The following is a 57,671-nucleotide window of genomic DNA, read 5'->3' as shown; positions in this document are numbered from 1 at the left end:
CGATATGATATTTGGTGATGATGTACAAGCGCCAAGCTATCGCTTTACAGCTTTACTGACGTGGCAGTTATGGCTGGCGTTGCCCTTAACCGTGATGTTGGTATTTGTGTGCTGCTGGCAATTTGCCAGTCAAGATATTGGTCAATATGGGGCTTGGGTCAGCAGTCTTAGTGGTTATGATGTGTTACTCGCGCGTGAAAATACCAGCGTGGTTCAGTGTGGGGTGATGGTGATTTATTTGGGCTTAGTGGTTGGGGTAATGGCCACCATTACTGGGCACGAATTAACTCATCGAACTTGGCAGCCGGTGTCATTATTGATTGGTCGCTGGTTATTGGCATTTAGCTTTGATGCTAACTTTGCCATTGAGCATGTGTATGGGCATCACAAATATGTTAGTACCTTGGACGATCCCGCCACTGCGCCTCGTGGTCGTAATGTCTATGCGCACATTGTTATATCGACCATTAAAGGCAACATAAGTGCATGGCATATTGAACGCCAAAGGCTGTTGCGTAAGCAGCTTGCTGTATGGAGTTGGCATAATAAAGCGTTAAGAGGCTATGCCATGAGCTTAGTCATTATGCTGTGGGTGTTCTGGCTGGCGGGTTGGCAGGGGTTAAGCTTTTTTGTGCTAATGGGGTTATGGGCTAAAGCGACCTTAGAGATAGTTAATTATATGGAGCATTATGGCTTAGTGCGAGCCGTTAATTCGCCAGTACAGGCGCACCATTCTTGGAATACAAATAAACGAGTGAGTTCGTGGGCGATGTTTAATTTAACCCGCCATTCGCATCATCATGCTCAAGGGCAATTGCCTTATCATCAATTATTGCCATATCCACAGGCACCGCAAATGATTGGTGGCTATCTTAGTACCTTTGTTATTACGCTTATTCCGCCATTATGGCATCGGCTCATGTTGCCTAAATTACAGCATTGGGATGGGCACTTTGCCACGCCTATTGAGTATCAACTTGCTCAGCAAGCTAATGCAAACAGTGGTATTGCTGCTTACCAAGCTTGTGCTTAACCTTACTATTCAGTTAGCGTTAGCTACTCATATTGATGCGGTTACGGCCGGTTGATTTAGCGCGGTAAAGTGCTGTGTCTGCGGCGCAAACCAGTGCGGTTGGCGTGCGGTATTGGCCACTGCGTTCACAGGCGATGCCTTGGCTAACACTGATTTTAGTTTGTGCAGGTAACCCTATGTCGGTAAAGGTTAACTGGTTAATACGGCGTTGAATGTTTTTAGCTATATATTCTGCTGTTAACGGGTTGCTGTTAGGTAAAATAACCACAAATTCTTCGCCACCATAACGGGCAGCCATGGCATTGTTAGAGGGGAGCACGTCTGCCAGTACTTGGGCAATTTTTTGCAAACATTTATCACCGTTAACATGGCCAAACTGATCGTTAAATATTTTAAAATAATCGACATCGATAATGATTAAACACAGCGGTTGGTCGTGATTAATGCTGTCGTTCCAGTTGGTTTGCAGGGCATCATCAAAAGCATGTCGATTGGCAAGACCGGTTAATTTGTCGGTATGCGCTAAGTGGCGCAGTTTATTGTATTCGGCTTTATGCGAAGTCAGGTTATGCATAATGCCAATAAATAATGGCTCCGAGCCTATTTGTATTGACGGTAAACATGACAATGATAAATCGGCTTCGAGCAAGGTGCTGTCGGCGCGGTTAATGATAATTTCTTTAGGCCCATGGTTAAACTGAGTCACTTTATTGCTTTGATCGCTCGCGTTGTTCCACAGGTCAAATAAAGATTGATACTCATCTTTAAAAGGACTTTGTAGATAATCGGTCCAGGTTTGACCAATTAACATTTCGGCTGGGGCACCGAATAATTTAGCGCCTAACGGGTTAATCATCTCAATAACGCCAACGGAGTTAATCACAAATATCGCTTCTGAAATCGCGTTAATCACATTGAGTAAGGTGCGAATTTGTAAGTTATCTACTACAGCCATTTTGCCATTCTGGTTTGCTGAAGTGGCATCAAAAGTGGCATCAAACATCACCGCCGTCGATGACGAGTCGGCTAGGGTTTCAGCTTCAACACGCAGTGGTATTTTTACCGCGTTAGGATATTTAGACAATGAGTCTGTTAATTTAGTCACACGAGAAATCGTGTCATTGAGTTCAGTTAATTTATCATTGGTAAACATGGTGCATTTCCTCAAGCGTTTGGTGTTGGTAACCCCTTGTTGATGTCAAACACTCTATTAGGAATGGGAGCTTTTAACCTTTCGGTAATCTTCTGATTTTAACTTATTGATTTATATTGCATTAAATTCACATTTTATTTTGTCAATGTGTTGTGATTGAGTGGCTTATGTTGCATGTACCTGAGATGCGACTTAATTTTATTGCTGAGTTTTAGGTTTTTCCTCCCTGGAATCGATAATATTCTTATCGGGAATAGCCTGTTGTACGGCAATATTTGCTTGTGATTGTGACAGATATTGGGCCGTCATTGGCTAGTGTTTAGAGCGTTATTTAGCAGCAGTTTGCTCGCTGCGCTATTGGACAATAATGGTTTTTTGTGCCCAGTGAACGGGTAAAAGGAAAGCCCAAGTAGGGGTTTATTACTGGATAACATATCGAACACAACAACTCAGATCATAAAGTGAAAAGTCATTTATTACCTTTCATTATGCGGCCACTGTTGATATCGCAACTGGATAAATACCAGCCATTTTAGCAATCGTTATGCTATTGGTTAGTTTATCAGGCTGAACAATATTAAAGCTCAGGGATAGCCCTGAGCTTTAATATTAGATGTATTTAATATTTAGTCTGGGCGATTAACAATTTGTGGATCAGGACTAAGTAACAATAAGGTATTAGTGCTGTTAGACAGCACAAACTGAAACTTTGTGTCACCGGGAGTTTCATCTAAATCGGTTAATTGAATCAATGTGCCATCACTGCTGATGGTAATCGCATCGATGATGCCGTCAAATGGGGTAGTAAAAGCCGCACCAACAAATTTTAGTCCTTTACCGGTTTTATCAATTAGCTGGTAAGAGATGGTGCTGTATTGGTTAATGACCACATTGCCACACACAGGTGAGCCGTCAAGGTTTGTGTAGGTCAATACTGGCTCTTCTTTTTCGCCTAGGGTAACGGTGAGGTTAAAAAATGTTGCTTGGCCTTGGGTATTTGACATCATATTCTCCATACTTTTTGTTTAGGGCTTAGGGTTTAGGGTTTAGGGTTTAGGGTTTTTATTTTAGGATTAAACCTATAATCGGCTATGTTCGATTGTTGTAATAGTTGTAGCAAGTCAAGCTGCTGATCAAGTTCACCAAGGCAGTCGAGGGCTTGAGCATAAGGAATGGTATACTGAGGGGAGCTGTTGTTATCGACAATAGAGGCGAGTAGCGCTTTTGATTGCTGACACAGTGAGTTAACTTGCTGTGACTCTCCTAAGGATGTCTGTAATGAAGCCGCTAACATATTACTCTGAGCTAACCCTGCCGGATAAGTTGTGTTTTGAGTGAATTCGGTGATTAATTGGCTAAAAAAGATTATGGCCTGGCGCGTATGAACAAGGCTTTCTGACAACCGCCCTTGAGAGGCTAAATAATTTGCCGCCGCCAGCTGATATTTAGCCCATAGGTCATTTTTCTTAGTTGATGTGACTAGGGTCATATCTGTATCAAGTATAATTGCTAACGATTCAATACTATATTCAGTGGCCTGTTCAATTGGATCAGGGCTAAATGCCAACATATCAAGGTAAGCGGAATATTGTTGGGTCTTCCAAATATCATTTTTGGGGTCTTGTTTAAGGGCGTTGGTAATCCCCGCTAAGCTAAGCTGTGCCTTCTCAAAAGCTTGTTGGCGTTGACCTTGGTAATTTAATAATTTAGCCAGCAGAGCATAACTGCTTGATGATCGCTCAAGTAAATAAGGTTGTTTTTCTAGTACAGTGTTGGCAAGCTCTATTTGAATTTGTTGATGTATTTTTATTGCGGCAACAACATCTCCTTGCGAAACCGCTGCACTGGCAAGCCATGAGCGAGTATCTGCAATATCAGCTATCAGCTGGCTATTGGTTTGGTCTTTATCCCACAGTTGTAGTTTAAGTTGTAATGATTGCTCAAATGCCTCACGGGCATCGGTAAAGTTTTGCTGCTTCATGTATATGGAGCCAAGAGAATTTTGCGCATAGGACAATTCCATTAGCGCATCGTTATCGTCTGGTGCATATTGATACATGGTTTGGCTGTATGTTAAATACTGTTCGAACCAAGGCTGTGCCGCTGTCCAATCATTTTGATCGTATTCAAGCTGGCCGAGCCAAAAAGCATTGGCACCTAAGGTTTTGAGTAAACTGAGGTGTTGCGGTTGCATTTCGAGTAACGGCAGCATGCGCTCACGGGCGGCGATTAAGGCGCTGTGGGCCTCGTCGATATTGCCGCGAGAATAAGCCACTTCGCCCATGGCCTCTAAGGTTTGGCTGTGTTGAAAGCGCGCTTCAAAGCTTAAATAGCTGGCATCGTCGGCCGAAAAATCGCTGAAATATTCCAGTGCTTTGTTACTGATCCCATCGAGCAAGTCCATGCGGCCAATGCCGCGCATTTTGTCGGCGAACTCACCGACCATAAAACCGAGTAAGTTTTCTGCTGCAAGGCGTTTTTGTTGTGCCTGGGTTTCGGCCTCAATGCTACGAATACTCATGGCGACCGAAATGAGTGTCAGTGCCACAAGGGCTAGCATAACTGCGCGGCGGCGCCAGCGGCCGATATTGGCTTGTTTGGTTGAGGCTTGAATGAGTGCCAGTTCTTGAGGCTCTAAACTAAACAATTGGTTATCGAGCAATGTGCTTGCTTCTACTAATGGTTTGCCTTCTGCCAGTAAATAAGCATTACTCTTTGACTCGGCCAACCAGCGGTTAGATTGATGCTGTAAACGGCTTTTAATGGCTAAACTGTCGCTGTGTTCGGTTATCCATTTTGTCGCACGGGGCCAGCGCCTTAATAGCGCTTCGTGGGCAATACTAAAGCAGGCTTGATCGTGTTGCAGATGCGAGACAAACAAGCGGTTATCAACCATGGCTTTGACGAGGTTTATCTCGGCATCACTACTGAGATCGCTCCAGCGGGCAGTGTTGCTGGTGATTGATTTTTCGTCTTCGGTGAGGGTGACTAACATCGACAGTATTTTCGGCAGTGCAGCGCGTTCGCTGTTACTTAATTGGCCTAGCACTTCTTCAGCATTTTTACCGATGGCGCCTTCAATCCCCCCAAGCGAATGGTAAACCGACACCAATAATTGGTTGTCATCATCTTTGTTCAAATACAGTGATTGCAAGGTGTATTGCAACATGGGCAAAGCATCAGGGTTTGAGGCGGCGTCACTGCAAAGTATTTCGTCCAGCGGCATTGCGGTATCGGGATCGAGTGTCCAGGTAAGGTTAGCTGCATTGGCCGGCAAGCGGATCATTTGCATCAGCTCTGCTCGAGTTGGCGCGGATAAATCGAAATGTGAGCCATTGGCTTTGCCTGCCATTAGGCTTGGGTGACTTACTACCTGAGGATAAAAGTCATTGCGGCAAGCACTGATAATTAATATTACTCCTGAAACCGCAAGGGTTTCGAGGATATCTAATGCATTGTTGCGTTCGGATTCGGTAAATAATGGCGACGCTAATAAGATTTCTAAACGGTCGATAAACAATGAAAAATGGGGCCGACTGTATGTTGGGGGATTGTCATCATTGATGGATGAATGATTAGCTAAAGCTAGCTGACAATATTCAATAACGGCATTGATGTTGTTTTGCAATTTGTTTGCCAGCATTTCGGCACTGCAATCGGTAAACACCGCTTGGTCATTGATTTCCCAGTCGAGCATGGCACTGGCGATATCGATAATTAAACGGTCTTTAGTGACATCGGCTAAATCTAGGTTGGCATTATCAATGACGCCAACCCCGTTAAAGCCATTTTTGGACATCAAATTAGGCATGATACCGGCATTAATGAGCGATGATTTACCTGTACCGCTGGGGCCGAGGATTAAGCAGAAGGCACGGCCGAATTCAACTTGTTTAGTGATGCGATTTAATAAGGTGTTAACTTGCTCACTTCGGCCAAAAAATACGCTGGAGTCGTTGGTTTCAAATGCACGTAAGCCCGGAAAAGGCGAGGCGCCTTGCCATTGTGCGGGGCTGACTTTAGCATGGTGACCAACAGGAAATTCAACACTGGCGATGGTGCGATAACCCCGTTTACGAATGGTTTCTATATACTGCGGATTAGATGCTTGATCGCCTAATGCTTTACGCAGTTGGGTCATCACTTTATGCAGTGGATTATCGCCAATGGCAATGTCACCCCAACATTGACGAATAATATCGTCTGGGGTGAGTACCTCTCCTTGGTGTTGGCATAGCAGGCGTAATACATCCATGGCTTTAGGTTCAAGGGTGCGGATTGTGTCACCCGATTGAACACTGTTACTTTGCGGATTAATTTGCCAATCACCAAAAAAGAAAGTGCTGTTGCTCATGTTTGATTTCCAATGCGTTAATCACGTTAATGTTGGCCAAATATAAGTCACTCCATGATCACTTTCATCCAGAGCTAAGCTCAGTCAAAAGGCCTATCAGAGTTCGTCTTTATTTGTGCACATTTTATTATATTGTGCGATTACGTCAGTTGTATTTTTGTTATTAAATTGTACCGCAAAACAATCGTTACCTCGACAACTATATCACCTATGTATTGAGTTAATCCCTTTGTTCTAACTGCTTTATTTGTTCTACTATCGATTGATTCACCGGTGTTTTTACGCCATATTTTTTGCCAATTTTAACTACAGCACCATTAATAAAATCGACTTCGGTTTGTCGTTTCGCCTTGATGTCTTGCCACATAGAAGAACGAGCTTTGGGATCGATATCGAGCATCTGTTTAGCTAATAATGTAAATAACATATTGGGTAGCGATAATATTAGCGGTAACCATTGAGGTTTAACCTTAGTGTATTGATGCAGCTCGATGTCTGCCGCTTCGCAGACGTTTAACCATTCTGTCATTGCACGAGCCAGTTGCCGACGGCTAGCATAATGGCTGAGTTGCTGTTTGATGGGTAAGTCGCTAAGAGCATTTAATGCATTGTTAAGGTTCAACAATAGCTTGCCATAAATTATTGGCAGCATATTTTGATGCAAGTCGCAGCCAAAACCCTGTTTAATCATTGCTGCCTGAATTGCCTGTGTGTGATGGTTTGTCTGTAAGGTAAACACGCCTTCGGTACCTTTATGAAAACGGCTATTGGGCTGTTGTAACACATTAAAGGGGGTGATGCCCTGGAGCAGATTGCAGTGACTTAGAGACTGGTTAATGCTGTCGAAGCTGCCGAGGCCATTTTGCATAAAAATAATACTGCTGTCGCTGTGCGTTATCGCGATTAATGACTTGGCGATACTGCTAACCTGGTGGCACTTTAAGGTGACGAAAATTACATCAAATGGTAAGTCAATTGGCGCCTGATCTATATCAGTGATCATGGCTGGTGGCATGACGGTTTGTAAAAAGCCTTGGTAGTCACTTAAGGTAATACCGTTATTGGCGATAATGTTTTTTTTCATCGTCGGCCTGCAAATGAGGCTAACATCAAAACCAGACAAACACAGCTGGCCGGCTAAATAGCAGCCAGTAGAACCCGCGCCATAAATTGCAATTCTCATTGGATTATGTCTCTTTTTTTATTATTAGTAAGCTAAGCTTTCAATCCAACCCCCGAGGCTGTGATGACTTGTAACATATCAGCATTTTTAGCCGTGTAGAAATTTAAAAATAATAACAGAACTACAATGAACCATAATCACCTTGCAGCGCTGAGATTTAGTGTTATCGCCGTGTCAATTCACGCAGATGCCGCCGACATTAAAAGCAAATGGACGATGATGAATTTAAAGAGGTTATGATACGGCCCATTTATTAGGCCGCAAGGTTGTCAGCCATGCCCATGCTGCCCAAGGAATTAATCTGCCTTTTGTGATGTAGGCCGGGGTTATATATAAACGCTAGTGCTAACTTGTTGCGGCACAATGATGGTTCAAATAGCCACAATGCCGCAGCTTTATTTTTTTAATAATTAAAAATCAATTAGTTATTTAACAAGGGCATAATCTATTTGATTTTTAGCGTTAGTGTTCGCATAATAGCCAATTGTGTTTATACAGTACTCTTCACTATAAACCTGTAGAAGGTTCTTCCACTTCAAGGCGTCAATAATGAATTCATACGGATGTTGATTGTAGCTAAGGAATGCTCATGTCGATTGATACTCTCGCGTTATTAGTTTTTATCTTATTGGCTTTGATCGCTTTATTGCTGTTTGCTAATTTGAAAGAGTATCGACAAGAAAAAACACAAAAACACCTTATCAATTCTTATGAGCAAATCCTCGATCACGTTGGCGCTTATATTTATGTCAAAGATACCGATTGCCGCTATGTATATTGTAACCAACTCACTTTAGATTATTTTGGCGTTAGCCTTGAACAATTAAAAGGGACGTCAGACAGTGATTATTTGCCTCCTGAAGTGGTGGATGTTTTGCAACATAATGACCATAAGGTGTTAACACTTCAGCGTAAAGTATCTGGTGATTTTGTCATAGAGGGTGAAAACGAGACCAATGTTTACCATGAAGTTAAGCAGCCTCTATATGATAAAAAAGGTCAGCTCATGGGGTTAATTGGCATTTCTACCGTTATCACCGAAGAATATAATCTACGTGCCAAACTGGAACATCTCGCCAATAGCGATCCATTAACAGGGCTTTATAATCGTCGTTCGTTTAATGCATTCTGTGACCATGAGTTTGCTCGGGCAATGCGCTATGGTGAATCGCTGTCATTTATGATTATCGACATTGATTTTTTTAAGAATGTTAATGATACCTTCGGCCACTTAGTGGGCGACGAGGTGATTAAGCGGGTGGCTGATATATGCAATGAACATGCGCGTGAGTCGGATATATTGGCTCGAATTGGCGGTGAAGAATTTGCCATTATATTACCCAATACTGATATTGATTCTGCTTATGAACTGGCTGAGCGTTTACGAAAAGCTCAGCAACAATACGATCAACAGCAAGCGCCTTGTATTACCATCAGCATAGGTATTTCAACCTTAGACTCACAAGACAATACTTTTATCGATATGTTTAAGCGTGCAGATAAAGCGTTATATTCGTCAAAAAATATCGGCCGTAATAGTGTTAATGTAGCCTAATTGCATGTGATTATTGATCATTTCAGTATGATGGCTAAGCCGATTTAATCGCATCAGCCAATGCGGCGGCATCACGCAATCAACAATAGATCTTAAAAATTGTTAATTTAAGTTGCACACAATTAGTTATCGTGATTATCATATGTCTCAAGCAACGCACATTTACTGTCAATTTGAGTGCTTAAGTCAGTTAGAACTCAATATGCTTAGACAGTTTTAGTCTAAATTGATCCAGCCGTTGTTTTAGATCGCTCAGTTCAGCAAGGTCGATACCGCATTGCTCAACAATACATTCGTGGATCTGCTGGGCCCGAGGTTGGAGAAGATAACCTTTTTCGGTTAATTGCATGCATAGCACTCGCTCGTCTTTAGGCTCGCGAATACGCTTAAGCAGTCCGTCGGTTTCAAGGCGTTTGATGACTGGAGTTAATGCACCCGATTGTTGCCCGAGTTTGCTGGCTAAAGTTTTTAAACTTAAACCATCTTGCTCCCAAAGCACTAGCATTACTAAATATTGAGTGTAGGTGAGCCCAATAGAGTCAAGTAAAGGTTTATAGAGCTGCACGATTGCCAATGACGTCGAATAGACAGCAAAACAGAACTGATTCTCAAGTAGCATGGGTTTGTTTTTATTCATATCAGTGCTTAGCTCGCAAAATGGTTGGTGGTATTTAGGCTGATCAATTTAAGTAAAAGAAACGTATTAGTCGACCTTGGTTGTATATGGTATCAGTGTTTAGCTGATATGTATTACAGGTATGAATAGCTTTTAACATTTGCTAATCACTTAGGTCATATTGTCTTCTCGTGCACCATCTGATGGTGCCTATGTCATTTAAAGGATACAAGATGAACACTCAAAACCGTCGAATTGTTCTCGCCAGCCGCCCTCAAGGTGAGCCAGTTGCTCATAATTTCCGTTTAGAAACCGTTAACAAACCAGTGCCTGGCGAAGGTGAAGTCTTATTGCGTGCGGTGTATTTATCACTCGATCCTTACATGCGTGGCCGTATGAATGATGCCAAATCATATGCCGAGCCGGTTGCTATTGATGATGTCATGGTTGGTGCCGGGGTATCACAAGTGGAAGTGTCTAATCATCCTGATTACAAAGTGGGTGAGTGGGTATTATCATTTGGTGGTTGGCAAGATTACTTCGTGTCTAACGGCGAAGGCTTAATGACATTAGGTGACAATCCTACTCATCCTTCTTATGCTCTAGGCATTATGGGGATGCCCGGTTTTACTGCGTACATGGGGTTATTAGACATTGGCGCACCCAAAGCGGGTGAAACTGTTGTGGTTGCGGCGGCCACTGGTCCTGTTGGTGCAACAGTTGGTCAAATTGCTAAATTAAAAGGTTGCCGCGTTGTAGGTATTGCTGGTGGCGCTGAAAAATGTCGCCATGCCAAAGAAGTACTCGGTTTTGACGAGTGTATTGACCATAAAGCGCCTGACTTTGCACAGCAATTGGCAACACATTGCCATGATGGCATAGATGTGTATTTTGAAAATGTTGGCGGCAAAGTATTTGATGCTGTGATGCCGTTACTCAATACCAGTGCTAGGGTGCCAGTCTGTGGCTTAATTTCTCAGTATAACGCGACGTCGTTACCTGATGGTCCCGATCGTTTGTCATTATTAATGGGCACTTTGCTGGTTAAGCGCATTAAGATGCAAGGTTTTATTATTTTTGACGATTATGGCGATCGCTACCCAGAATTTGCCCAAGATATGGGCCAATGGTTGGCACAAGGCAAGATTCAGTATCGTGAACAAATTGTCGAGGGTCTTGAAAATATGGCCTCAGCCTTTATTGGGCTTCTAAAAGGCGAAAATTTCGGCAAGATTGTCATTAAAGTAAACAATCCTCTGTAATCTGAGTGATTACGAATAAATTTACACTATTTAAGGAATAACAATGAAAGTATTAATGGTATTGACCTCTCACGACACACTAGGCGACACAGGTGAGAAAACCGGTTTTTGGTTAGAAGAACTCGCTGCGCCTTATTACGCATTTACAGATAAGGGTGTTGAAGTGGTACTGACTTCACCTAAGGGTGGCAAGCCACCATTAGACCCAAAAAGTGATCAAGCAGATTTTCAAACCGATTCAACTCGTCGTTTCGCTACTGACGAAAAAGCTCAGGCATTGTTAGCCAATACTCATACATTGGCATCAATTGACGTAGCAGAATATGACGCAGTATTTTATCCTGGTGGCCATGGTCCATTGTGGGATTTAGCGAACGACAAAGATTCTATTGCGTTAATTGAGCAATGCTACAAAACAGAAAAGCTTTTAGGTTTGGTATGTCACGCTCCTGCAGCGCTTAAATACCCTAAAAAGCCAGACGGAACGCCACTTGTTGCCGGTAAAAATGTTACCGGTTTTACTAATGGCGAAGAAGAAGCGGTACAGTTAACCAACGTAGTGCCATTTTTAGTTGAAGACATGCTGCAGGAAAATGGTGCAACCTACTCTAAGGGTGATGATTGGCACCCATATGCCGTGGTTGATGGTAAGTTAGTCACAGGTCAAAACCCTGCATCATCAGAGTTAGTGGCTGAAAAAATGTTAGCGTTATTAAGCTAATCAGCTGCTTGGTTGAGTTGTTATACTTAACCTTAACTCGACATTACAAATAAGTAGATTGATAAAAGTAAACCCAGTGAGTTGTTCATTAGGTTTACTTTTCATCACCAACATTACAAGGACGGCTTAATGATTAAATTACATCACTTAAATAAATCACGCTCAAAACGTATAATTTGGTTGTTAGAAGAATTGGGCGTGGACTATGAGCTGGTTGCTTATCAGCGTGATGCAAGCACATTTTTAGCGCCAGAGTCGTTAAAAGCAGTTCATCCTTTAGGTAAATCTCCAGTATTAGAGGCCAGCGGTTACACTATTGCTGAGTCTGGTGCGATTACTGAGTATTTAATTCAAACCTACGGTGCAGATAAGCTGATGCCGACACCCGGTTCTGCAGATTATATTGATTATTTACAATGGATGCATTTTGCTGAAAGTTCTGCTGCATTGCCATTATTATTGAAGATCTTTGTTAAAATGGATGGGGCTGAAACTCGCTTTATCGGTGGATATGCCGATGCTGAAACCGCAAAAGTCATCAGTTACTTTAATGACCGTTTGCAAGGTAAGTCATATTTAGTTGGCAACAGTCTTAGCGGCGCAGATATTATGATGTCGTTTATTGCGGAGCTTGTTGGCCAAAATGGCGAGTTTGAAAAATATCCAAATATTGCAAAGTATTATCAGCAATTAATGAGCCATGCATCATTTAAAAAAGCGATGCAAATCGAAGCTGAACACGATCGTTAATCATTAATGCGTATCCATTTAAAAGACGAACTCAGTTCGTCTTTTTTATTGCTGCAGCGGTTATTTTCATTCAGTTACCCCTAGACTATTGATTATGCTTTTACCATCGGCAAGCCAATCTTTTATATACTAAATAAGTGGTTTTTGGTTAAAGATTGTTCGCTGTCATACTAAGGTGTTACTATAACAAGGGTTTTATTGCGTGCTACAAGGTTAGATTATGACAACTTTATCAAATGAGGAACTTGCTTATTTCAGTGATGTTTTTTCACCGGCAGATGACTGCACAGACAACGCTTTATCGAAACATTCGTTAAGTGTCGCAACTGAAGTACCCCAAGTGCTTGCGCATATTTTGGGAAATGCCAAACTCACTTTGCTCGCTGAAATAAGCTACTATCGCTTATGGTTTCCATTGACCTTAACAATAGATGATCTTGGACAATTCTCTCCAGAATTGGGGATCCCAGAAGTGATTGATATGCGAGGCGGAGAACGCAGTTGGCGACTAGATGATGTTAAAAATATCAAGGTGATTGATCATGACACTGAGAAATACGTTGAAGTGTTATCTCTGTCTAGCTCGGGTATGACCATTAAGGTGCCGCAAGAACTTAACACTAAAATGCCCCGTTTAACCCAATTGATTTTACCTAATGGTGTTCATCTAGATATGTTGTTTGAACCTGTCAGGACTGAAAATGGGGTGATGGCGGCAAAGATTAGTGCAGAAGGTGAGTCGCGTGAAATATTGCGCCAATTTTTATTTAGCGAACATAAAGCTAAGTATGCACACCTTTATAAAAATATTAACTACTAACGATAAAATCCTTAGCTAACATAACTTTAACCGCATCGATAAAGTCATTGTCATTTTTGGCCTGAATTAATTGGCACAACTCATCACCTACACTGGTAAAGCGATAATAGGTAAATAATAAGTGCTGATCTTTAGGCTTTAGAGTCAAGGTAGTATTAGACATTGCTAACTGAATGTTTTCATTGCTGCTTAGTAACCCTGTTTCAAACTCGCTTTTATGCAAAATCCCCGCATCGACTAGGGTTAAAATACTCGAATAAGGTAAGCCAAATTGCGACAGGCCAAAGTTTGTTTGAGTGTGCTTGCGAAAATATTGTTTTATCCCGCCGTTAATACGATAACTGCTAAGTAATTTAAACCTAGGCTCAGTGTTGATTTTAACTGACATGCCTAAGGCTTTTTCAAATATCTGTGCTTCTCGAAAGGTTAACTGTGTTAACAGTGCCAAGGTGCGAAGGCTAAAGTTGCCTGGATTGACGATTTCGCTGGCTAAAATTCTGGCCCATAAATCTTGCATTTTTCGATTATGGATCTGTTCTGCCATCTTAAAAAATTGATAACGCCAATCAGGATCTAACTCCACTCCAGTCACATCCGATGGCGTATAGTTAAGTGCTAATGCAAAAATGCTCTCAAGATTAGTTTGATGTTGGCTAAGTTGTTTGCGTTGACGGTATTTCGCCCGCTCCGCAACGGATGCGGTAGACGGACGATAATCGTCTTCACTGGCTAAACCGATAATGCGTCCGAGCAATAAGGTTTTTTTGCGCGCAGACACTTGAGTGTTGTCATCTTGTATCTCAGTTACATCAATATCAGTCATCACTCATCCTCTCAGTGCTTTGCGCTTGCGCCAGGTATTTTGGGGTACGACATTTATGTTGAATCGTTTAGGTTTTTGTAGTCAACGGAGACCATAAGGCTTCTTTACCCGGCACCGGATGGCGCGGCACATTGAATGCTAATGCGAGCGAGCATAGGGCAAACCCAGTACCAATAAAGAATACTGCTTTAGGCGAGCTTAACCACAATATACCTAATAACGCTGGAATAATCACCGCGGCAATATGGTTAATGGTAAAGCTTACCGACATGGTTGAGGCAATATCTTGTTTATCGGCAATTTTTTGAAAATAGGTTTTCATTGCAATTGCCATGGCGAAAAGCAGGTGATCGATTACATATAAACCCGCAGCAATATTGGCATCGCTGACATAAGCGTAGCTGCTGAAAATAAGCACTAAGCCAAGGTATTCAATAATTAACGCATTACGTTCCCCTATGCGACCAATAAAGCGGCCAATCTTTGGGGCAAACAATAAATTCACTAGGTAATTAATCAGAAACAAGGCGGTGATTTCAGACACCGAATAGCCAAATTTCTCAACCATCATAAAGCCGGCGAACACCATAAAAATTTGTCTGCGTGCACCAGAAAAAAACGTCAGTAAATAATACAGCCAGTAGCGTTTTCGCATGATTAGATGCTTGTGCTGAATGGAGCCAATTGCAAAACGTGGAAAGTATACCGCCATCATAAACACCATGAGCAAGCCACAACCACCAATGATGCTGTACATCCAGATATAGTCAAGTTTAAGCCAACTCATGATCAGCCAAATTGATCCGTAACCGACGAGCGCCGCAGCGGATCGCCATGCTAACGCTTTTCCCATAAATCCCGGTGCATCGGCTTTATCAACCCACTGTAATGTCAGCGATTGATTGATGGTTTCAAAATAATGAAAACCTATCGACATCAATACCGTTGTTAAATACAGACCAATCACGTCGGGAAACCAGCCGGTAATGCCCACGCCAATACACAACAAGGCCAAAGATGATAAGGCAAAGGTTTGTTCTTTGATCATCAGTAATACAAATACTGCGGTAAAGGCTAAAAATCCTGGTATTTCTCTTAGGCTCTGCAATAAGCCAATTTCGGCGCCGGTGAATGCGGCGCGTTCAATCACAAAATTATTGAGTAATGCCTGCCAAACTGCGAATACCATCGACATAACAAAGGTCATCCACAGCAGGAGGTGTTGTGGGTTTGTTCGTTGGATCGAAATGGGGGCAGCATGTGTAAGTGATGTGTCTGACATGGTTGAAACTCTTATCCCTAAGTTTATCCATCTATAGTGACATAAAATAGTTTTCTAAGTGAACTGTATTTTGCCTGCCGTTTGGGGTTATCAGTCCATGATTCATTTGCCATGTTAAATCTGACACAAGCTTGGTTATTTGGGGTTTTCTGGTCGATGATTTTCTGCGAAGTACTTCACATTGCATTGAGGCAGTGCATATTAGGTGAATTGCTTATCATGATGACGTGATCTGTTTCATGTAAATTCTGTCATCGGTGGTCTAAGATACTGTATTACTTTAAATGATTCCTATAAGAGGTCAGCATGAGTCAGATTTTACTGATCCATTCTAGTGTGCATGGTTACACTCAACAAATATGTGAGTATTTACAACGTCAACTCGCAAGCCAAGATCAGCAGGTGACGGTAGCCCCTTTGGACGACGCTCCCGATTTAGCCTTGTTTGATAAAGTGTATATTGGTGCCAGTATTCGTCATGGCAAACATCGTCCGGCGTTGTACCAATTTATTGAAACCCATCGAGCGGAATTAGAAAGTAAACCCAGTGGTTTTTTTTCAGTGAGTTTAGTGGCGCGTAAACCCCACAAAAATACGCCGCAAACCAACAATTATATGCAACAGTTTTTAAGTCAAAGTGCATGGCAACCTAAGTTGCTGCAGGTATTTGGTGGTAATTTAGATTACCAAGGTTACAACGCATTAGATCGAAATATTATTCGCTTTATAATGTGGCTAACCAAAGGTCCTACCGACCCCAACACTAAGGTAGAATTTACTGATTGGCAAAAAGTGGATCAATTCGCGCAGCAGATCATTAAGGAATAATGGATGAAGCGAGCGACAAGGCTATCGCAATTATTCGATTCTATCGCGACTAAACTGCATGTGATAACCGGCGGATTAAGCGTATTACTTATTGCTACTAGTCCTTGGATATTAATCGGGCGTCGTTTAGCCCCTAATAGCAGCGGGTGGAATCACTGGCATGTTTATGGCGGCCTGTGTTGTGCTTTATTAGCGGTTGCGCTGAGCTTTCATGTTTGTCGTCAGGGTCAATGGCGGCAGTTTTTTCCTTGGCTTGTTGGCGAATGGCGTCAGTGCTGGCAAGACATAAGCGGTTTGGCTCAAGGCCAGTTGCCTCATTCTGGTGGCAAAGGCTTATTGAGCGTGATTGCTGGCATAGGTTTATTATTATTGTTGTTGGTGTCTGTGACAGGTGTTGGCTGGTGGTTGACCCAAGGTGGTGAGTACGCCCTGAGTTTACGTTATTACCACAGTTTGTTTGCCGACTGCTTTGTGACGGTATTACTGCTGCATGCATTACTTGGACTACTGCATTTACGTGACTTTTTTGATTAGGTTTTCAGGCTGAGTTTGAGATTGTGAGTTTAGTGAGTAAATAAAATGGCTATCAATTGATAGCCATTTTTACTGCAAGTGTTAGTGCTAATCTGTATTTCGACTAAGGATTAGCAGTAAACTTTTATTTCGATAGAGCTAAAAAATTCATTAATTCAATAAGTTGGTCTAAGCTATTCATCTCATTCATATTAATAGCGTATTTATCATTAACGATAAAGGTGGGGACGCTATTCACTTTATATAGTGCTTGTTGCTGGCGCCACAAGGCTAATTGTTTCTCGGTATTACTGCTGTCGGCGATGTTGTCATAGGTTGCGGCATCGATACCAAATTGGCTGAAGACTTTTCGAATGTCTTCACGGCTATTGATTTGTGATTGATGCTGATGACCTTGAGCATTGTGATCATGGCCATTAGCACCTGCATCGCCTTGAATAGCGCTAAACATTGCATGGTTAAGTTTGTCTGCTTGACCAACCTGATGAATAACAGCCAGTGAACGCATTACTTCAGTGCCTAAGTCACTGTTCATAAAGTCTACATGCTTAGTGTCAAAGCTGATCTGTTTATCTAATCCCGCTTTAATTTCAGGAAGATACTGAGTTTCCATGTTGAAACAGTTATGGCAGTAAAATGAAAAAAACTCAGTAATTTTAGGTGAACTGGTCACCATGTTATTCGATATTTGAGTGTAATGTTTACCGGCAATAAACGGTGTGGCGAGTGTGCTAAATGAGGCTGTTATTAGCATCAGTGTAATGGCAAAATATTTAATCATGTAAACCTCAAATCAATGTGGATGGCAAGTCATCGCGAGCAATAGACTTATCTGCTTTAGTTAAATAGGGTAAGTTTTTAAGCTGAATTATGACTTAAATCATCACTTAAAAAGGCGCTAATTTCGTGACCGATGCGTGCTTTATGAGGTTAACTGCGGATATTGAAGTGAGCCAATTGAACCATGTGGCGAGATGATGTGATGAGGTGGCAATAAAAGATGTGTTTCTGCTGCAGGGATTATTCCGCTCTGTTGATGTTATTGAGTGCTGTAAGCGTTGGCGATTAACAGTCAATGCGTCGCTCAACATGTTAATGTGGACTCGTTATACACAGTACTATGAATGATAGGGACAGATACTGTCGACGTTGTCGTTATGCTAATGGTTTATACAAAGGTGCAGTTAAGCCATTAGCTGGTAATTATGGCAGACTAGAGCGACTCTTTTAGAGTTTGCCATGCTTCGCACACTTCACGGAAACGTTCAGCATTGCCTTGATCGCGGTCTGGATGCCATTTAAGCGCCAGCTTACGCCATTGTTTACGGATGTCTCTATCGGTAGCAGTTTCATCCAGTTCAAACACTTTTAAGGCTTGGCCCACATGCATTAACTTGATATTAACGCCAATATACTCTTTATAAGTTGACCAGAACGACTCGAGCATTTCTCGCACTACGTTAACGCTGGCATCGTAATTAGCCCAGTCGAGATAGTAATCGCGTAATGCACCATCGCGAATATGTTGGACATCTGCACTGGCCGGAATAATCCTAAATATTTGGATTTCCATTGCCTTAACTTGTAACCACTGTTTGGGCATTAATATATCTTGTAATTCATACAAGGCATTCATCAATAAAAAGTTACGTTTAAAAAGATCTTTCTCCGGTAACGGATCAAGGTTATGCATTAGCCCTTTGGCTTGCAACTCGCTGGCTAAATGATGCACTTTCCAACTTTGATTAGTTGACTGCAATAAACTCAGCACAGGCCATATAAGCGGATTATCACTTTTATTTGCATTGATTTGATTGCTTTTGTTTGTATCGTCCCATTCAGGAGCATGGGCCGAGTGTAAGGTTTTATTGAGTAACATGGTGGTGTATTCATCCTGAATTGGCGATAAATTCTACTTATCATGAAACCACACTATGCCATAGCCGTTGTTAATCACAAGTAGATTTATACTCGCAGAGATGTCGATTTGAGCCTGCATATGCAGCTTTATTTGGCGATCTGGACCTCGACCTGAATGTAATGCTTAAGGGCTTGGTAATCTGGCGCTGAGCAAATGATTCAATCAAGCGAGGATGGACAGCATCAGCTGGCTGATTACAGGGGATTGCGATTTCATTAAGCGGTTAAATTTTTTATTTACCTTGATCAATTAATTACTATTCTTACAGGCAAGAAAGCTTTATTTGGTATAAAATTCCCCGCAATAAAATAATCGGGGGCTTAACCAATGACAGATAAACACTTTATTAGTGCGCAACAACTACTGGAAGATTCATTTAGACTCGCTGCACAAGTGTATGACAGTGGCTTTCGACCACAGTTTATTGTGGGTATTTGGCGCGGTGGTGCTCCAATCGGTATTGCAGTACAAGAATATTTCGATTTTAAGAAAGTTGAAACTGACCACATCGCGGTGAGAACCTCTTCTTATTATGGCATTGGAACCGATAAGCAAGATAAAAATATTAAAGTACATGGTCTGCATTATATTATCGAAAATGCTAACGCCAGTGATGGTTTGTTGATTGTTGATGACGTCTTTGACTCAGGGCGCAGCATTGATGCGCTTATTGGTAAGTTAAGAAAGTTTATGCGCTTGAACATGCCAACGGATATCCGTATTGCCTGCCCTTACTACAAACCGAAAAATACCAAAGTGGACCTAAAACCAGAATATTTCATTCATTCATCTGAAGATTGGTTAGTGTTCCCACATGAAGTGTCTGGTTTAAACCCACAAGAAATTGCTGAAGGCAAAGCTGACTTTAAAAACATCCAAGAGTTGTTTTTATAAGCGTAATGCTGCACAGCTTATCGCGGTTATTAGCAACGAATTTACTTAGAACTTTGGGTAAAGTTTGCTAAAATACAAGCACTATGCGAGTGCGCCAACATACTTATGTCAATGCGATAATATTAGTATGTTGGCGCACTTTTTTATCCGAATTGATGCGAAATTTAGTTAACATTATGGTTTCTGTAGAATTGTTCACCCCAGAGGCTCCTGTAAAGCGCCAGTTAGAACTCTTAGCCCCCGCTAAAAATGCCGATTATGGCATTGAAGCTATTCGTCATGGTGCTGATGCGGTTTATATTGGTGGCCCAGCGTTTGGTGCCCGTCACAATGCTGGCAACAGTATTGAAGACATTGCTCGCTTAGCAGAATTTGCTCATCGTTATCATGCCCAGGTGTTTGTGGCCTTAAACACTATTTTAATGGATGACGAACTTGATAAAGCCCAAAAGCTAATTTGGCAGCTTTATGAAGCGGGTGTCGATGCCTTGATTGTGCAAGACATGGGGGTGTTACAATTTGATCTTCCGCCTATTGCGTTACATGCCAGCACCCAAACCGATAACCGCAGCCCAGAAAAAACGGTATTTTTTGAGCAAGTTGGTTTTTCTCAGGTGGTGTTAGCCCGCGAGCTGAATATTCCCCAAATTCGTGATATCGCAGCCAGCACAAAAATGAAGTTAGAGTTCTTTATTCATGGTGCTTTGTGCGTCAGCTACAGTGGTTTGTGTAATTTAAGTCATGCTTACTCTAATCGCAGTGCTAATCGCGGTGAATGTTCACAAATGTGTCGATTACCCTGTAATTTGACCACGCGTGAAGGCGAGGTCTTAGCTGAAAATAAGCATTTATTATCACTAAAAGATAATAACCAAACAGATAATTTAGAGGCGTTAATTGATGCGGGTATTAGCTCGTTTAAAATTGAAGGCCGTTTAAAAGACATTACTTACCTTAAGAATGTTACCGCACATTATCGCCAGCAGCTTGATGCGATTATTGCCAAGCGTGCCGATCTAGAATCTATTTCTCATGGTCGTTGCGAATTTAATTTCACTCCCGATCCTGATAAAAGCTTTAACCGCGGTAAAACCGATTATTTTGTTAATGAACGGACCGAGGCGATTGAGCATTTTAGTTCGCCTAAGTTTATTGGTGAAAAAGTGGGCCGAATTACTCATGTCGGTAAAGACTTTATTAAAATCGATACCAGTGAAAGTGGTAAAGACATTCACTTTAACAATGGTGATGGTCTGTGTTTCTTTGTTGAGCATTATGAAACTCAGCGTTTGTCTGACGATAAACTCTCTGGTGTACGCATCAACCGCGCTGAGGGCAACACTTTATATTTAACTGAAGTGCCCAAAGATCTTAAAATTGGGGTGATGATGTTCCGAAACTTTGATCATAAGTTCGAAGCTATCCTCAACAAAGATTCAGCTAGCCGTAAAATTGCTGTCGATATGCAATTCTTTGATACTGATGACGGCGTAGGCTTAACGATTACCGATGTGCATAATATTAGTGCCACCGTCACTTTAGTGTGCGACAAAGCTCCTGCTAATGATCAGGCTAAAACCGCTGAAAATTTGAAAAAACAACATAGTAAACTTGGCAGTAGCGACTTTGTGCTGAATAAGATTAATTTGCTGACACAAACCATGTGGTTTTTACCCGCATCTGTGGTCAATGAGTTACGCCGCGATGCTGTAAGTGCATTAATGGCGGCAAGGGTTGCCAGTTACCAACGACCTGAGCGTTGGGTGCATGATAAAACGGCGCGTTTTCCACAAAAAGCATTGAGCTTTTTATCCAATGTGGCCAACGAAAAAGCCAAATCGTTTTATCATCAACATGGGGTGATTCAAATTGAAGACACCTATGAAAAAAATAATGTGTTACATGATGCGCCGTTAATGGTGACCAAACATTGTCTCCGCTACAGCTTTAATTTATGCCCGAAAGAAGTTGAAGGTATTAAAGCTGATCCGATGTTTTTAGATGTTGGCAAAGATAAATTGAAGTTAGTATTCGACTGCCATAAATGCGAAATGATGATTGTTGGCTCCAACCAATTAGTCAAACAATAATGGTGTAGCAGCAATATTTTATTCATCATTGCTTTTCCAGTGGCAATATTCTCCTTGTCACTGGATAAGTTTTTTGAATAAGCTGAAAAAACAGCCATTAAATAGCTGCCCAAACTCGTGCGTTTCGAGTACACTGCGCGGCTGAAATTTCACGGGTTTAAGCCTGTGATACCTTAAGTTAGGAAAGAATAGATTATGAGCGATAGCAAAAAGTATGCTTTACGTGTTATTCAAATTGAAAACACGTGGAAAACTGAAATTACTCGTCGTATGACAGCGACTAAAACCATAGTATCAAAAAGCCAAGATGGTTTTGCCACAGAAGCTGAAGCCATTGCATGGGGCGAGCAATCACTGCAAGGTTTTTTAGCTAAGCAAGCTGATCGTAACAAGCGTAAAACTGAGAAACACCTTAAAGCTAAAAGCGTAGCCGCGGCCATTGCTGCTGAATCAGCTATCGACGAAGAAGAACTTTTCGACGCCGAAGATGATGCTGAAGATGACGAAGCGTTTAATTAATATGTTATCCAAGATGTAAATGTTATAGATAAGTTTCAATTTTTGTATGTTCAGGATAGGATATGCTCAATTAGAATGGTTTCGATCAACTTATCTTTATCTTGACCAAATAAGGATTCATTTGGATGAACAAGATTGCTGCAATTATTGGCTGCTCGGGGTGCATAGGGATATTGTTCCTGTTCCCGAGTAGTGCATCTGCTACCTCTCAAATCCCCATGACATTTGGTGAAGTTGGTCATTCATCAGCTACTGCGGTGATGTCTGATGATGTTCAGCAACTGACAAAGCTGTCTGCGAAGTTTGGTTTTTTACCACCATTGGATTGGAAGCTTGCCTTTAATGAAAAACGTGGTGATATGACCATGGCTGAGTTTGTTCCTAGTGATGAGTCGTTAAATAATTGGTCTCGTTTAGTCTGTATGCAAGGCTTTAAGGGCTTAGCCGATGACGTTGAACCAGAACAATTTTTAAATTCAATGGCTGACACTTATCGACAACATTGCCAAGGGCAGGTTATTTATCAACAGCTCGGCAGTTCTAAGGTGGATGGCCTCGAGGCTGTGCATGGTTTATTAGGCTGTACCAGTATGCCTAATATTCATAGCGCTTCAGCTGTGATTGAAACGTCTTTTATATCCCCTTTACAAGGTGAAATGGGCTATTTTACGGTAATAAGTGACGACGATGATGTCTACCTTATTCATAAATCTATTCGTACCGACATATTTACTCCTGATACTGCACCTATCACTATCGATAATTATCGTCAGTTTATGACCCAGCCCTAATCATTTTTTCTCGGTGTTGAACATTAACCCGAAGATCTCATTTACACTTATTTGTATCCAAGTTTCAACTTTACATCTTGATGTTTACGAATGTAAATGTGTGCTCATCAGTTCGCTTAGCCTTTAAGACCATAGCAATCTATGAGTTTATTTATCATTAAGTTGAATTATCTGTGAGATTACCTTTTGTAAGTATGAAGTACACCTTAGGATCCGTTATAATCGCCGCGTTATTATTTTACTGCGCAGACGGTTACGTTTAGCACCCAGTGACTTAATACAAGCTTGTCATAACCAAAGACATATTTTTTAATGTTGAGCTGAGCCTCATGTTATTTTAATCGCTCACCTAAAGGCTAAATCAGCGTTGAGGTGAGTGAGTCAATCTTTATGGTGCTTGCCGTGGGTCAATATCCCACAGCAGGATAATCGGGAAACCAGTGCAAGTCTGGTACTGCCCCCGCAACGGTGATTGGTGAGAGTCAGGTGCGCAACTCGATTGCGTTAATCATCTAGACTCGCGCGTGCTATGCCATTGAGGTCTTAGCACCACAGCCTTAGTCCGGAGACCGGCCTTAAAGGTGATTTCGATGATTTCGGTGGGCAGATCTCGAAATGTAATATAATACCGCTTGTTGGCATACGCTCAGAATTGATCTGTAGATTTGCCAACAGTCGTCATCTATATTGCGGCACTTTTGCCCCATTTTTCCTTTCAGGAGTTAAAGGTAAATGGGTACTAAACCAACAAAAATTGCATTGCTATTAAGTGCATTCTTCAGTGTAGTCAGTGTGAATGCTATGGCAGCAGACTCAGCGGCTACATCTTCTTCATCTTCAGCAATCAGCATGGATGAAACCCTAGTGGTTATTGGTCGTAATGCTGCTAAGCCATTAAATATTGCTGCCAACGTCAATGTGATTGATGCTGCTGACATTCAAATGAGCGGCGCGACTAACTTAACCGATTTATTACGTGGACAATCTGGTATTCAGGTGTCGGATAATAATTCGGGAACAGTATTTTCTATGCGCGGATTTTCTGCTTCGCAAGCGGCGAATAACACCCTGATTTTAGTTGATGGTCGCAGACTGAATAACATTGATATTGCTGCACCGAGTATTGAATCTATTCCAATTAACTTAATTGAGCGAGTTGAGATTCTATCTGGTAGTGCTGGTGTGTTGTATGGCGATCAAGCTGTTGGCGGCGTTATCAATATTATTACTAAAGCACCAACAGAAACCAGTGGTGGCATACAAGTCAGTGGTGGCAGTTTTGACACTTATGAAGCTAAAGGTGATATTTCGGGTGCTATCAATGATGCATGGCGTTACTTTTTAGCGGCGAGTTATAACAAAAGTGATAATTACCGCGACAATAACGACAATGACACCAGTTCTATTTTAGGTCGCATTCAGTATCAAACTGACGTAGAAGACTTTTTTGTCGAAGTTAATTATTTTGATAATGATCGTCAAGTACCAGGTGCACTGACCTTAGCGCAATATGAAGCCAATCCTCGTCAAGTGGCTCCCTTTTCTGAGGGTGAATTCACTCATGAAATGACCACCGCATTACGCAGTGGCTATCAGTACCAGTTAAATAATATTTGGGCATTGAGTGCCGATTTAACCTATTCTGACACGTTAATCACCAGTCTGTTATATGGCAGTGAAGGGCGAATTGAGCGTGACTTATTAAGCTTTTCGCCTAAAGCGACCGCCAATTATCACTTAGATCATGGCGACTTGAATTTGGTCACCGGCATTGATGTGAGTACAGGTGAAGCAGATTTTGATACGGCTTCTATTCAACGCAATAATAAACAGACTCAACGTAGTGCTTATGTTCAAGCATCAGTGCCTATTACCAAGACATTATCTTATGTAGTAGGTGGCCGTTACTCGGAAGTGACTGACGATTTGTATGATCAGTTACTTTATCCTAACCGTATTGAAATTGATAATGACGCCCATGCACTTGAGTTTGGTGTTAATTATCGTCCGAGCAGCGAACATCGTTTTTATGTTCGTGCTAATGATAACTTCCGCTTTGCCAAAGTCGATGAACAAGCTTATACACCGCTGACAACTCAAGGGTTAGATCCTCAAACGGGTCGCTCTTATGAAGCGGGTTGGGATTATACCACTACCACTCAAACATTGAAGATCAATGCTTATCAACTTGAATTAGAAGATGAGATTGTTTACGAAGGTGGTCGAACTGATGGGCCTTATGGTGGCGGTGCTAACGTTAACGCTGATAAATCGCGTCGTTTTGGTATAAGCACGGCTTATGATGTGCAGCTTTCAACGAATTGGTTATTAGGTGCGTCGTACGACTATATTGATGCAGAATTCACTCAAGGCGAGAACGACGGTAAAGCATTATCTTGGGTGGCCAAGCACTCTGGTAAAGCTTATATTAGTTACGATATATCTGCTCATTGGCAAGCGTTTGTTGAAGGTGTTTACACTGGCGAGCGTTACATGGAAGGCGACAACAGCAATACTGGTGATAAGTTAGACAGTTATGTATTAACCAACCTTGCGTTGAATTACAGCTATGTAGGGTGGAATGCCAGTTTACGTGTTGATAATTTACTTGATGAAGACTATGTCGGCACAGGGTATTACTCTGCTTATGGCAGTGGCTATTATTCAGGTACTGGTCGTTCAATTAGACTTACAGCGGGTTATCGTTTCTAGATAATTTGGTTGATCAAGTCTTAGTCACAACAGCCAGTAAATTATTACTTATGAAAGCCAGTGAACTATCGCTGGCTTTCGTTTTAATATACCGTTAAATTGATTAATAGTGTGTTAATTTTAAAAAAGGTAATCGATAGATATGACGAGTCTTGAGCAACAAGTTTTTACTCAAGTTAAAGCTATTATTAGCAATGAAGAGCAAGTCATTGGTCGTCGTGGCATATTAATTCCATTAAAAAAAGCCCTGATTAACGAAGCTGATATTAGAATCGTAATCGACATAGTCTCTGCTGATCCGGCATTGGCTGCACACTTGTTATTGCGCAGTAATAGCGCCCATTCAGCTGGAATGATATCGACTAAAAGTCGCAGTGTTAAAGATTGCTTAATTCGTTTAGGCCAAGTGAATATCTATCGATATGCATTTTCATTTTATCTTAAAGAACGCCTTGATGAACTCCCTGAACCTTACAAAAAATTGGTTCAAGGTTATTGGGCCTTAAATGAAACGATTGCGGATGATTGTTTAGAACAGTTACGTGAACAGATTGAAACCGGTGATAACATCAAAATTGATGCGGATGAAATGCAAACCTTAGCATTATTTAGTGTTTTTGGTCAGGTGATTGTATTAACGGCTTTTGCCTATTTAAATGCAGAGCTGTCTCGCCCCGTGTCACTAAAAGTATTAAAATCACTGATTGATAACCAGCAACAACAATTATCCCTTGATGCATTTGATGCATTAGGATTGGATGACGATTTACGCGAAGAGTTTTTAATTGCCCATAACTTACGCCAAACACAAAACCCTGATTCTCCAGGACTTGTGCTTCGACGCGTGTTATCTAAAAGAGGTTTATTAATCAACCCGCTGTAAATTTATACCTTCACTTGCTACCAGCTCGAGCCACTGTTGAATTAAATTTGCATTAGTGGCATCGCGGCGATACGCGCCAAACAATGGACGTTTTAGTCCTTCTGCGCCTAATTTTACCGCCGTAAGACTCAGCCCCTGACTTTCTCGAATAGACCAAGTTGGTAGGGTGGCTACGCCATCATTACAGGCAACTCGCTGCAATAACATTGAGGTCAAGTCGCATTGTTTTTGCTCACCAGGTTCAATACCCGCGGGCTCTAAAAAGTGTTTGTATATGTCTAAACGCGCGAGAGGCACTGGGTAACTGATTAAAGTTTGCTTTGCCAATTGAGCTGGGGTTACAAAGGCTTGTGTCGCTAATGCGTGATCACTGGCAACGACTAACTTTACTTCAAAATCAAATAGATGTTGATAAGCTACGCTATGTCCAGGCACTGGGTCAGAGGTGAGCACTATGTCTAAACTCCCCGTTTCCAGCGCATTGAGTGAATCAAATAAATGACGACTTGAAATATCAATTTGAGCTGCTGGCGCATATTGTTTAAATTGTTCAATAACCGGCATTAACCAACGAAAACAACTGTGGCATTCAATGCCGAGCTTAAGTTGTTGGCTTTCACCCTCTAAACCGCGCTTAAGATCAGATTCGGTTGCAATCACTTTCGGTAAGATTTCTTCCGCTAAATTCAGCAGACGTGAACCTTCGTGAGTAAACGTTAACGGTTTACTTTTACGAACAAAAATAGTTGAGTTAATCCGTGTTTCTAACTCTTTTATTTGATGAGAAAGCGCCGACTGGGTTACAAATCGTTTTTTAGCTGCACCCGCTAAACTGCCACTTTCCTTTAACGCCATCAAGGTGCGAAGGTGTCTAAGCTCTATCATTTTCTCTCCACATGAATCTTGCTCAACTAGCCGATGAAATCAATTCGATTGCTTGACAGCAGAGTAGCACAATAAACTTCTAGACGTCCAGACGCCTATGCGGGTTTTTCTGCATAAATGGCTATAAATTTTGCTTCAACGAAAAGGAAAGCAGCATGAAAATTTCAAGTTTAGGATTTCCCCGCATTGGACGTCAGCGTGAATTGAAGTTTGCACTTGAGCGTTATTGGCGCGCAGAAATCTCATTATTTGAACTGAAACAGGTCGCCAGTGAATTAAAAAAAACGCATTGGCAGTGGCAAGCAGATGCCGGCGTTGAGTTAGTTCCAGTAGGCGACTTTGCTTATTACGACCAAGTATTAACCCTAAGTGCCACCTTAAATGTGATCCCAGATCGCCACCGAGCTACTCAAGCCGATGGCAGCCAAGCACCTATCGATATAGACACCTTATTTCGTGTGGCCCGTGGCCGATCGCAAACTGGCCAACATGCTTGTGCGGCAGAAATGACCAAGTTTTTTAACACTAACTATCATTATCAAGTGCCTGAATTAAGCGCAGATCAAAGCTTCGAGATTGCCTTTGAACAGTTGTTTGATGACGTCAGTGAAGCGCAGCAACTCGGTCATCAAGTAAAACCGGTATTGCTTGGCCCAGTGACGTATTTGTATTTATCGAAAAGCCTGACTGAGTTTAACAAGCTATCGTTATTACCGCAGCTACTGACGGTTTATCAGCAGATTTTGCAACGTTTTGCAGACCAAGGTGTGAGTTGGGTACAACTTGATGAGCCAGTATTAGCCGCAGACTTAACCGAGGAGTGGCAGCAAGCCATTCGCCACAGTTATCAATTTTTAGCGCAACAAAAACCGGCATCATTGAAGATATTACTTGCCAGTTATTATGGCTCTATTGGCCATCATCAAGCATTGGTGAGTGCATTACCGGTTGATGGTTTGCATCTTGATTTAGTCACAGCACCACAACAAGTTGAGGCGTTTATCAAAGCGCTCGGCAGCCAACAAGTTTTATCGGTTGGAGTGATTAATGGTCGCAACGTGTGGGCTGCCGATGTTGATGTTATTGCTGATCAGCTGGCAGAATTAGCGACCACGTTGGGCGATCGTTTGTGGATTGCACCTTCATGTTCATTGTTACATTGTCCGGTTGATGTTGACGTCGAGACGCAACTGATCAGTCCGTTACAGGGACAATTAGCATTTGCCAAACAGAAACTGTTTGAACTTAGTGACATTCAGCAGTTAATTAACGATCAAGATTCACAAAGCAGCCAAGTGATTATTGATCGTTGCCAGCAAAGGCGTTTAGCCACAGCTGCTGCAGCTAATCAAGAGGTTGTTCAACGTGTGTTACAGCTTACTGCGAGTGATTTTGAACGTCATAGCCCTTTTGCTCGGCGTATTATTGCTCAGCAACAGAAGCTAGCACTGCCATTACTTCCCACAACCACCATAGGCTCATTTCCGCAAACGCCTGCGATTCGTGGTTTACGCAAACGCTGGCGTAAAGGCGAAATCAATGACACTGATTACCGATTACAGCTTGAGCAAGTCACTCAGGACACCATTTGTCGTCAACTTAAACTCGGTATTGACGTATTAGTGCACGGTGAAGCTGAACGAAATGACATGGTGGAGTATTTTGGTGAACAGCTCGACGGTGTTGGCTTTACTCAATTTGGTTGGGTGCAAAGTTATGGCTCTCGTTGTGTAAAACCACCGCTAATTTATGGTGATGTATCACGTCCTAAGCCGATGACGGTTGATTGGGCTACCTATGCGCAAAGTTTAACCGACAAGCCTGTCAAAGGCATGCTAACAGGCCCAGTGACCATCTTGCATTGGTCGTTTGCTCGAGAAGATATCCCTCGTCAAGATATTGCCAATCAACTTGCGTTAGCGGTGCGCGATGAAGTGATCGATTTAGAAAAAGCCGGCATTGGCATTATTCAAATTGACGAGCCAGCATTTCGTGAAGGTTTACCGATTAAGCAGAGCCAGTGGGCAGATTATTTAACTTGGGCAGTAGATGCCTTTAAGTTGTCGGCGGCTGGTGTAGACGATGCAACTCAAATCCATACTCACATGTGTTACAGCGAATTTAATGACACCATTAATGCCATAGCGGCTATGGATGCTGATGTGATCACCATTGAAACTTCGCGATCACGGATGGAATTATTGAATGCGTTTGAAGATTTTTGTTACCCGAACGAAATTGGTCCTGGGGTGTATGACATTCACTCGCCCAATATTCCAACGGTAGCCGAAATGGTTGATCTTATTACTAAAGCTTCGCAGAAAGTGCCGGTGAAACAATTATGGGTTAACCCTGATTGTGGTTTAAAAACCCGTACTTGGGATGAAGTAGAGCCAGCGCTGCGCAATATGATTGCAGCGACTAAAGTGCTTCGACGCCAGTTTTAATTAGCATGATGCTGCTCACAATGGGTCATTGTGCTTCACCAGCTGATCGCTGGAGCTGCGGCTTTGTTGCAGAACTCTGTGATTAACTTTTCAACCTTGCGATACTGGCTGATGGGGTATTCACAGCGGACTCATTGAGCCTATTTGCTGTGAACTGAGCCATTATTGACTACACTCAAAATACGTCTTTCAGTTAACCAAAGGAGCGATTATGAGTCACACTTATAAAGTCATTGAGCTAGTGGGTTCATCACCGATCAGTTCAGATGAGGCGATCAAAAATGCGATTGCAGAAGCCAATAAAAGTTTATTACATTTGCGCTGGTTTCAAGTTATCGAAACCCGTGGTCACTTGGAAGAAGGTTTAGTGGCTCACTGGCAAGTCACCGTTAAAGTGGGTTTTACCTTAGACCCTAATGCTTAGTTGTCGCATGTTGTTTATGCATCTCTGGGTAGACCCTTTTGGATTGATCTGATCACTCGTTGAGTTTTACGTGAAAGCGCCGACTGTGGCGCTTTTTGTATTTGTTGCACTAATGCCCATTCAATATGTTCAAGCACCATGCCATCTACTTCATCACTGTGTTTACGTTGCTCTAATGCACTAATAATGGCCGGATTAGCCGGAGCATTACCTAATGCTATCGCGATATTACGTAACCAACGTTTATGGCCAATTCGGCGAATCGCGCTGCCTTCTGTTTGGCTTAAAAATTGGCTTTCAGACCACGCAAATAGAGTCAGTAAATCGGGTTGAATAAGCGCACTGCGAGTATGAAAATCTGTCTCTTGGGTCAGTGGTGCTTTAGCATTAACTGGGCACACGAGTTGGCAATCATCACAGCCATAAATACGATTGCCGATGAGTGGACGAAACTCTTCTGGAATAGCGCCCTGCAATTCAATGGTTAAGTAAGATATACATCGCCTTGCATCGACCACATAGGGTTCGACAATCGCATCTGTTGGGCATGACTTTATGCAGGCTACGCAAGTGTTGCAGCCTTCTTCGATTGGGATATCTAACGGCAAAGGTAAGTTAATTAATAACTCGCCGAGGAAAAACCAACTGCCGGCATCAGGGTGTAAAATGAGTGAGTGCTTGCCCGTCCAGCCTAGTCCCGCTTTATCGGCTAATGGACGTTCTAAAATCGGTGCAGAGTCAACAAACGGTCTAAAATCTGTGTTGTGAAAGTCGGATTGTTGGCAATATTGATGAATTTTATCACCGAGTTTTTTAAGCCGTTGGCGGATTAATTTATGATAATCACGTCCACCGGCATAGCGAGAAATATAACCAAGGTTGGGGTCGGTTAAATTACTGGCAAAGCCAGCGTCAGGCGGTAGATAATCCATCCGGGCACAAATGACTCTAATGGTTCCTGGATGTAATTCAGCGGGTCTAGCCCGCATCATTCCATGATTAGCCATGTAAGCCATCTCACCGTGGTAACCTTTATCTAACCAATCTTGTAATACTGCCTCATGTTGGCTTAAGTCGACATCAGCAACACCAATATGAGCAAAACCAAGTTCTTTACCCCAAAGCTTGATCTGTCTATTGAGCACATCAAGCTGAGCTGCGGTCAATGGGCAGGGCTCGGGGATTGAATTGATCTCAGGATCGGTAATTGGATCAGGCGTTAATACTGGGGTCGTTGTTGTCATAACACTATCATTAAGTAAACACATGGAAATTATACGCGTTTTACTCGGCTTTGACACAATTTCGGCCGGCAGCTTTGGCAGAATAGAGCGCTTTGTCGGCTTTTAGCAATAATGGCGACAACTCTGTTTCATTGGTGTAACTGGCGACTCCGGCACTGATTGTTTGATGCAAATTAGGCGAGATTTGTGACCAATCATATTTTGCTATGGTCTCGACTAAGCGATTAGCAATCTCAATGGCTTTTGTTTTGTCGATATTAGGTAATAAAATCAAAAACTCTTCACCACCAACTCGACCAATCACATCAGTGTCACGCATCATGCTTGTACTAATTGCCGCTAGTTTTACCAGTACTTTATCGCCCATATCGTGGCCTAATGTATCGTTAACGGCTTTAAAGTTATCAGCGTCAAATGAAATCAATGATAATGGCGTGGATGATTGCTGAGCGATTTTTAAAAAGTAATTACCTTGAGAATGTGAATCACGTCTATTGGCTACTTTGGTCAGTTCATCGGTGAGCGCTAAACGCCTAAACAGTCGTTTTCTGAGCAGTTGTTTGTAGGCGAAGATAGATACAATCACTAAAATTATCGCGACTAAGCTGATAATAATGATCTGCATGTCTTCATTGCGCTTCATGATGTCCAATTGCAGCTGTTTTTCTTTATCCCTTTGAATAAGCATTGTATTTTCAGTTTGAATCTTGTTGTTATCAAATCGAGCTTGCATCTCCGCATTGCGCTCTGAAAGTACTTTTTTGTCATATGATAGATGTGACTCGACAAACAATTTTAGGGTTTCATACGCCAGTTGCCATTGTTGTGAGGCTTGATATATTTCGCTTTTTAGCTGCAACACTTGATTGAGGCCACGGATATTATTACTGAAATTAAATGCTTTTTCAGCCTGGTCAATATCGATTAATGCTTGCTGATAAAGCTCTTGCTGGTAATGCACCTTGGCCATAAATAAATTCATGTAGCTATAACTGTTATCATTTTTGGGTGTAATCACCTTTTGAGCATCATGCAGAATCACCTCAGCGTCTTTAAGTCTATTTAAGCTGATTAAGTTACCGGCAATACTAATAGATGCATCCGCAGCAGCAATGGGGTTATTTTCTGTTAACCAAAAATCGCGCGTTTTTTGGAAGCGTTCAATGGCTTCTTCATAACGTTCAAGCTTCTCTAATGACAGCGCAATTTGATTATTGGTGAGATTGGCTTCATAAATCTGTTTATTTTTGAGATAACTTTTTTCGAGTTTTATTTGATATGTTAATGCGGTCCGGGCATCGCCAAAACGGCGATAACTATTGGCCAGCTCACCTAAATTAACATTTGCCCAATAAGTTAAATTAAGAGACTCATATAAGTTTTGCGCTGTAATAAGATCTTCGAGTGCTTCAGAAAAATTACCTAAATAAGATAGGATTGCACCTCTAGTGCTTCGGCCATCCGCAATCAAGCGCGGGTCTTCAAGTTTATAAGCATTAAGTATCGCTGTATTTAGGTCGGCAAATAAGCTGTCACTTTCTCCCTGCGCATACAGAAACCAAGCCTTACAATACTGCAGATCAATCTGGATTAAAGAGGGGGCTGGCTGACGATATATTTGCAGGTATTTATCGGCATATTTAACCGCGGCTTGCATTTCTTCTGTTGTGTTCGACGGCAAACTCCAGCAATTAAGACGTATATAGAGTTCTTGGCGAATAATATCGTCATCCGACAAGATACTTTTATACTCGCTGAGTAATTTACGATTATCTTCATCGGATATAAAGTTACCACTGTCTAATAGTGTATAAATTTCATCGGCGCGTAAATTCTTCACTGGATTAGCATAAGCAATGCTGCTAAATCCAATGGCACAGACAAGCATAATGATATGAATAATGCTGCTTAGCTTTAAAGTGGGCAAGGATGCATTTTCTCAAGTTGTTATTGTTAATTCTATGTGACAAAGACTAACAGACTTCGACTTGAAAAGTCTTGTGATTAAATTATAGCCTTGCGTTATTGTTCAATAATCTTATTTTTATCAATATGTTAATCTTATTCACTGTTAAGGGTATTTTTCTGGCGACTCAGGGCTATTTGCATTCAGTTATCTAGACGAGTATAAAGACGCCTTTGGAAATAAACAGAGATAAAAATGTTGCAGAGAATTGTGCAATTTATCGGATTAAGTTTGCTGATAGCATTATCGCCTTGTCATGCTGAAGGAAGCCTGGAAACATCGGGTGACGCTTTGCACATATTACTTCCGGCCACTGCATTGGCAGGAAGTTTAATTGTCGAAGATGATTATCAAGGTGCTTGGCAATTAGTTAAAACCGGTGTATCAAGTCGATTGTTAGTTGAAGCACTGAAATACGGTATAGAAAAAGATCGCCCAGATGGCAGTGGTAATGATTCATTTCCATCTGGTCACAGTGCCGATACCTTTGCTGCAGCGACATTTATCAACCAGCGTTACGGCTGGAAATATGGCATTCCATCATATGCGGTAGCTTCTTATGTAGCATATACGCGTGTTGCCAGTGATCAACATCATGTGGAAGATGTATTGGCTGGCGCTGCCATTGGTATCGTGGCGGGGTGGTATTTCACCGACCCTTATAAAGGGATTAGTATTGTTCCAATTGCCTCATCAGACACTTATGGCGTGTACATTAGTGGCAGATTTTAGAGAGAAAAACATGACAAAAGTTGACCCGCAGTATCAAGAAGTCGCAAAACAAATTTCGTATAACGTAGCCAATAAAGTGTTGCCGATGGATAAGTTACCTGAAACCTTGCTTGAGGCTTATGAAGGTTTGTTTAGCGAACTTATTGACGACAAAGCCAATACGTTTGCCAATGCATGGAATGGTTTGCCAGCGAGTGCGCAAAAGTTAATGACTAAAGCGGAGTTTCATGGCTTTTACATTGCCAATGCGTGGATGCAGTTAAGCCGTGTTGCGCAAGAAATTGCCGATAGTGCCGACTCTGAAGAAGAAATGAATAATAATGAATATGATGGTGTATTTGGCCGTTTAGCCGAGCAATCATTGAGAGAGTGTATACGTAAGCTTAAAAAAGCGCGTACTGACAGACCATTATTGAATAGCTTTAAATTAGTCATGTCTGCCTAATTTTGTGCACTTAAGTTTGGCGTTGCCAGATATATAAGCCAAAGTTTATGGGCAGATAAATTAATTGTTTGCTAGAAACAAAAAATCCCAACTCAGGTTGGGATTTTTTATGGTTAAAGATAACTTAATCTAGCTTATCAATAATTTAGAATGACGTACGTTTATAACGACGGTATTCAGGTTCCCAGAAGTTAGCTTCAATTGATTGCAGCAGTAATTCATCAGTGCAGGGCAGTGCCAAACCTTGATCAATGGCGGCTCTAGCAACAGCAAAAGCAATATATTTACTGACAGATTGAATATCTTCCAAGCGTGGCAATAGCGATCCAGTTCCCTCTTTACCTAGAGGTGAACACTCTGCTAATGCACGGCTAGATGCCATGAGCATTTCGTCAGACACACGCTTCGCGCCGCAAGATAATACTCCTAATCCAATGCCTGGGAAGATAAAGCTATTATTACATTGCGCTATCTCAAAGGTCTCATCATTCACAACGACAGGTTCAAATGGACTGCCTGTTGCCACTAATGCTTGGCCTGATGTCCAATGCAAAATATCTTTAGGAGTGGCTTCAACGCGGCTCGTTGGATTTGATAATGGGAATACAATTGGACGTTTACAATGCTTGTGCATTGCTCTAATGATTTCTTCAGTGAATAAACCTGGCGAACCAGATACCCCAATGAGTACAGTAGGCTTAGCGTTGTTCACAACATCAAGTAACGAAATATTGTCGCTGTAATTTTCCCATGCTTCAATCGTAGAGCAAGGTTGAGCTAACTTTTGTTGGAATGGTAATAAGTTAGGCATGTTATCGAGTAATAAGCCCCAACGATCAACCATAAAGACTTGTGAACGAGCTTGTTGTTCACTAATGCCCTCTGAAACCATTTGTGCCACAATCGCTTCAGCAATACCACAACCCGCACTGCCCGCACCTAAGAAGGTAATACGTTGTTCGCTAAGCTTACTCTTCGCCGCTTTAGATGCCGCCAGTAGTGACCCAACAGTAACTGCTGCTGTACCTTGAATATCATCGTTAAAACTACAGTATTGATCTTTATAACGCTCAAGCAATGGCATGGCATTTTTTTGCGCAAAATCTTCAAATTGAATTAACGCATCTGGCCAACGACGGCTCACAGCCTGCATGAAAGCTTCAACAAATTCAGTATATTCTTCGCCGCCAATACGTTGATGACGCCAGCCCATGTACATAGGGTCTTCGATTAAATGCGGATTATCGGTACCTACATCTAATGTGACTGCCAAGCAATAGGCCGGACTAATTCCGCCGCAGCTGGTGTAAAGTGATAACTTACCAATTGGGATCCCCATACCGCCAATACCTTGGTCACCTAAACCGAGAATACGTTCTCCATCGGTAACCACAATGACTTTCACTTTTTGGCGAGTTGAGTTATTTAAAATATCATCAATGCGATCTTTATTCGGATATGAAATAAATAAGCCACGGTTACGACGATAGTTTTTAGAAAAGCGTTCACAGGCTAATCCTACCGTAGGCGTGTAGATAATCGGCATCATTTCGCTAATGTTATTACGTACTAAACGATAAAATAGGGTTTCGTTAGTATCTTGAATATTGCGTAAATAGATGTGTTTATCGAGATCATTGGTGAAGTTTTTAAATTGTTCGTACGCACGAGAAGCTTGTTCATCAATGGTTTCAATAACCCAAGGAATGAGGCCTTCAAGATTAAAAAATACCCGCTCTTCTTCACTAAATGCGCTGCCTTTATTAAGCAGTGGTGATTCAAGAATGGCCGGGCCAGCAAAAGGAAGATAGAGGGGGCGTTTGTTATCGTCCATGGGGAACCTTAATGTGTTAGATCCAGTTAGATCATTATTAGAATAGGGCTGGTTTTCTTACGATTATAGATTATCACGTCTGATCTTTTTTGTGGTCTGTTAAGTGAGTCAAATCACATTATTCTTAAGTATTTTTATTCATCTCTCATTTTTGGTTGTTTATATGTAAACGCTAAAAATAAAAATGCGTAGCCTAAGCTACGCATTCATAAAGCATTATCTCAATATCTAGGCGAATATTACTTGCCGCGATGTTTGACTGATAAACCTTTGACGAAGTTTCTTAACACTTGGTCACCACATGGCTTATAGTTTTTATGATCTGGGTTACGGAATAACGCACCTAACTCAGATTTAGTCATCGAAAAATCGGCTAACAGTAACGTGGCAATAATATCTTCTTCACGCATTTCAAGTGCAACGCGTAATTTTTTGAATATTAGATTGTTGGTCAATTGCTTCAAAGGCGCTGGCACTTCTGCTCCAGGCTTTAAGCCACGATTTTGAATGATCAAACCATCTAAGAATTGGCACATTAATGTGTCATTACATGCTTGATAACCTTCTTCTTCCTCTTTTTTCAACAGCGCAATAATCTGCTCTGAAGACATGTCTACATTGGCTTGGCTGAAAATGTTAATCATTTTGGCATTTGAATAGTCAAACACAAAGCGAATACGGCGAAGAATATCGTTGTTAATCATAAGGCTCTCTGGCGCGGCGGCGCATAAATGGTTTAGGTCAATTGACGAAACACTATTATAGCGAGAAATCATTGATCCGTCAGATTATTCGTATGTGGTTAATTGTTTTCTTACTGCTTGGCGTATCTTGTCGTGTAGACCAAAAACACGCTCGATATTATCCAGATCCCACGAGGTGTTTTCCAATATCACAACGGTTAATTGCGATTGCGGATAATAGAGCATTAAGCTGATGTATCCCGGAATATAGCCTGAATGACTGTATTCAACTAAGCCTGCTTGTTGGCTGATTTGCAAACCATAGCCATAGCCTACCTCTCCCCAACGATGCTGCCTGATAGTACTTGCATGGGTCATGGCGTGATAGCTTGTGGCAGATAAAAATTGGCCTTGATGTAAACCATTTACAAACTTAACCACAGCAGCACTACTGGCTTGCATGCCGCCAAATGTAATGAAGTCAGGGTCTACCGTAAAATCAGTTAATTGTGTCCGCTGCTGCTGTTGCTCGGTATAGCCATCAACCAAGCGTGTTTGCTTAGCCTGACGCTGCGCAATTGAACCGGTATTAGCTTGGAGATCAAGCTGATTGGTTACGGCAAATTGATTAACCAATTGCCCATAAGGTTGTTGGTAAACCTGAGTTAATATATCGCCAAGCAATTTATAGCCATAGTTTGAGTAACTAAACTGACTGGCAGGTATAAATTGAGACCCGGCATTAAGACTCGGTGATTTAGGTGGTGTTATTCCTGAAGTATGATTTAACAGCTGACTAATCGTGATTGGGTGTTCGGTGATGATCTCAACGTAATCTGTGATGTTATCGCCCAATGCTAACTTTTTCTGATCCACCGCCTGTAATACAAGCGTGGCGGTGATCGTTTTAGAAATAGATCCAAGCATAAATATGCTGTCTGGTGTTATGCCGGTACCTGCTTGGTAATTAACATAACGGTTATGATTGTCGCTAATGACAATGCTACCGCTAAACGGTCTTGAATCCTTATCTATGATGGTTTGCACATCCGCTGCAGTTAATGCAAATGCACTGAGTTGAAATGACACTGAGGTTACTGTTAATGCCAGTAACAAACGGGTGAATTTTTGTAAGCCAGTTAAGTCTTTACACCATTGTGATGTGATCATTTTGTGAGATACCAATAAACAAATAAGATAGCGAAGCCAACTAAATACCATAAACCAATCCACGACAGCCCCACCATAACACGACCATAACGATGCTTTTCCGCTAAGGTGTTACTGGTCATTAACCGGAAGTTAAGCCAAGCAAAAATAACTGTGGTCATAAAAGCAAGGATCATTACAAATTCTAGCAGCGGTAATAAGGCCCCTTTAAAGAATAGAATAAGTAATAAACCAAGCGTACTGATCCCGAGCATAATGGGGGTTAAATAATTGCGTGTTGATGTGGTGTTAGACAACAATTTCCAGCCCATCTCGAGTGTGCGGCTGTAGCCATCTATCACAGTCACTGTGGTGCTAAAAATACATAAAAACGCCACAATGCCAATTAAGTAACGGCTTTGATTACCCATAACTTGGCTATAAAGGGTGATCAATTGTGAGGCAAATGCCGCGCCTGAATCAGAAAAACGCTCACCACTGCCGTGCATGACTAATGCGCCTAGCGCTAAAAATACAATCGCCAACACAGCCGTGGTGACATAGCCTAAATTAAAATCAAAAATAGCCTGCTTGGCGGTCACCGTTTGGTTTTTACGTTTTTCTATTAACCATAACGAGTTCCAAGTGCTGACTTCTATTGGCGCGGGCATCCAACCCATCATCGCCACTAAAAAACCGACATACGCCCATTGCCAGGGAGATTCGCTGATCACTGGAGTGCCGAATCCGCTATGACGATTAAAGGCCAATGCTACGGCGACTAGGGTGGTGAGTGTAAGAGCTAGCATGATAATTTTGGTCATTTTATCAAGCAGTTTGTAGTGGCCTAAAATCAATAGTGCTAACGAGCTGGCCAATACAATTAGCGCTAAGAGGTCAATTGATAGCGGAATAAACTGAGTTAACATTGCCGCAGTTAACATGCATACCCCAGCGGTACTGGCAATGGCAGCAATCACATTGAGCCCGGTAAACAGCATCAAATATCCACGGCCTTGCTTATGATAGCCATGCAATAAACTTTCATCAGTGGCTGCAGTGTAGCGAGCGCCAGCAGCGAAGAAAGGGTACTTAACGATATTGACTAATAAAATGAGCCATGCCAGTTGCCAACCAAATTCTGCACCGGCTCGAGTTGAGGCGACTAAATGAGAAGCGCCAATCGCGGCGGCGGCCATTAAGATTCCAGGTCCAGTGGCTTTAAAAAGTGTGCTTGCGCGAGATATCCACGGTAAGTCTGATGCAGTTTGTTGCTTAAGCATAATAAAAAACCTAGTTTGATGGTTTAGCGTTTAATGACTGTTCTATGCGCAATAAAGTGGCATTCATTTGTTGCAGGTGGTCGAGGATTAGTACATCGGTATTTTCATCGGCAGGGGCGTTACCTTTTTGTGCCATGATTTTTGACTTTTGTGCCAGTACTTGAGATCTAAAGTGAGTAACATCTACAACCCCCGTTAAGCTAATCAATGCGCCTGCAGAAGATTGTCCCGCGGTTTCTATGGTCAGTTTATGAAGGTCAAACATACGCATAATAGGACCTTGAATAAGTGCCATGTCGGTGATTTTATCCAATGGAACGGTATTTTCAGTCCGTGTGAATAAGCCTTTACGCACAATCAGTTTCTGCTCGGTTAGTTCAGCACTCATATTATTAATGTAATGCCTAGTCGCTAATAGTCCCAATGGAAACCATAGTAATAACAATGGAATACCAATAAAGCTAAGGATAAATACTAGGCTGCCAGACAACAACCAATACAGGCCTAGGTTTGCGTGGAAGTGGGCACTAACTAGTGTTTTATCGCTCATATGACCTCCTTGTTAAATAGATTTAAATTCACTTTTTTTAACTATTTATTCTTGATTAAGTGGTTGGTTGCATTTACATTAAGCCATTGTGTTGACTTTGTTAAATTTTAACCTAAGTTGGTTGTGTCAATCCAACAAAGTTGTCAGCGGTATGCTCATACCGCAGTTTGCAGTAGTCATGGATATAAAACAATAATTTAACGTTAAGGATGATCATGAAAAAAAGTAACCTTTTACGCAGCGCTTGCGCTATCGCTGTCTCTCTATCTCTAGCTCCTATTGCCTTTGTTGCACAAGCTGCTGATGCTGGTGCCGATTCAAAAGTGGAACGAATTGAAGTGACGGGTTCTCGTATCAAACGGACTGATATTGAAGGACCTTCACCAGTACAATCGTTGAATAAAGACGATATTGCTAATATGGGTTTTGACAACCTACAACAATTATTAGAACGTATGCCTGCCAACGGTTCAGGTGCATTCTCTACTCGTGGAAACAGTCAAGATTCTACCGCTAACGGTGGTGCATCAATCAGTTTACGTGGCTTGGGCCCTGATGCGACTTTGGTTCTTATCAATGGTCGCCGTGTTGGAGCAAGTGCATTTGCTGAAGGAATTTCAAATTCGTTTGTTGATATCAACAATATCCCGGTATCGGCGATTGAACGTATCGATATTCTTAAAGACGGTGCTTCAGCCATTTATGGTTCTGATGCAATTGCAGGTGTGGTCAATATTGTCTTAAGAAAAGATATTGAAGGTATTGAACTTAACTTGGGTTATGGCGATGACAATGGCACTGGTTATGATGAAACTACAGCCAGCCTAGTATGGGGCATAAAAGCTGACAAAGGCAGTGCATCAATAATCCTTGATTACTTTACCAATGGTACCTTGTCTGCAGAAGACATGGGCCGCTTTGGCACTGCAAACCAGTCACCTTATGGCGGTGAAGATTACCGTTCATCACGCGGCTTCCCTGGTTATTTCTATGTCAATGGCGTGAAAACCATTGACCCAGATTGTCCTGCTGATAGCGCAACATCGAGTGGGAGTTGTCTATTTGATTACGGTCCATATAACTTAACCATTCCAGCAGCTGAACGTGTTGGTGCTATTGGCCAGTTTGATTATATGTTAGGTGAAGACTTAACTGCATTTTTAGAGTTATCTGTACAGCACAACACTTCTGAGGCAGGCGGTGCACCAACGCCATTGGATGAAGATGCTGGCTTGACAGTTCCTGGTACTCATCCAAATAATCCTTTTGGACAAGATATTGAGATTGGTCGCTATCGTACAGTTGATGCTGGTGCACGTCGTTGGGATATCGAGTCAGATACCATGCGTATTGTTGCTGGTCTTCGTGGCGTTATCAATGATTGGGACTGGGAAGTATCAGCGCAACGTGGCCGCAGTGAATCGACTCAAACAGGTGACCGCTCACAAGGTTGGGTAAGAACCGATTATTTACAAGCCGAAATTGATGCGGGTAACTACAACCCGTTTGGCGGCACGATGAACTCGCCAGATGTGATTGATCGCATCACCACTAGTCTAGTAAGACAAGGTAAGTCGAGTATTACTGCTTATGACGCCAGCATTTCAGGTCAAGCCTTTACTATCGCCGATCGCGATATCATGATGGCAGCTGGTGCTGAGTATCGTGAAGAAAGTGTCAGTGACGTGCCAGATGAGCAGTTCCAGCGCGGTCTGATTTTTGGTACTGAAGCCGTCTCTGCGTTTGGCTCACGTGATCAACATGCTGTCTATGTTGAGTTTTCTATCCCTGTTGCTGATAACTTTGAGTTACAACTTGCAGGCCGTTACGACAGTTACAGTGATTTTGGTTCAACCACTAACCCAAAAGTTGCTTTCCAATGGGGCATTAGTGACGAAGTCACTGCACGTGGTTCTTGGTCTACAGGTTTCCGTGCACCATCGCTTGCGCAAATTGGCTTAGGTCCTTCTGAAAAGAGTGACTTTTTAACCGATAGCTACCGTTGTGCTGCTGATAACGTTGATTGTGAACTACTTGACTACAACTTTGTGTTTGCTGGTAACCCTGATCTTGAGGCAGAAGAGTCTGAGACTTGGAACTTGGGTATGATTTGGGCTCCAAGTCAGCAGTTTGATATTGGTTTTGATTTATTCAATATCGTCCAAGACAACAAAATTGACTCACTGCAAAATCTAGATGTTTACAACGAACACTGTGGTGATCAAAACAGCACTATTTGTTTACGAAATGCGCCTAAAGCGGGTGAAACCTTTGGTACGATTGACGTAATCAAATCAGCATTTGTCAATATTGGTTCACAAGAAGTACAAGGTGTAGATTTATCTAGCCATTATGGTCTTGAGCTAAACAGCTATGGTGATATCAAGTTTGGTTTAGAATACAGCTATTTAATCAGCTTTGAAAAAGAAGTTGATGGCAATACTGTTGATTACACTGGTGAGTACGAGTACCCACAACACCGTTGGTTAGCAACAACTAACTGGATGATGGATGACTTTGCCGCTAACGTTAACTTAAGCTACATCGGTGAGTTTGAAGACTACAACAAAACTCGTACAGTTGATGCGCAGTTGTTAGTCGATATGTCTGGCTCATATCGTTTCAATGACACGGTTAAGCTATCTGTAGGTGTTAATAACGTGTTTGATGAAGAGCCATCATTTGCGATTGGCGATGGCGATGCTGATCTATATGGTTATGCAATGGGTGTACATAACCCATTAGGCCGTTATATTTATACTAAAGTCACAATGAACTTCTAATGACAACGTCATAAGATAACAAAAGCCACATTCACTTAAGGTGCAATGTGGCTTTTTTATTGTCATTATTCTCACGCTATAGGAGCTTAAATGATTACCTTATACGGAACCCAAAAAAGTCGTGCGCTGCGCGTATCTTGGCTTTTAGAAGAGTTAGGTGTTGAGTGGCAGTTTCATGCTATCGATTTTGCTAAAGGTGAAAATAAAGCAGAAACATTTTTAGCCCTTAACCCTAGTGGTAAAATGCCTGTGATCACCGAGGGTGAGTTCGTGCTAAGCGAATCCGCGGCCATTATGCGTTATTTAGCCGAAAAATACGGACAAGGTAACTGGTTGCCAAAACCAGGTACGCAAGCGTCAGGTATTCATGAACGCTGGGTGAGTTTTGTGATTAGTGAGCTTGAACAACCACTGTGGAGTATGGGTAAACATCGCTTTGCCTTACCACAACCACTTAGATTAGAGGCCATGTTTGCCGTAGCTAAGTGGGAGTTTGATCAAGCCGCTGCTATTGCTGAAGCTTGGGTGCCAGATACTGGCTTTGTCTGTGGCGATTCACCCACCATAGCCGATATTTTATTAGCGCAAACCTTAGGCTGGGCGATGGGATTTGAGCAAACGCTTCCGCCAAAGCTGATGGCATTCCGTGATCGCTTAAAGCAACGTCCAGCTTTAGCCAATGCATTAGCTAAAACTGAAGCACTTGCCAATATCACTCAATAACGATTATTAAAAAGGAAGCTCGAGGCTTCCTTTTAGTTATTAGCGCTCAACATAGAGACATTTATAATTGAGTTGCAGCCCATTTTGCACGGCTTTCACGGCTTTCGCTCATGCCGTTATCTGCACGATAAGCTTTATAGGCTTCAGCATCTAGTGCGACTAAGCTTATATCCACTTCAAGCACGAGTTTACATTCTTTTTTAATCCGCCACGCAGCGGCATTGTACAATTCAGTTAATGGCAAAGAGCTTAAAAATTCTGGATTGTATTGGGTGTAGAGAGCTTGTGTCGGATACACCACAAACGCCAACCGACGCTTAGGTTCTTTTTTAAATAACTCTTCAATACCATCAGAAGTGTTAAGCACCTGCATTTCGATAATATCATCGATTTCTAACAGCTTTTTCTGCGCTGGAATTGGTGCTTCTTTCTTGCCTGATTCCCACAACAACACATCTTCATTACTGGCGTTAGTGATGCTAGCAACTTGTTCTGTTGTTAAGCCGAAAGATTGACGTAAACATTGGATTTCAATTGCATTTAAACCGGTATTTTTAGACATGGACGTTCTCGTATTAAGGATTTATTTAGGTATTTATATTTCGACGTAAATTAGCCGCAATTGGACTTAATTAATGCGTTTTATCGATTAAGCCACACATCTTCGGCCCAATGCCAAAACGATTCCCAAACCTTATCGCTAAATCGGCCTTTTTTCCAAAACAACACTTGGCTTTCTTCATCAATACAATAAAAGCTATCACCGATTTGGCAAATGGCAATTTGCTCTCTGGGTAGCCCAATAGACCAAGCATAGCAGGCGACTTCAGGTAAGTAGGTATGTGAGGATGGATCGGCAGCGGTAACGGGTTCAAGCGTGCCATAAATAACATCACTAGCATAAAGTAAGTATTCTTTTAGATCCTTGGGTAAACCAATTAAGATCTGTTCTTCAACCTCTACAAGTTGCTCAAACGTCGGTAGTTCTAGCGGTACCGGTACGGTTTCACTTAATTCTTGTAGTTGTTCAATAATGTCATTCATCGCATCGTCCAGCAGATCGTATTGTAATGGGCGCGAGTATAGCAGATGTGATTGTTGCGGATCTTGTTTGGCCAAAAAAAAGCGCTCATATGAGCGCTAAAAGGGTGGAAACTTGGATGATTAGAAAAGGCTTAGGGCGGTGTGAGTTGTTCATCAAAAGGATAGTTATCAGTGTTTATGCAACTTGTCGTTGTGAACTATATAAACTTTGACGTTTATAACTTAACCAGGCTTTATGGTATTGCTTGTGCGAGTCTTGACGAAGCTTGGCTATCATTGCTTGTTCTATGTCATTTAAGTGCCTAGATGTGGCTTTAGCTTGGGATTCTATTTGTTGGATTTGCTCATAAACATAATGCTCTGGGCCACTTTTGATTTGGGCAATATCATTTAAGTGAAACTGTACTTCAACTACCATTTGGCTTTCGGGCAATTTCACTAATACATTTAAGTCACGATAGCCCGACATTTTTGGATGTGCAAACCGGTTTTTTAATTGCACTATTTCGGTATGTTGACGCAGTTGCTGGTAGCTTGATAGCAAGCTTTTGACGTCATCGGCCACCACACTTGCCCTTGCTATATCAGTGAGTTGACTGGCGTCGCCATTGAACTTTGCTTGTACTTTTTGAGCCGCACGCTGATAACTTTTAGTGGCAGGAATAATGATGTCGGTGTTGCTTGATTGGCTGATCATCTTGAGTAGACTGATAAGTTCTTGTTGCGCCACTGGTGCTCGACTCATTAAAGCGTGCAAGTTATCAGTATCTTGTAAAACAAGCTCATTATTGTGCTCATGGAGCGCCATTAGCTGCTCTATATCGTTAGCTGATTTTTGACTAAAATCGGAAGGCGGAGCTAACTTGTTATATTTAACCTCGTTAGGCTGAGCAATAGCACCACGAGTAGACAATAAAATTAAGAATATAAAAAAGGTACGAAACAACTTATTCATTGAATAGCTTCCCACATAGTGTCTGTTAATCCAATGTACCGCTTTTTCACTGAATAGGGGCTGAATGAACAAGGTTTAATAAAAAAGGGCATCGAATGATGCCCTTTTGAGAGGAATTGTGACCTTAGTCAATATTCACAGCGACTTAAATTACCAAATTTTTACGCGACTTTCTGGCGCGATATACATCTTGTCGCCTTGTTTCACGTCATAAGTGCTGTAGAACTCAGGCATGTTAGATAACGCACCTAATGCACGGAAATGGCCAGGTGAATGTGGATCAGTTGCAACGCGGTTACGCATTGCTTCTTCTTTCATTTTTACACGCCAAATTTGGGTGAAGCCCATAAAGAAACGCTGATCGCCTGTTAAGCCATCAATCACTGGTGCTTCTTTACCGTCAAGTGACATTTTGTAAGCTTTATAGGCGATAGTCACACCTGATAAGTCACCAATGTTCTCGCCTAACGTTAGGCTGCCATTGACGTGTAGGTCGTCAAACACTTGATAACCATTGTACTGAGCGATTAATGCATTGCCTTTTGACTCGAATGCTTTTAAGTCAGCTTCGGTCCACCAGTCACGCATGTTGCCTTCGCCATCAAATTTAGCACCTTGGTCATCAAAACCATGGCCCATTTCGTGGCCAATAACCGCACCAATGCCGCCGTAGTTAACCGCATCATCGGCTTCTAAGTTGAAGAATGGCGGTTGTAAAATCGCAGCAGGGAACACGATTTCGTTCATGGTTGGGTTGTAGTAGGCGTTAACCGTTTGTGGGGTCATGTGCCATTCGTCTTTATCAATTGGCTGACCTAATTTAGCGATATCTTTGTTGTGTTGAACTATCGCAGCACGTTTAGCGTTACCGACTAAATCATCTGCTTTGATGGTTAATTTGCTGTAATCATCCCACTTGTTTGGGTAGCCAATTTTAGGGTTAAACTTAGCTAATTTGTCTTTTGCTGCAACCTTAGTATCAGCGCTCATCCAATCTAATGAATCAATGCTTGAACTATAAGCGCCACGAAGATTTTCAACTAGTTGCTCCATGCGGGTTTTAGCTTCTGGTGCAAAGTGACGTTTTACATACACTTTACCAACCACTTCGCCCAGTGTGTCACTCACAGTGCTGACGCCACGCTTCCAACGAGGTTCTTGTTCTTCTTGACCGTTTAAGGTTTTAGAGAAAAAGGCAAAGTTCTCGTTATCTAATGCTTGAGATAAATTGCTGGCATTGTGCGTTAATGCCATCCAAGTCATGTAGTTTTTCCAAGTATCAAGGTCGTTATTTTTAATTACCTCGTTTAAGCCTTGGATATAACTTGGTTGGTTGATAATGATATCAGTTTGCTTGTCGCCGCCAAGCGCAGCTAAATAACCATCCCAGTTAATTTCTGAGGCCAATTCTGGCAGATTCTTAACTTGGTATAGATTGTATGTTTTAGTGCTGTCGCGCGTTTCAACAACGTCCCAATGCTTTTCTGCAATTTGAGTTTCCAGTGCAAGAATGGCTTCAGCGTTGGCTTTTGCATTTGGTAAGCCAGCAAGGTTGTACATTTTTTCAATGTGCTCAACGTAGGCTTTACGGATATTGACGAAGCGTTCTTCTTGATTAAAGTAGTAATCTTTTTCTGGCAGGCTTAAACCATATTGCCAAATATGTGTGGCATAACGGCTTGAGTCTTTAGCATCAATTTCAATATAGAATGCTAAAGGTGTACCACCACCGTTTGCTTGGTTTTCACCAAAAAATGCGGTTAATTCTTTTTTATCTTTCAGGGCTGCAATTTTATCTAAATCAGCTTGGATTGGCGCAATACCTAATTTATCAAGCGTTTCAACATCCATGAATGAGCGATATAAATCAGCCACTTTCTGTTCATCTGTGCCATCGGCTAGATTTGGGGTCGCGCTTAAATCTTCAATGATGGCTTTAACATCATCACGTGCGTTCTCACGTAAGTCGTAAAAAGCACCAATACTAGTACGGTCGCCAGGGATTTCTGCTTTGTTCATCCATGCGCCGTTAACATACATGTAGAAATCGTCTTGGGGGCGCACTGACTTGTCGATGTTATCAAACGTGATACCAGACGTAAGTGCTTTTTCTACTGCAGCAGCAGTCGCCGTTTTTGCTACATCTGCAGCAGGCGTAACGACTGTTTTGTCATTACTACAAGCACTTAAGCCCGCAATTAACGAGGCGCATAGACCGCCAATAACCAATTTTCTCATGTTGTTTCCTTTGCTTTATTTGTAGAGCCCTTCATTGGGGCATTGCAATCAGTGTCACTTAATCCAGCAATAACCCCTTTATCCAAAGGGAAAAGCTATTACTTTTATTATAAATTGTATGTTACGGCCTTATCCGCCTATAAAACAAGCCGCATAGGTGCATTTTTAAGGGGTTTTTTGTGACTATATGTAACTAAAAATGACTGTTGTAGTGAAAAATATCGGTGATTGATTTCTATTTAGGTGTGTAAGCAGCATAATAGTGCCAATATTTTTTGATTGAGTAATCATTGTGCGTTTAGACAAATTTATCTGTGAAAGTACCGAACTGACCCGGTCATTAGCCAAGAGAGCCTTGCATCGTGGTGATGTTACCTGTGATGGTGTCGTGGTCAAAAACTCAGGTTTTAAAGTACTACCACAAATGGCAGTGCATTTAGATGGCACGTTAATTAGCATCATTGGTGAACGTTACATCATGTTAAACAAACCGGTAGACACCATTTGTTCAACCATTGATGAGGAATATCCATCGGTATTAAGTTTAATTGATATTGAAAAAATGGACACCTTACATATTGCCGGTAGATTAGATGTCGACACCACTGGATTAGTGTTAATCACCAGCGATGGACAATGGTCGCACAAAATCACTTCACCGAAGAAAGATTGTGGTAAACGCTACTTAGTTGAATTAGCCGAACCTATTGATGCCAGTTTGATCCAAGTCTTTGCTGATGGGGTTGAACTGCGTAATGAAGATGGACTGACTAAGCCTGCTTTGCTCGATATTATTGACCCAACTCATGTGCGATTGACGATTAGCGAAGGTAAGTACCATCAAGTGAAACGCATGTTTGCCGCGGTGGGTAATAGAGTGGTTAATTTACATCGTGAAGCGGTTGGTGCTATCGAGTTAAATGCTGACTTAGCCGCAGGTGAATGGCGCTTTTTAACCGCTGCAGAAGTCAAGTCTGTGTAGTTATCATTTGAATATATAACAATGCCCGGTTGTCATCCTATGATGATTACCGGGCCTTTTTTTATCTGCTCATGGCAAAGCACTTTCTACTCAAATACAAAATCAATTGCGAGGGAATCGTCTTTTATAAGCATCGCTTACCTCGAGCTAATGTTGTCTACACTTATTGAGTTAGACTGATTTTGCCACTAATGGTATTGATATTCACTTGGCCTGCACCTGTTAGAGTTTTGAATTGCAAGGTTTTGCTCGGTGAGTACTTTTGTTTTAGCGGTTTGTCATCGGTTAATTGATTATTAATTTTGCCACCAGGGCCGCCATCAATCATAAAACTGCTGTTAGGTATAGCCGTAAAGGTTAGTGCCATATCTCCACTTATGGTTTCGAGTTGGGCTTTGTTTAACTCTCCCCCGAGAGTCAATTTTGCATCACCACTGATCGTAACAACATTCAACTCAGTGACTTGATTAACTGTGACGCTGATGTCACCAGAGACTTGATCGACAGTTAACTGTGTAAAAGCACTTTGACTTTTTAGTTCGCCACTGACTAAGCGCAGTTCAGCTTCGCCCTGACTATTGTTGTCAGTGATATCGCCTGAAACGGTTTCGAGGTTAATTTTTCCGGCTAACTCAGAGGTATTAATATTGCCTGACACTGTGGTGAGTTTAGTGTTACCGCTAAGTTGTTTAGCGGTAATACTTCCGCTAACAACGGCTAATGATATCTGGCCATCAAGTTGCGCTAATTGATAACTTGCAGACACTCCCTCTGCATCTAAGCCAAGCTGTTTCGGAAGGTAAATGGTCAGTTGTGATCCTTGTTGATTACTGCCCTGATAGCTGCGAGGTAATTTATCTTCGACAATTACGCTATTGCCGTTAACCTCAAATAATAAGCCTTGGCTTAATTCATCAAGTTCACCTTTGATCTGAATACTATTTTTGTCCCAACTGACCAGCTCAACATTACCTCGTTGTATTTTAACGCTGACCGAAGGGTTATCAGTGACAGTTAATTGTTGGTCAACGGTTTCTTTGGCCATTGACATAAAACTGATACCGATTAACGGCACGATTAACACGTATTTAGCCATGTTCATATTGTATTTCCTTGTGATGCTTGCTTGGAGATAAATGGCAGTTTTTGACCTTGCTGTAATAGGTTGATTTGGCGTTGCATGATCCAGCGCCATAGTTGCCACATTTGTTGATTCGTAGGTTGTTGTTTCAATGCCGCTTGCACTTGTTTGGAGGCGTTATCCAGCTCGGCTAGTGCTTGGCTAATATCAGCTTGCAGTTGTTGTGGTGCATCAGTTGATGATAGTTGCCAACTCACTGTGTATTGATTTTGATTAAAAGCTTGTAATTGGCTTTGATGAGTTAAGGCTATTTGATCAACCAACTCAGCTAATGTTGCTTCTGTTTGGGTTGAGGGTGTTGCTAGGCTGACCTCGGTATTCGCAGTGGATTGTGGCATGGTTGCCGTTAGTGCAGCCGTTTGTGGCAATAATGAACTCTCATCCGGGCGTTGCCACATCAGCAAGGCCAATAAAGAAAAAATCGTAACACTCGCGGCAATAAGCCAGTAGCGCTGCAGATTTTTTTGTGGATATTGAGGACCTAACTGCGATGCTATCGCTGGCCACAAATCGCTTGTCGACTCTATTTCTAAAGGTAATGACTTGATTAGGTTATCAAGGTCTTGCGCTGACTTATTCATGCAAGCATCTCCTGTAATAATTGTTTGGCATTATGGAACTGGGCTTTGCTGGTTCCTTCGGCAATATTGAGCAGGGCGGCGATTTCTTTATGTTGGTAGCCTTCAACAGCACACAATACAAACACGATTCGAGTACGTTGCGGTAACTTAGCGATGCATTTATCTAATAGATGATAATCATCAAACGTCACCGAGGGGATATTGGATGGGTCAAGTTGTTCTGTCGGTAAATAACGTCGCCACCATGATTGTTGTGCCTTTAATTCGTTAATGGCTTGGCGAACACATAAGCGATGTAACCAGGTAGTAAATTGGCTATCGCCTCTAAATTGATCCAATTTATGCCACAAACGAATAAAACAAATTTGAGTGATATCATCAGCTAAGCTTGTTTGGCCACTGAGACGAAAACAGATGGCGTAAACACGTTGATGGTGTCGCCGATACAGTTGTTCGAATGCCTGTTGACAACCCAAAGTCGCAATGGCAACTAATTGATTATCGTCAAGTGCCTCTAGATGGTTCAAGGGCTCTGAAATTGGCTGATTAATATTGTGCATCCTTAATGTTGCAATGTTTTCATTATCATTGTGTGGTTATTTGACAGACGCAAGTAGGTAAAAGGTTTAGAGAGCAAAAAAATAAATCATCTGAGCATCATATTAAGGCGGTTTTGTTGAAGGGGAAGTCTCGGATGTTTAATCCGTTGGTCATCATTAAAAAGTTCATTTTTTTTAAAGGCTTATATGTATGCATTGAAGTTTAGTCACACATAGCATTGATTGTTAATTGAGTCAGGACGTAATGCATATTAGATAACACTACAGTTGATGTTCCTGGTGCCGATAAATAGACGCCAGCAAATAATATCTAACTTTATTAGCATCTGATCTTTTATCCACTATATTTATTAAGCACTTTAATAACAATAATTATCCTCTAGGTGGTCAATATATGTTTATCCGTTCAAAACTTATTATCAGTGCAATGGTGTCGTTGACTGCAATAGTGTCCATGTTTGGCTTACAGCGTTACACCGCTTCTGTTCAAACCGATTTATCGATGGCGTCGAAAAATATTATTGAGGTACAAAAGCAAATCCTAGAACTTCGTAAAGACGAAAAAGATTTCTTTGCTCGCTTAGACATGAAATATGTGGCCAACCACAAAAAAATCATCACAAATGTATTCGCATTAATTAAACAAGTTGATGACTCATTACAATCACGAAGTATAGACACTCAACATTTAGATAATTTAGAGCAAAGCTTAACCCAATACCAAAATGTATTTAGTAACATTGTAGAGTTACAAACAGAAATAGGCCTAACCCCAACGTCGGGACTGTATGGACAGTTACGAGAAGCCGTTCATAACGTAGAGCAAGAACTTGCTTTAAATAGCCAAGATTCGATTACGGTTATCATGCTGCAGTTACGTCGAAATGAAAAAGATTTTATGCTTCGTCGTGATATGAAGTATGTTAAAACCTTTGATGAAAATATTGATAAATTTGTGCATACACTTTCAAGTTCTAGTTTGAGCAGTGAACTCGTTCAACAGCTTGAACAGAAAATTAAACAGTACCAAGGTGACTTTAACCTTCTTGTGGCCAAAGAGCAGCAATTTGGCTTAAAGGAAACAGAAGGGAAAATGGAGGATCTGCGTCAAATTATTCAAACAACAGAAGATAATACTCGTCAACTTAATCAGCAAGCCAATGCATATATTGCCGATGCCGAATATCAAAGTATGGTGTTATCTATTATTATCTTTTTAATTATCACCGTAGTACTCGTCGTTGTTACCTTAATGATTATCCGCAGTATTATGGTGCCAGTAGATAATATTACTGCTGTAATTTCGACCATTGAAAAAAATAAAGATTTATCTCTGCGCTGTGATGAATCTGGTCAAGATGAGTTAGCACGGGTGTCGCATCATTTTAACCGTATGTTGCTTTCTTTTCAGGAACTGATTGAGCAAGTTAATGAGTCTGTTGATGCGATGAACGTGTCATGCCATGAATTATCTGACAATGCTTCTCTGGCGTCAGAGGGGGTGTTACGCCAACTAAATGAGACAGATATGGTTGCGACGGCGATTACTGAAATGGGCGCGACCATTGACGAAATTGCTAAAAATACTGAATTGGCGGCCACTAAAGCCAGTCAAACTCATGATAATGCTCAATCGGGCCAACAGGGCGTGGAGCTCACCGTACAAAAAATTACCCTATTAGCGAAACAACTGGTGGATTCTGCCGCGGTGGTTACCGAACTTGAAAAAGACAGTGTAACAATTGGCAGTGTACTTGATGTGATCCGTGGGATTGCCGATCAAACTAACTTATTGGCATTAAACGCGGCAATCGAAGCGGCAAGAGCGGGTGAACAAGGCCGAGGTTTTGCTGTTGTCGCAGATGAGGTTCGCTCTTTAGCGATGCGGACACAATCTTCAACTGAAGAAATCAGCAGTATTATTTCAATTTTGCAATCTCGTACTCACTCCATTGTTAGCCTTATGCAAGAGAGTCAACAGCAAGGGCGTGAGAGTGCCGAACAGGCTGAAATTGCTGGCCAAGTGTTACGTCAAATTACCGATGACGTAACTAATATCATGGACATGAGTACTCAAATTGCTGCCGCGATTGAGGAGCAAAGTATGGTCGCTGCTGAAGTCGGTAAAAACGTGGTGATTATTCGCGATATTGCAGATGAATCTTCACATGCTGCAGAAGAAAATGCCGCAGCATCGGAAGATGTAAGAATCCGCGCTAAAGCCTTAAAAGAAGCGGTAAGCCAATTTAGCGTATAGTGTTGCTATGGTCATTAACAGATAAGATGATCGATAAATAAAAATGGCCTAGCATTTCTGCTAGGCCATTTTTTTATGCTCTTGCTAAACATTCAAGTTAATCAAGCGAATGGTTTAGTTTTTACAGTGTGATGGTATTAACACCATCTGGGGTGCCAACCAGCAATACATCTGCGCCGCGATTAGCAAATAATCCATTGGTGACGACACCAACGATGGCATTGATTTTAGTTTCCATCACTTTAGGATCGAGAATTTGCATGTTGTACACATCTAAAATCACGTTGCCGTTATCGGTTACAACACCTTGACGGTAGACCGGATCGCCGCCTAATTTAACTAATTCACGCGCCACATAAGATCGCGCCATAGGGATCACTTCTACTGGCAACGGAAAATCGCCGAGTATAGGCACTTGCTTGGTATTATCCACAATACAAATAAACTTTTTTGCTACAGCAGCGACAATTTTTTCGCGAGTTAAGGCTGCACCGCCACCTTTAATCATGTCCATGCGGTCATTAATTTCATCTGCGCCATCAACATAGACATCAATCAAATCAACACTGTTTAAATCAAATACTTCAATGCCCAGTTCGATGAGTTTTTTTGTCGACGCTTCTGAACTCGATACCGCCCCTTCAATATCATCTTTCATCGTTGCCAGTGCATCAATAAAGTGGTTGACGGTAGATCCGGTACCCACACCAACGATAGTGCCTTGTTTGACATACTGTAGTGCTGCCCAACCTGCTGCTTTTTTCATTTCATCTTGTGTCATAGCAATATTCTCCATTGTAACAATCAAAAAGTGGGATTTAACAATTGAGGCGATTATAACGCAAATTACTCAAGCACCGTTTGTTGCGCATCATAAAAATCAGCATTTTTAAATGCTGAAAGCACTCGTATGTTAATGTCACTCATAAACTTTTTCTCTAACCTTACGTCCATCACATACGCTTTGACTGTGATGGTTTGTAGAAAGTGGCCAAACTCGTGCTCGTTACCTAAGATGACAATAATAGGTTTATTTAAAAAGGTATAAGGTGAGCATTGAGTCGCTTCTCTGGCAAGGGCAATGGCTTTTTGGTGATCAGCATTCATTGGAATTGTAAATTTCACCACCACCATTTCATCTAAGTCGCCGCTATTTGAATTGGGTATCGCTGTTCTCAATGCTTCGGCATTGGGGATCATGACAGTGTCATCATTAAAGGTGCGTATCCAAGTCACGCTCCATTCCAGTTTAATGACTTCACCATAATGGCCCGATAAGGTCACCATATCGCCAACCCTATAGGGTGGATTGATCATCATAATCAATCCGGCAATCATATTTTTAGCCGGTTCTTGCGTGGCTAAACCGATCACGATACTAATCGAACCCACAACTGCGAGGATTAAATTTTCGTGCGGTTCGATAATGCCAACAATCGAATAAACGATAACGCATAGCCACACAAATAAACGCATAAAAGGATATGAGCGATTCCATATTAAGCGGTATTTAGGCAAGGCTTTATTGAGTTGCTTTAAGCAAAATTGCAGTAACACCAGTAGCAGCCATGCCATGATGCAAAGCACTAAAATACTAATGATTCGATCAAAGGAAATAATGTCTAAAAATGCTTTTAATGCTTTACGTGAATCGTCCATTTTCACCTCGTTTAATTAAACAGCTTATTGTTGTTGACCAAGTGGGTGGCGATAATTTTGCTTAATGTTGGAGTGATAAAATAGAAATGCAGAGCAAAATCCTGTTGCGAATATTGGGCAATAATCAGCCCTTGGCGAGCTAGGTACTCTAATTGCAAGCTGCTTTGTTCAATACTAAGAGTAAAAATATGCGCATGGGTATTGACTCGTAATCCGCCATGAATATAAATTTCCGCCAATGAAAATAGGTCACTATCATGACATTGCTGTAATGCTGATGCGTTAATACAACAAATCTCAATACCGCTATTTGAGCTTTTATCTGAGCTAATATCAACCTGATGAGCGAGTGAATACTGCAATAATAGTGTGGCTAATTGAGGGTGTCCTTGGCTGACAGTGAATAGCTGTTTGAGTTGTTCTTTGTAAGGGTTGGTAATATCAACTTGATCTTTTTTGCTGTCTTTATAGGCCTCTTTTGTCGGCATAACATCCTTGCTGATTAAGCCTAAATCAAGCAGGTGTTTTGTTTGAATCGCGGCTAATTCAGTTTCACTGAAATAATCAAGCTCAATAATATGCTTAACAACATGATGAATTTGGTACTGTGCGCTTAATCGTTGCCATGCAAATTTTTCACAGCTTATGATCCAACAGTGATGTTTACGAGTTTGCATTATGATAGTAGCAAAGGTGACTAAAGCTTGATTGTTGCCCATCATTCTTAACATCAGTTTGTGCATAGTATCAATCAGAATCAGCTGAGGTGGCTGCTTGTTTATAGTGGCTATAGTCTCGGTGATGGTGTCCGGTGGCACAATGCCAAAACAATAACATATATCAGCAATGGCATCATTTTCATTCATTGGCGCTTGGTAAAAACTCATTAGTAGCCATTGAGATGGAAGTGGTTTTGCCTTAGTTTTCGGGACATCTTTTGCGTCTTGAGCAGCAATAGTTTGCAGTAAAGGCAGCAGCTGAGCTAAAAAAGAAGAACCTCCGGCACCACCAGGAGAGACAATGGCACTGATTTCACCATGGTGATTACGCCATTGATCAATTACATCAGATATTTGGCTAAGCTGTTTTTCCCGACCGACAAAATCGTCACAGGTATGATGCTGTTGGTCTAACATCACTTGAGTGATTGGGCCTCTATGAGCTTGAAGCGGACATTGATTCGCTATCGTCTTCAGCGATATTCGTCCTTTCTCAGCATCATCATTCTCTGTTTTAACAGTGTCTTTAGAGGTGAATAAGCTATTAAGCCATGGGTTTAAGCGGCTAAAAAAATGCAAGTTAATGTCCATTTATACTCTCTTTTTGAACGACTTTTTAATCTTAGCATGAAGCCAACAAAAGCGGTATTTGTGCTGAAGTTGTTCTTGTTATACACCTCAAGACTGCATATCTCTTTGGCTATTTTGGGGGGGCGAGGGCTGCATTTCGTTATCGATTTACCGTGCCAGATTTAGCTCGCCAGATGTCATATATGGCTTAATGGATATCTTTGGGACTTGAACTACAACAAATCCACTAAAATCTTACTAAAAGTGATTATTTATCTATTGTAGGCCTAATTCTTTATCGTATACTCAATGAACATCGTTACGTTTATTTTTCAAGTGAGAGTTATGAAACTCGGTCATTTTTTTGCCTGCATTTTATTGTGTTCAAATACCGTAATTAGCCAGTCGGTAGTTGCTGAACCTGTGTCTCAAAAACAATTATTACAAGAACTAGCATCTAACAGCGCCATGTTAGTCGACTTAAAAACCAATGAAGTGCTGTACTCCAGTAATCCGCACCAAGCATTACCTATAGCGTCGGTTACTAAACTGATGACAGCCATGGTGACCCTAGATGCAAAATTACCTTTAGATGAAAAAATTTCAGTGAAAATTAGCGACTCACCTGTGATGCGTAATGTGTACTCTCGGGTGCGTTTAGGCAGTGAAGTGAGCCGTGAAACTATGTTGTTAATGACACTAATGTCATCTGAAAATCGAGCTGCAACCTCGCTTGCTCATCATTATCCTGGTGGGTATAAGGCGTTTATTCGTGCTATGAACGATAAAGCAACGGCATTAGGGATGACGCAAACCCATTACGTTGAACCTACCGGGTTATCGGCAGAGAACGTATCGAGTGCTAACGATCTTATTTTATTACTCAAAGCCAGCCAGCAATATCCGTTATTAGGTAAGCTAAGTTCAACTAATAAAAAGCATATTATTTTTCAACATCCGCGTTATGCTCTGGATTTTCAAAATACCAATAAATTAGTTTTTAAAGATAACTGGAATATTGCCCTAACTAAAACCGGTTACACTAATAAAGCGGGCCATTGCTTGGTCATGTTAACCGAAATGGATAAGCGTA

50 protein-coding genes and 1 riboswitch (2 of these 51 only partly in view) are annotated in these 57,671 nt (G+C 41.6%); of the genes, 23 read left to right on the top strand and 27 right to left on the bottom strand.

All coding sequences use genetic code 11. From position 1 onward, the window contains the following. Positions 1-1,033 carry the 3' portion of an alkane 1-monooxygenase gene (locus H5164_RS05030; protein ID WP_220492648.1) on the top strand. 125 nt of this gene lie to the left of the window's left edge, so only the last 1,033 of its 1,158 coding nucleotides appear in the window; its start codon lies beyond the left edge, outside the window; its stop codon occupies positions 1,031-1,033. A gap of 19 nt (positions 1,034-1,052) precedes the next feature. On the opposite strand, the gene H5164_RS05025 is transcribed toward H5164_RS05030, so the two are convergent. The 4 genes from H5164_RS05025 to H5164_RS05010 all read right to left on the bottom strand — a co-directional run bounded on the left by H5164_RS05025 (position 1,053) and on the right by H5164_RS05010 (position 7,723). Continuing rightward, positions 1,053-2,186, bottom strand: coding sequence for a sensor domain-containing diguanylate cyclase (locus H5164_RS05025; RefSeq protein ID WP_182755067.1), 1,134 nt, complete (start codon positions 2,184-2,186; stop codon positions 1,053-1,055). A 626-nt stretch (positions 2,187-2,812) separates the two neighbouring features. After that, positions 2,813-3,190, bottom strand: coding sequence for a DP-EP family protein (locus H5164_RS05020; RefSeq protein ID WP_182755065.1), 378 nt, complete (start codon positions 3,188-3,190; stop codon positions 2,813-2,815). A 35-nt stretch (positions 3,191-3,225) separates the two neighbouring features. Next, positions 3,226-6,540, bottom strand: a complete 3,315-nt coding sequence (locus H5164_RS05015) for a winged helix-turn-helix domain-containing protein (protein WP_182755063.1) — start codon at positions 6,538-6,540, stop codon at positions 3,226-3,228. 220 nt (positions 6,541-6,760) lie between these two features. Further along, positions 6,761-7,723, bottom strand: a complete 963-nt coding sequence (locus H5164_RS05010) for a 2-dehydropantoate 2-reductase (RefSeq protein WP_182755061.1) — start codon at positions 7,721-7,723, stop codon at positions 6,761-6,763. 589 nt (positions 7,724-8,312) lie between these two features. Here H5164_RS05010 and H5164_RS05005 point away from each other — a divergent pair. Then, positions 8,313-9,278 (top strand): GGDEF domain-containing protein, encoded by a 966-nt coding sequence (locus tag H5164_RS05005; RefSeq protein ID WP_182755059.1) that lies wholly within the window; start codon positions 8,313-8,315, stop codon positions 9,276-9,278. A gap of 190 nt (positions 9,279-9,468) precedes the next feature. Here the strand turns inward: H5164_RS05005 and H5164_RS05000 are convergent, their stop codons facing one another. Next, positions 9,469-9,915, bottom strand: a complete 447-nt coding sequence (locus tag H5164_RS05000; protein ID WP_124015543.1) for a MarR family winged helix-turn-helix transcriptional regulator — start codon at positions 9,913-9,915, stop codon at positions 9,469-9,471. Positions 9,916-10,127: 212 nt separating this feature from the next. On the opposite strand from H5164_RS05000, the gene H5164_RS04995 reads away from it, so the two are divergent. From H5164_RS04995 to H5164_RS04980, 4 genes are all read left to right on the top strand, one after another. Beyond that, a complete protein-coding gene (locus tag H5164_RS04995; protein WP_182755057.1) occupies positions 10,128-11,156 on the top strand; it encodes an NADP-dependent oxidoreductase in 1,029 nt (342 codons plus the stop codon). A 43-nt stretch (positions 11,157-11,199) separates the two neighbouring features. Beyond that, positions 11,200-11,877, top strand: a complete 678-nt coding sequence (locus H5164_RS04990; RefSeq protein WP_207891308.1) for a type 1 glutamine amidotransferase domain-containing protein — start codon at positions 11,200-11,202, stop codon at positions 11,875-11,877. Between the two features lie 129 nt (positions 11,878-12,006). Next, the gene (locus tag H5164_RS04985) at positions 12,007-12,627 is read left to right on the top strand and encodes a glutathione S-transferase family protein (protein ID WP_124015546.1); all 621 of its coding nucleotides are present in this window, start codon (positions 12,007-12,009) and stop codon (positions 12,625-12,627) included. Between the two features lie 220 nt (positions 12,628-12,847). Next, positions 12,848-13,447, top strand: coding sequence for a hypothetical protein (locus H5164_RS04980; RefSeq protein ID WP_124015547.1), 600 nt, complete (start codon positions 12,848-12,850; stop codon positions 13,445-13,447). Here the strand turns inward: H5164_RS04980 and H5164_RS04975 are convergent. Then, on the bottom strand, positions 13,437-14,270 hold the full coding sequence (locus H5164_RS04975) for a TIGR03899 family protein (RefSeq protein ID WP_182755055.1): 834 nt from the start codon (positions 14,268-14,270) through the stop codon (positions 13,437-13,439). The genes H5164_RS04980 and H5164_RS04975 overlap by 11 nt on opposite strands. A 67-nt stretch (positions 14,271-14,337) precedes the next feature. After that, the gene (locus H5164_RS04970; RefSeq protein ID WP_182755053.1) at positions 14,338-15,552 is read right to left on the bottom strand and encodes an MFS transporter; all 1,215 of its coding nucleotides are present in this window, start codon (positions 15,550-15,552) and stop codon (positions 14,338-14,340) included. Positions 15,553-15,858: 306 nt separating this feature from the next. Here H5164_RS04970 and hemG point away from each other — a divergent pair, with 306 nt between their 5' ends. Together hemG and H5164_RS04960 are read left to right on the top strand one after the other, a co-directional pair. Next, positions 15,859-16,380, top strand: a complete 522-nt coding sequence (gene hemG / locus H5164_RS04965; RefSeq protein WP_124015550.1) for a menaquinone-dependent protoporphyrinogen IX dehydrogenase — start codon at positions 15,859-15,861, stop codon at positions 16,378-16,380. A 3-nt stretch (positions 16,381-16,383) separates the two neighbouring features. Then, positions 16,384-16,914 carry a cytochrome b/b6 domain-containing protein gene (locus tag H5164_RS04960; RefSeq protein ID WP_182741335.1) on the top strand — a complete coding sequence of 177 codons (531 nt, stop codon included), beginning with the start codon at positions 16,384-16,386 and terminating at the stop codon, positions 16,912-16,914. A gap of 124 nt (positions 16,915-17,038) precedes the next feature. Here the strand turns inward: H5164_RS04960 and H5164_RS04955 are convergent, their stop codons facing one another. Together H5164_RS04955 and H5164_RS04950 are read right to left on the bottom strand one after the other, a co-directional pair. Beyond that, positions 17,039-17,695 carry a thiol:disulfide interchange protein DsbA/DsbL gene (locus H5164_RS04955; protein ID WP_182697499.1) on the bottom strand — a complete coding sequence of 219 codons (657 nt, stop codon included), beginning with the start codon at positions 17,693-17,695 and terminating at the stop codon, positions 17,039-17,041. A gap of 432 nt (positions 17,696-18,127) precedes the next feature. Then, the gene (locus tag H5164_RS04950; RefSeq protein WP_124015553.1) at positions 18,128-18,793 is read right to left on the bottom strand and encodes a DNA-J related domain-containing protein; all 666 of its coding nucleotides are present in this window, start codon (positions 18,791-18,793) and stop codon (positions 18,128-18,130) included. 369 nt (positions 18,794-19,162) lie between these two features. Here H5164_RS04950 and H5164_RS04945 point away from each other — a divergent pair, with 369 nt between their 5' ends. From H5164_RS04945 to H5164_RS04920, 6 genes are all read left to right on the top strand, one after another. Continuing rightward, complete coding sequence (locus H5164_RS04945; RefSeq protein WP_101085918.1) at positions 19,163-19,729, top strand: phosphoribosyltransferase; 567 nt, start codon at positions 19,163-19,165, stop codon at positions 19,727-19,729. A 176-nt stretch (positions 19,730-19,905) separates the two neighbouring features. Then, entirely contained in the window at positions 19,906-21,819 is a 1,914-nt protein-coding gene (locus H5164_RS04940) for a U32 family peptidase (RefSeq protein ID WP_182755051.1), read from the top strand. Between the two features lie 195 nt (positions 21,820-22,014). Then, a complete protein-coding gene (locus H5164_RS04935) occupies positions 22,015-22,338 on the top strand; it encodes a DUF3622 domain-containing protein (protein WP_182722683.1) in 324 nt (107 codons plus the stop codon). 125 nt (positions 22,339-22,463) lie between these two features. Continuing rightward, positions 22,464-23,129, top strand: coding sequence for a hypothetical protein (locus H5164_RS04930; protein ID WP_182697497.1), 666 nt, complete (start codon positions 22,464-22,466; stop codon positions 23,127-23,129). A gap of 374 nt (positions 23,130-23,503) precedes the next feature. After that, positions 23,504-23,722: riboswitch (cobalamin riboswitch) on the top strand. Between the two features lie 139 nt (positions 23,723-23,861). Next, positions 23,862-25,841, top strand: coding sequence for a TonB-dependent receptor (locus H5164_RS04925; RefSeq protein ID WP_182755049.1), 1,980 nt, complete (start codon positions 23,862-23,864; stop codon positions 25,839-25,841). Positions 25,842-25,983: 142 nt separating this feature from the next. After that, positions 25,984-26,724: an HDOD domain-containing protein gene (locus H5164_RS04920; protein WP_124015558.1), complete on the top strand. Its 741-nt coding sequence runs from the start codon at positions 25,984-25,986 to the stop codon at positions 26,722-26,724. Here the strand turns inward: H5164_RS04920 and H5164_RS04915 are convergent. Then, complete coding sequence (locus H5164_RS04915) at positions 26,707-27,609, bottom strand: LysR family transcriptional regulator (RefSeq protein WP_182697494.1); 903 nt, start codon at positions 27,607-27,609, stop codon at positions 26,707-26,709. The genes H5164_RS04920 and H5164_RS04915 overlap by 18 nt on opposite strands. Positions 27,610-27,764: 155 nt before the next feature. Here H5164_RS04915 and metE point away from each other — a divergent pair, with 155 nt between their 5' ends. Together metE and H5164_RS04905 are read left to right on the top strand one after the other, a co-directional pair. After that, the gene (gene metE / locus H5164_RS04910; protein WP_182755047.1) at positions 27,765-30,056 is read left to right on the top strand and encodes a 5-methyltetrahydropteroyltriglutamate--homocysteine S-methyltransferase; all 2,292 of its coding nucleotides are present in this window, start codon (positions 27,765-27,767) and stop codon (positions 30,054-30,056) included. 211 nt (positions 30,057-30,267) lie between these two features. After that, positions 30,268-30,480, top strand: coding sequence for a dodecin (locus tag H5164_RS04905; RefSeq protein WP_124015561.1), 213 nt, complete (start codon positions 30,268-30,270; stop codon positions 30,478-30,480). Positions 30,481-30,494: 14 nt separating this feature from the next. Here the strand turns inward: H5164_RS04905 and queG are convergent, their stop codons facing one another. Both queG and H5164_RS04895 read right to left on the bottom strand, forming a co-directional pair. Further along, the gene (queG, locus tag H5164_RS04900) at positions 30,495-31,724 is read right to left on the bottom strand and encodes a tRNA epoxyqueuosine(34) reductase QueG (protein ID WP_182755045.1); all 1,230 of its coding nucleotides are present in this window, start codon (positions 31,722-31,724) and stop codon (positions 30,495-30,497) included. A 40-nt stretch (positions 31,725-31,764) separates the two neighbouring features. After that, positions 31,765-33,651: a diguanylate cyclase gene (locus tag H5164_RS04895; RefSeq protein ID WP_182755043.1), complete on the bottom strand. Its 1,887-nt coding sequence runs from the start codon at positions 33,649-33,651 to the stop codon at positions 31,765-31,767. A 234-nt stretch (positions 33,652-33,885) separates the two neighbouring features. Here H5164_RS04895 and H5164_RS04890 point away from each other — a divergent pair, with 234 nt between their 5' ends. Beyond that, positions 33,886-34,422 (top strand): phosphatase PAP2 family protein, encoded by a 537-nt coding sequence (locus H5164_RS04890; RefSeq protein WP_124015564.1) that lies wholly within the window; start codon positions 33,886-33,888, stop codon positions 34,420-34,422. Positions 34,423-34,432: 10 nt separating this feature from the next. Continuing rightward, positions 34,433-34,867, top strand: a complete 435-nt coding sequence (locus H5164_RS04885) for a DUF3069 domain-containing protein (protein ID WP_124015565.1) — start codon at positions 34,433-34,435, stop codon at positions 34,865-34,867. Positions 34,868-35,012: 145 nt separating this feature from the next. Here H5164_RS04885 and H5164_RS04880 read toward each other — a convergent pair whose 3' ends face one another. The 5 genes from H5164_RS04880 to H5164_RS04860 form a co-directional block, all read right to left on the bottom strand. Further along, a complete protein-coding gene (locus H5164_RS04880) occupies positions 35,013-36,701 on the bottom strand; it encodes an NAD-dependent malic enzyme (protein ID WP_182697490.1) in 1,689 nt (562 codons plus the stop codon). A gap of 239 nt (positions 36,702-36,940) precedes the next feature. Beyond that, the gene (locus H5164_RS04875) at positions 36,941-37,405 is read right to left on the bottom strand and encodes a DUF1456 family protein (protein ID WP_124015567.1); all 465 of its coding nucleotides are present in this window, start codon (positions 37,403-37,405) and stop codon (positions 36,941-36,943) included. Between the two features lie 84 nt (positions 37,406-37,489). Then, the gene (locus H5164_RS04870; RefSeq protein ID WP_182755041.1) at positions 37,490-38,554 is read right to left on the bottom strand and encodes a serine hydrolase; all 1,065 of its coding nucleotides are present in this window, start codon (positions 38,552-38,554) and stop codon (positions 37,490-37,492) included. Then, positions 38,551-39,816, bottom strand: coding sequence for an Nramp family divalent metal transporter (locus tag H5164_RS04865; protein ID WP_182755039.1), 1,266 nt, complete (start codon positions 39,814-39,816; stop codon positions 38,551-38,553). The genes H5164_RS04870 and H5164_RS04865 overlap by 4 nt, the downstream gene beginning before the upstream one ends. A 10-nt stretch (positions 39,817-39,826) precedes the next feature. Then, entirely contained in the window at positions 39,827-40,366 is a 540-nt protein-coding gene (locus H5164_RS04860; protein ID WP_182697487.1) for a PH domain-containing protein, read from the bottom strand. Positions 40,367-40,581: 215 nt separating this feature from the next. On the opposite strand from H5164_RS04860, the gene H5164_RS04855 reads away from it, so the two are divergent. Further along, positions 40,582-43,149, top strand: coding sequence for a TonB-dependent receptor (locus H5164_RS04855; RefSeq protein ID WP_124015571.1), 2,568 nt, complete (start codon positions 40,582-40,584; stop codon positions 43,147-43,149). A gap of 90 nt (positions 43,150-43,239) precedes the next feature. After that, a complete protein-coding gene (locus tag H5164_RS04850) occupies positions 43,240-43,872 on the top strand; it encodes a glutathione S-transferase family protein (protein WP_182755037.1) in 633 nt (210 codons plus the stop codon). Positions 43,873-43,933: 61 nt separating this feature from the next. Here H5164_RS04850 and H5164_RS04845 read toward each other — a convergent pair whose 3' ends face one another. The 4 genes from H5164_RS04845 to H5164_RS04830 form a co-directional block, all read right to left on the bottom strand. Then, positions 43,934-44,434, bottom strand: coding sequence for a DUF4447 family protein (locus H5164_RS04845; protein ID WP_182755035.1), 501 nt, complete (start codon positions 44,432-44,434; stop codon positions 43,934-43,936). A gap of 80 nt (positions 44,435-44,514) precedes the next feature. After that, a complete protein-coding gene (locus tag H5164_RS04840; protein ID WP_182741346.1) occupies positions 44,515-44,916 on the bottom strand; it encodes an SMI1/KNR4 family protein in 402 nt (133 codons plus the stop codon). Between the two features lie 175 nt (positions 44,917-45,091). Then, entirely contained in the window at positions 45,092-45,871 is a 780-nt protein-coding gene (locus tag H5164_RS04835) for a RelA/SpoT domain-containing protein (RefSeq protein WP_182755033.1), read from the bottom strand. 150 nt (positions 45,872-46,021) lie between these two features. Then, a complete protein-coding gene (locus H5164_RS04830; RefSeq protein WP_124015576.1) occupies positions 46,022-48,109 on the bottom strand; it encodes a M13 family metallopeptidase in 2,088 nt (695 codons plus the stop codon). 292 nt (positions 48,110-48,401) lie between these two features. On the opposite strand from H5164_RS04830, the gene rsuA reads away from it, so the two are divergent. Then, complete coding sequence (rsuA, locus tag H5164_RS04825; protein WP_310736168.1) at positions 48,402-49,091, top strand: 16S rRNA pseudouridine(516) synthase RsuA; 690 nt, start codon at positions 48,402-48,404, stop codon at positions 49,089-49,091. 163 nt (positions 49,092-49,254) lie between these two features. Here rsuA and H5164_RS04820 read toward each other — a convergent pair whose 3' ends face one another. The 3 genes from H5164_RS04820 to H5164_RS04810 are packed head-to-tail and all read right to left on the bottom strand — an operon-like array spanning position 49,255 to position 51,373. Beyond that, positions 49,255-50,193 carry a DUF4097 family beta strand repeat-containing protein gene (locus tag H5164_RS04820; RefSeq protein WP_182755031.1) on the bottom strand — a complete coding sequence of 313 codons (939 nt, stop codon included), beginning with the start codon at positions 50,191-50,193 and terminating at the stop codon, positions 49,255-49,257. Continuing rightward, positions 50,190-50,813: a hypothetical protein gene (locus H5164_RS04815; protein WP_182755029.1), complete on the bottom strand. Its 624-nt coding sequence runs from the start codon at positions 50,811-50,813 to the stop codon at positions 50,190-50,192. The genes H5164_RS04820 and H5164_RS04815 overlap by 4 nt, the downstream gene beginning before the upstream one ends. Beyond that, positions 50,810-51,373 (bottom strand): RNA polymerase sigma factor, encoded by a 564-nt coding sequence (locus tag H5164_RS04810; RefSeq protein ID WP_182755027.1) that lies wholly within the window; start codon positions 51,371-51,373, stop codon positions 50,810-50,812. The genes H5164_RS04815 and H5164_RS04810 overlap by 4 nt, the downstream gene beginning before the upstream one ends. Positions 51,374-51,767: 394 nt before the next feature. Here H5164_RS04810 and H5164_RS04805 point away from each other — a divergent pair, with 394 nt between their 5' ends. Next, positions 51,768-53,630, top strand: coding sequence for a methyl-accepting chemotaxis protein (locus H5164_RS04805; RefSeq protein WP_182755025.1), 1,863 nt, complete (start codon positions 51,768-51,770; stop codon positions 53,628-53,630). Positions 53,631-53,751: 121 nt separating this feature from the next. On the opposite strand, the gene rpiA is transcribed toward H5164_RS04805, so the two are convergent. From rpiA to H5164_RS04790, 3 genes are all read right to left on the bottom strand, one after another. Further along, entirely contained in the window at positions 53,752-54,411 is a 660-nt protein-coding gene (gene rpiA / locus H5164_RS04800) for a ribose-5-phosphate isomerase RpiA (protein WP_182697480.1), read from the bottom strand. A 65-nt stretch (positions 54,412-54,476) separates the two neighbouring features. After that, positions 54,477-55,289: a mechanosensitive ion channel family protein gene (locus tag H5164_RS04795; protein ID WP_124015583.1), complete on the bottom strand. Its 813-nt coding sequence runs from the start codon at positions 55,287-55,289 to the stop codon at positions 54,477-54,479. An 11-nt stretch (positions 55,290-55,300) separates the two neighbouring features. Beyond that, positions 55,301-56,599: an ATP-binding protein gene (locus H5164_RS04790; RefSeq protein ID WP_182755023.1), complete on the bottom strand. Its 1,299-nt coding sequence runs from the start codon at positions 56,597-56,599 to the stop codon at positions 55,301-55,303. A 324-nt stretch (positions 56,600-56,923) separates the two neighbouring features. Here H5164_RS04790 and pbpG point away from each other — a divergent pair, with 324 nt between their 5' ends. Further along, on the top strand, positions 56,924-57,671 hold the 5' portion of the coding sequence (pbpG, locus tag H5164_RS04785; protein ID WP_182697478.1) for a D-alanyl-D-alanine endopeptidase. 164 nt of this gene lie beyond the right edge of the window; only the first 748 of its 912 coding nucleotides appear in the window; the start codon lies at positions 56,924-56,926; the stop codon falls past the right edge of the window.

Source organism: Shewanella sp. SG41-3 (genome assembly GCF_014164545.1).
Lineage (GTDB): Bacteria > Pseudomonadota > Gammaproteobacteria > Enterobacterales > Shewanellaceae > Shewanella > Shewanella vesiculosa.
This window is presented reverse-complemented; position numbering and strand designations above follow the sequence as displayed.

Excerpts from the sequence above, each read along its gene's own strand:
- H5164_RS04960 (WP_182741335.1), top strand. The coding sequence starts at position 16,384 with ATGAAGCGAGCGACAAGGCTATCGCAATTATTCGATTCTATCGCGACT.
- H5164_RS04880 (WP_182697490.1), bottom strand. The coding sequence starts at position 36,701 with ATGGACGATAACAAACGCCCCCTCTATCTTCCTTTTGCTGGCCCGGCC.
- H5164_RS04865 (WP_182755039.1), bottom strand. The coding sequence starts at position 39,816 with ATGCTTAAGCAACAAACTGCATCAGACTTACCGTGGATATCTCGCGCA.
- H5164_RS05005 (WP_182755059.1), top strand. The coding sequence starts at position 8,313 with ATGTCGATTGATACTCTCGCGTTATTAGTTTTTATCTTATTGGCTTTG.
- H5164_RS04810 (WP_182755027.1), bottom strand. The coding sequence starts at position 51,373 with ATGCACAATATTAATCAGCCAATTTCAGAGCCCTTGAACCATCTAGAG.
- H5164_RS04830 (WP_124015576.1), bottom strand. The coding sequence starts at position 48,109 with ATGAGAAAATTGGTTATTGGCGGTCTATGCGCCTCGTTAATTGCGGGC.
- H5164_RS04990 (WP_207891308.1), top strand. The coding sequence starts at position 11,200 with ATGAAAGTATTAATGGTATTGACCTCTCACGACACACTAGGCGACACA.
- H5164_RS04950 (WP_124015553.1), bottom strand. The coding sequence starts at position 18,793 with ATGTTACTCAATAAAACCTTACACTCGGCCCATGCTCCTGAATGGGAC.
- H5164_RS04815 (WP_182755029.1), bottom strand. The coding sequence starts at position 50,813 with ATGAATAAGTCAGCGCAAGACCTTGATAACCTAATCAAGTCATTACCT.
- H5164_RS04940 (WP_182755051.1), top strand. The coding sequence starts at position 19,906 with ATGGTTTCTGTAGAATTGTTCACCCCAGAGGCTCCTGTAAAGCGCCAG.
- H5164_RS04915 (WP_182697494.1), bottom strand. The coding sequence starts at position 27,609 with ATGATAGAGCTTAGACACCTTCGCACCTTGATGGCGTTAAAGGAAAGT.
- queG (WP_182755045.1), bottom strand. The coding sequence starts at position 31,724 with ATGACAACAACGACCCCAGTATTAACGCCTGATCCAATTACCGATCCT.
- H5164_RS04955 (WP_182697499.1), bottom strand. The coding sequence starts at position 17,695 with ATGATTAAATATTTTGCCATTACACTGATGCTAATAACAGCCTCATTT.
- H5164_RS04980 (WP_124015547.1), top strand. The coding sequence starts at position 12,848 with ATGACAACTTTATCAAATGAGGAACTTGCTTATTTCAGTGATGTTTTT.
- H5164_RS05010 (WP_182755061.1), bottom strand. The coding sequence starts at position 7,723 with ATGAGAATTGCAATTTATGGCGCGGGTTCTACTGGCTGCTATTTAGCC.
- H5164_RS05000 (WP_124015543.1), bottom strand. The coding sequence starts at position 9,915 with ATGAATAAAAACAAACCCATGCTACTTGAGAATCAGTTCTGTTTTGCT.
- H5164_RS04985 (WP_124015546.1), top strand. The coding sequence starts at position 12,007 with ATGATTAAATTACATCACTTAAATAAATCACGCTCAAAACGTATAATT.
- H5164_RS05025 (WP_182755067.1), bottom strand. The coding sequence starts at position 2,186 with ATGTTTACCAATGATAAATTAACTGAACTCAATGACACGATTTCTCGT.
- H5164_RS04835 (WP_182755033.1), bottom strand. The coding sequence starts at position 45,871 with ATGAATAAGTTGTTTCGTACCTTTTTTATATTCTTAATTTTATTGTCT.
- H5164_RS04930 (WP_182697497.1), top strand. The coding sequence starts at position 22,464 with ATGAACAAGATTGCTGCAATTATTGGCTGCTCGGGGTGCATAGGGATA.
- H5164_RS05015 (WP_182755063.1), bottom strand. The coding sequence starts at position 6,540 with ATGAGCAACAGCACTTTCTTTTTTGGTGATTGGCAAATTAATCCGCAA.
- hemG (WP_124015550.1), top strand. The coding sequence starts at position 15,859 with ATGAGTCAGATTTTACTGATCCATTCTAGTGTGCATGGTTACACTCAA.
- H5164_RS04805 (WP_182755025.1), top strand. The coding sequence starts at position 51,768 with ATGTTTATCCGTTCAAAACTTATTATCAGTGCAATGGTGTCGTTGACT.
- metE (WP_182755047.1), top strand. The coding sequence starts at position 27,765 with ATGAAAATTTCAAGTTTAGGATTTCCCCGCATTGGACGTCAGCGTGAA.
- H5164_RS04860 (WP_182697487.1), bottom strand. The coding sequence starts at position 40,366 with ATGAGCGATAAAACACTAGTTAGTGCCCACTTCCACGCAAACCTAGGC.
- H5164_RS04885 (WP_124015565.1), top strand. The coding sequence starts at position 34,433 with ATGACAAAAGTTGACCCGCAGTATCAAGAAGTCGCAAAACAAATTTCG.
- H5164_RS04925 (WP_182755049.1), top strand. The coding sequence starts at position 23,862 with ATGGGTACTAAACCAACAAAAATTGCATTGCTATTAAGTGCATTCTTC.
- H5164_RS04840 (WP_182741346.1), bottom strand. The coding sequence starts at position 44,916 with ATGAATGACATTATTGAACAACTACAAGAATTAAGTGAAACCGTACCG.
- rpiA (WP_182697480.1), bottom strand. The coding sequence starts at position 54,411 with ATGACACAAGATGAAATGAAAAAAGCAGCAGGTTGGGCAGCACTACAG.
- H5164_RS04795 (WP_124015583.1), bottom strand. The coding sequence starts at position 55,289 with ATGGACGATTCACGTAAAGCATTAAAAGCATTTTTAGACATTATTTCC.
- H5164_RS05020 (WP_182755065.1), bottom strand. The coding sequence starts at position 3,190 with ATGTCAAATACCCAAGGCCAAGCAACATTTTTTAACCTCACCGTTACC.
- H5164_RS04945 (WP_101085918.1), top strand. The coding sequence starts at position 19,163 with ATGACAGATAAACACTTTATTAGTGCGCAACAACTACTGGAAGATTCA.
- H5164_RS04855 (WP_124015571.1), top strand. The coding sequence starts at position 40,582 with ATGAAAAAAAGTAACCTTTTACGCAGCGCTTGCGCTATCGCTGTCTCT.
- H5164_RS04850 (WP_182755037.1), top strand. The coding sequence starts at position 43,240 with ATGATTACCTTATACGGAACCCAAAAAAGTCGTGCGCTGCGCGTATCT.
- H5164_RS04820 (WP_182755031.1), bottom strand. The coding sequence starts at position 50,193 with ATGAACATGGCTAAATACGTGTTAATCGTGCCGTTAATCGGTATCAGT.
- H5164_RS04935 (WP_182722683.1), top strand. The coding sequence starts at position 22,015 with ATGAGCGATAGCAAAAAGTATGCTTTACGTGTTATTCAAATTGAAAAC.
- H5164_RS04790 (WP_182755023.1), bottom strand. The coding sequence starts at position 56,599 with ATGGACATTAACTTGCATTTTTTTAGCCGCTTAAACCCATGGCTTAAT.
- H5164_RS04890 (WP_124015564.1), top strand. The coding sequence starts at position 33,886 with ATGTTGCAGAGAATTGTGCAATTTATCGGATTAAGTTTGCTGATAGCA.
- H5164_RS04905 (WP_124015561.1), top strand. The coding sequence starts at position 30,268 with ATGAGTCACACTTATAAAGTCATTGAGCTAGTGGGTTCATCACCGATC.
- H5164_RS04970 (WP_182755053.1), bottom strand. The coding sequence starts at position 15,552 with ATGTCAGACACATCACTTACACATGCTGCCCCCATTTCGATCCAACGA.
- H5164_RS04920 (WP_124015558.1), top strand. The coding sequence starts at position 25,984 with ATGACGAGTCTTGAGCAACAAGTTTTTACTCAAGTTAAAGCTATTATT.
- H5164_RS04875 (WP_124015567.1), bottom strand. The coding sequence starts at position 37,405 with ATGATTAACAACGATATTCTTCGCCGTATTCGCTTTGTGTTTGACTAT.
- H5164_RS04975 (WP_182755055.1), bottom strand. The coding sequence starts at position 14,270 with ATGACTGATATTGATGTAACTGAGATACAAGATGACAACACTCAAGTG.
- H5164_RS04995 (WP_182755057.1), top strand. The coding sequence starts at position 10,128 with ATGAACACTCAAAACCGTCGAATTGTTCTCGCCAGCCGCCCTCAAGGT.
- H5164_RS04870 (WP_182755041.1), bottom strand. The coding sequence starts at position 38,554 with ATGATCACATCACAATGGTGTAAAGACTTAACTGGCTTACAAAAATTC.
- H5164_RS04845 (WP_182755035.1), bottom strand. The coding sequence starts at position 44,434 with ATGTCTAAAAATACCGGTTTAAATGCAATTGAAATCCAATGTTTACGT.